Raw genomic sequence first — 56,755 nt, 5'->3', positions numbered from 1 at the left:
CTGGTACACCCAGATCAAGATGAAGATCAGCAAGGGCACCCGCTGGTTCTGCTCGGTCGAAGAGGCCGAAGCGGCCGGATGCCGGGAGACGAAGCGATAACCCAGCCCTGCGTTTTACGTGCTTTTCTCAAGGCCCTCCGCCACGTAAAACCGTGAATCAGCAACCCACCATCCTGTTCTCTGGCAATAAGGACTGACAGCAATGACCGTTCGCGCGGGCCGGGAGTTTCTGGCCATCCCCGGGCCCACCACGATGCCCGACGAGGTGCTGCGGGCGATGCACCGTCCGGCGATCGACATCTACTCCAAGGAGATGCTGGATCTGACAGAGAGCCTGCTCAGCGACATCTCGAAGCTGTTCGCGACCAAGGGCAAGTCCTACATCTACATCGCCAACGGCCACGGCGCCTGGGAAGCGGCGCTGAGCAACGTGCTGTCGCGCGGCGACAAGGTGCTGGTGCTGGAGAGCGGACGCTTTGCGATCGGCTGGGGCAACGCGGCGGCGCTGATGGGCGCCGAGGTCGAGGTGCTCAAGGGCGACTGGCGCCGCGCGGTGCGGCCGCACGAGGTCGAGGAACGCCTGCGTCGCGACAAGGAGCACAGCATCAAGGCCGTCGTCGTGGTCCAGGTCGACACCGCCTCCGGCGTGCAGAACGACATCGAGGCGATCGGCAAGGCAATCAAGGCGAGCGGCCATCCCGCGCTGTACATGGTCGACACCGTCGCCTCGCTCGGCTGCATGCCGTTCGAGATGGACAAATGGGGCATCGACGTCGCGATGTCCGGCTCGCAGAAGGGCCTGATGACGCCGCCCGGTCTCGGCTTCGTCGCCGCCAATGCGCGCGCGCTCGAGGTGCACAAGAAGGCCGGCATGTCGACGCCCTATTGGAGCTGGAGCGAGCGCGAGGGCACCGAGAATTACCGCAAATATGCCGGCACCGCGCCGGTGCATCTGTTGTTCGCCTTGCGCAAGGCGATCGACATGCTGCACGAGGAAGGCCTCGAGAACGCCTTCCGCCGCCACAGCCTGCTCGGTGAGGCCGCGCGCCGCGCGGTTGCGATGTGGTCGGAAGGCCAGGTGCTCGGCTTCAACGTCGCCGAGGCCAGCGAGCGCTCCAACACCGTGACCACGGTGACCATGAGCAACGGCCATGACCCGGCCGTGCTGCAACGCTATTGCAAGGACAAGTGCGGCGTCGTGCTCGGCACCGGCATCGGTGATCTCTCCGGACAAGCCTTCCGCATCGCCCATATGGGCCATGTGAATGCGCCGATGCTGCTCGGCACGCTCGGGGTGATTGAGGTCGGGCTGAACGCGCTGAAGATCCCGCACGGCAAAGGCGGGCTGGAGGCGGCGGTCGCGTATCTCGGCGACGAGGTGGCGGTGTAGCAAAGCGTGCTCGTGCCCCGGACGCAGCGCAGTATCGTAGGGTGGGCAAGCGAAGCGTGCCCACCACTTCTGTCGTACCGTTGAATCGATGGTGGGCACGGCGCTAAGCGCGCCTTTGCCCACCCTACGATTCCGAGCTAGCGGAAAGACCCACCCTCTCCCGTAAAAGGAGAGCGGAAGATCATCGCTCGACGCGATACGCCTCCACCTGCGCCTTCAGCTCCTCCAGCGGCGCAAGCGGTGCCTTCGAATCGACGCGGTGCTCCCCGCTCGCAAGCCATCTCAGCACCATCGCATCGATCACCGGCGAATGGTGGATGACGTCGCTGTAATTGTCGAGATCGTGCGTGACCGCCTCGAGCGCGCGGAAATCATGCAGGCGGACGTTGGGCAGTTGCGTCAGGCGCCGCGCAATGTGCGCCGTGAGATCGGTGACGATCTTCAGTGTCGCGGGCGAGGCATCGCGCATCGCGACGAATTGCAGGATCGAATAGGGCGGGAAGTAGATGTCGAAGGTCACGTCGGGGTGGCGCGCGATCAGGCCGGCGGCGTCCTGCTCGAAATGCCGGACCATGGCCTCATAGCCATAGCCCTCGCCGAGGAAGCGGCTGCGTACGGGGCTGGTGATATAGGCGAAGGCGGCGAGCGTCTTCTTCGCGTTGTAGTCTCGCGCAACGTCGAAATCCCGCGCCAGGGCGTAGATGTCGTCGATGTCTGCCAGCGCGAACTTGACCGGGAGATAGGGCGACGCAAGGGTCAGCGGCTCCCGCAGCAGCGGGACGGACCGCAGCAGCGCGAACAGGGATTCCTTCGCCATCGCCGCGCTGAACAGATAGGAGGCGACGCCTTTCGCCGTCCGGCGGTAGAGATCGACGGACAAATATGGATCGGCCTCGATATCGGCGGCATCGATGAAGATGAAGTCGTCCATCGCCCAGATCACGCGCCTTGCGCCGCGGTCGATCGCCTGCTCCAGCACGAAAGCCTGCTGGCGCGAATTGGAGCCGGTCATCGCGAGCTTGAGCGAGCGGACGCCGAGCGCGCGATCGATGTCGCTCTGGCGGAAATGGATCGCGAGCGAGGTGCCCATGAAGGCGGTGTCGAATGGCTGGCTGCGGATCAGCCCGGCATTCTGCACGCGCGTGTCCTCCGAGTAGAAGGCCGGGATCAGGCGCGAGGGGCGGAACAATTGCAGGGGATCGACGGCGAACGTAAGCGCTGCGGCGCCAAGCACGCAGGCCGCGCTTGCCAGCAGCAGACGTGTGAGATGGGTGAACGCGCCCTGCATCAGAACCGGAAATAGATGAATTCACTGTGGCTCTGGATGCCCAGGAAGCCGAAGGCGAGCACCAGCGAGGCCGCATAGAGCACCAGGGGCCGCATGCGGCCCGCCCGCAAGGCCTCGCCGACCTTGCGGTTGCCGTGGTCGTATCCCATCAGCGCTTGCGTGTTCGGCGCCAGCCACACCAGCGCCGCGTAGATCGCGACCTGCACCAGTGCTGCAATCTCCTCGCGGCCGAGCACGATGTTGGCGGGATCAGCCATCGCGTGGAGCACCCGCAGTGCCCAGGCGACGCTCTCGGCGCGGAAGAACACCCAGGCGATGACGACGGCGAGGAAGGTCAGCACGGCGCCAAGCACGCGGCCGGGGCGCGCCAGCAGCGGGGGAACGTTCGGCGCCAGCGCGCTGAAAGCGTGGTTGACGCAGAGATAAGCGCCATGCAGCGCGCCCCAAACCACGAACGTCCAGGCCGCACCGTGCCAGAGCCCGCCGAGCAGCATCGTGATCACCAGATTGACGTAGCGGAGCACGCGGCCGCGGCGGTTGCCGCCGAGCGGGATGTAGAGATAATCGCGCAGGAATTGCGACAGCGTCATGTGCCAGCGCCGCCAGAACTCGACGATGCTGGTCGCCTTGTAGGGCGAGTTGAAATTGACCGGCAGGAAGATGCCGAACATCAGCGAGATGCCGATCGCCATGTCGGAATAGCCGGAGAAGTCGAAATAGAGCTGGAACGTGTAGGCGAGCGCGCCAAGCCAGGCCTGATCGAAGCTCGGCGAGCGCGCCTCGAAAGCAAGCGCGACCAGCGGCTGGATGCCGTCGGCAAGACAGGCCTTCTTGAACAGGCCGATCGCGAAGATGATGACGCCGCAGAGAATGAGATGCGCATCCGGATGCTTGGTCTCCTCCTCCTCGAATTGCGGGATCATGTCCTTGTGATGGAGGATGGGCCCGGCGATCAGATGCGGGAAGTAGGTCACGAACAGCGCGTAATGCGGCAGCGCATAGGCCGCGACCTGGCCGCGATAAGCATCGACCAGGAACGCGATCTGGGTGAAGGTGTAGAAGGAGATGCCGACCGGCAGCAGGATGTGGATCGCGACATGCGTGCCGAGCAGCGCGTTGACGTTCTCGGCGACAAAGCCGGCATATTTGAAGATGCCGAGCATGAGGAGATCGCCGGCGACGCCGAGTGCGAGCGAAGCCTTTCGTTGCCGGTGCGTGAGCTCCGCCACGATGAGAAGATGGCCGACGCCGTAGTTGAAAGCGATCGAAAGCAGCAGAAGGGCGACGAACTGCCAGCTGCCGATGGCGTAGAAGGTGATGGAGGCCAGTGCCAGCCAGATCACCGGAGCCAGATTGCTGCGCCGGCCGAGCCGGAAATAGCCGGCGAGCACGACCGGCAGGAACAGCAGGATGAAGGGGTAGGAATTGAACAGCATCGGGCTGGACCGGCGGCGGGGATAGTTTCCCTAAAGCATACAAGGGACGGATCAACAACCCGGTGAGATGGCACGGCCTTTGGAACAGGCGAGCTGGCAATCCACGGAATCGGAACGATATAAGGGAACGCGCCTTCTCCCTCTCCCCGCCTGCGGGGAGAGGGTTGGGGTGAGGGGGAGTCTCCGCAAGGACGGTGAGAGTTGGACTCGCGGAGAGTCCCCCTCACCCGGATTGCATCTTCGATGCAATCCGACCTCTCCCCGCAGGCGGGGAGAGGTGAAGAGGAAGCACTGCGCGAACGAGAGATGATGAGGACCGAGTGACCCAAGCCAAGACGCCTTCGAAGTCCCCCGTCGCCCCGCGCCGGCCGCATGCCTTCACGCGGCACGGCATCACCGTGACCGACGATTATGCCTGGCTGAAGGATGCGAACTGGCAGGAGGTGCTGCGCGATCCCGCCGTGATCGACCCTGACATCCGCAAATATCTCGACGAGGAGAACGCCTATACCGAGAGCCTGCTCGGCCATACCGCGCCGCTGCAGAAGACGCTGGTGCGCGAGATGCGCGGGCGGATCAAGGAGGACGATTCCAGCGTGCCGTCACCCGACGGTCCCTTCGCCTATTTCCGCAGGTTTCGTGAAGGCGGGCAGCACGAGCTGTTCGGCCGCATGCCGCGCGGTGGCGGCGACGGCGAGATCGTGCTCGACGGCGACGCGCTCGCCAAGGACCACACATATTTCAAGTTCGGCGGCAGCCGGCACTCCTACGATCACAAGCTGCAGGCCTGGAGCGCCGACACCAAGGGCTCGGAATATTTTTCGATCCGCGTTCGCGACTGGGCGAGCGGTAAGGATCTCGACGATCTCGTCGAGGAGACCGATGGCGGCGTGGTCTGGGCCGCGGACTGCAAGAGCTTCTTCTATGTGAAGCTCGACGACAATCATCGGCCGATGCAGGTGTGGCGGCACAGGCTCGGCACCCAGCAGGCCGACGACACGCTGGTCTATGAGGAGCAGGATTCCGGCTGGTTCACCCACCTGCATGAGAGCACCAGCGGCCGCTTCTGCGTGATCGCGGGCGGCGATCACGAGACGAGCGAGCAACGGCTGATCGACCTCGCCAATCCCGACGTGCCGCCGCGCCTCGTCGCGGCGCGCGAGGAGGGCGTGCAATATTCGCTCGCAGACCGCGGCGACGACCTGTTCATCCTCACCAATGCCGATGACGCCATCGACTTCAAGATCGTCACCGCGCCGCTTCACGCGCCCGAGCGCAAGAACTGGCGCGATCTGATCCCGTATCGGCCCGGCATCTACATCATCGACCTCGATCTCTATGCCGGCCATCTGGTGCGGCTCGAGCGCGCCCATGCGCTGCCGTCGGTCGTGATCCGCGATCTCGCTGGCGGGGAGGAGCATGCCATCGCGTTCGACGAGGCCGCCTATTCGCTCGACACGATGGGCTCCTACGAGTTCGAGACGACTACACTGCGCTTTGCCTATTCGTCGATGACGACGCCGTCGGAAGTCTATGATTACGACATGACGAAACGGACGCGCGTGCTGCGCAAGCGGCAGGAGATTCCGTCGGGACATAACCCGGCCGACTACGTCACGACGCGCATCATGGCGAAATCGCATGACGGCGCCGAGGTGCCGGTCTCGATCCTCCATCGCCGCGGGCTGAAGCTCGACGGCACAGCGCCGCTCCTGCTCTACGGCTACGGCTCCTACGGCATGGCGATGCCGGCGTCGTTCAGCGCCAACCGCCTGTCGCTGGTCGATCGCGGCTTCGTTTACGCCATCGCGCATATCCGCGGCGGCGCCGACAAGGGCTGGGGCTGGTATCTCGACGGCAAGCGCGAGAAGAAGACGAACTCGTTCGACGATTTCGCCGCCGGCGCCCGCGCGCTGATCGATGCGAAATACACCAGCGCCAAGCGCATCATCGGCCATGGCGGCTCGGCCGGCGGCATGCTGATGGGCGCGGTCGCCAACCGTGCCGGCGAATTGTTCGCCGGCATCGTCGCCGAGGTGCCGTTCGTCGACGTGCTCAACACCATGCTCGACGACACACTGCCGTTGACGCCGCCGGAATGGCCGGAATGGGGCAACCCGATCGAGAGCGAGAAGGATTTCCGCACCATCCTCTCCTACTCGCCCTACGACAACGTCGCGGCGAAGGACTATCCGGCGATCCTGGCGATGGGCGGACTTACTGATCCCCGGGTCACTTACTGGGAGCCCGCCAAGTGGATCGCACGCCTGCGCGCCACCATGACCGGCGGCGGCCCGGTCCTGCTGCGCACCAACATGGGCGCCGGCCACGGCGGCGCGTCGGGCCGCTTCGACCGGCTGGACGAAGTCGCGATCGTCTACGCGTTCGCGCTGTGGGCGGCGGGGATGGCGGAGGCGTGACGTTTATCCCTCTCCCCGCAAGGGGCAGGGCGATTGCATGTGACTTGTGGCGCCGGCCGGCGCGCACGCCTCGTCCTTCGAGACGACCGCTGTGCGGTCTCCTCAGGATGAGGCTAAACAGCATCCGCGCTCGTTGAAGCGGTCGCCACGACCTCGGTCCTCATCCTGAGGGCCCGCCAACGGCGGGCGTCTCGAAGGATGGCCACAGGCAAGATCGAACTATATGCGATAGCCCTGACTGCAGCGGGGAAAGGCGAAGGAACTACCGCCCGTTCTTCTTGCGCCATTCCGCGAAATCGGTGAGCGTCTGGGGATCGGTGGCGGGATAGAGACCGAAAATGCCGCGGCCCTTGCCGACTTCCTCGGTGACGAAATCCTCGAATGCGGTCATCTCGAACGTTTCGTTGGCGATCTCGTCCGCAAGATGCGCGGGGATCACGATGACGCCGTCGGCATCGCCGAGAATGACGTCGCCGGGAAACACCGGCGCATCGCCGCAGCCGATCGGCACGTTGATCTCGATCGCCTGATGCAGCGTCAGATTGGTCGGCGCCGAGGGGCGATGGTGGAAGGCGGGAAAGCCGAGCCTTGAGATCTCGGCGGAGTCGCGAAAGCCGCCATCGGTGACGACGCCGGCGACGCCGCGCTTCATCAGGCGCGTCACCAGGATCGCGCCGGCCGAGGCCGCGCGCGCATCCTTGCGGCTGTCCATCACCAGCACGGCGCCCGGCGGGCACTCCTCGACCGCCTTGCGCTGCGGATGGGAGCGATCCCTGAACACGTCGATAGTGTTGAGGTCCTCTCGCGCCGGCATGTAGCGCAGCGTGAAGGCCTCGCCGACCATGGTCGGCTGGTCCGGGCTCAAGGGGCGGACATCCTGGATCATCTGGATGCGCAGGCCGCGCTTGAACAAGGCGGTGGCGACGGTTGCGGTGGAGACGGATTTGAGTTTTGTGCGGGTGGCTTCGGTGAGTTTGGTCATGATGTACTCGTCATTCCGGGGCGCGCGTAGCGCGAGCCCGGAATCGATCGGGCCGCATACGCTGGGGTGAAATGGTTCCGGGTTCGATGCTTCGCATCGCCCCGGAACGACGGTCAGTAAATCGACGGCTCGCCGATCGGCGCGCCGAAATCGGTCTCCAGGAAGTCGAAATCGCAGCCGTCATTGGCCTGCTTGATGTGCCTGGTGAACATCCAGCCATAGCCGCGTTCGAAGCGGCGCGCGGGCTGCTTCCAGGCGGCGCGGCGTTTTGCGAGCTCGGCTTCGGAGACGTCGAGATTGATGGTGCGCGCGGCGACGTCGAGCGTGATGCGGTCGCCGTTCCGCACCAGCGCCAGCGGACCGCCGATATACGATTCCGGCGAAACGTGCAGGATGCAGGCGCCATAGCTGGTGCCGCTCATGCGCGCATCCGAGATGCGCACCATGTCGCGCACACCCTGCTTCACGAGCTTGGTCGGGATCGGCAGCATGCCCCATTCCGGCATGCCGGGGCCACCTTGCGGCCCGGCATTACGCAAGATGAGGATGTGATCCTCGGTGACGTCGAGGTTGGGATCGTCGACCGCCTTCTTCATCGAGGGATAGTCGTCGAACACCAGCGCCGGCCCGGTGTGCCTGAGGAAGCGCGGCGCGCAGGCGGAGGGTTTTATGACGCAGCCGTCGGGCGCAAGATTGCCCGTGAGCACGGCGAGCGCGCCTTCCTTGTAGATGGGATTGTCGATGCCGCGGATCACGTCGGCATTGTACACCTCGGCGCCCGCGATGTTCTCAGCCACCGTCTTTCCAGTGACGGTGACACACTCGAGATGCAGATGCGGCTTGATCTGGCTCATCAGCGCCGGCAGGCCACCGGCGTAGAAGAAGTCCTCCATCAGGTACGTCTCGCCGCTCGGCCGCACGTTGGCGATGACGGGCACCTTGCGGCTGGCCTTCTCGAAATCGTCGAGGCCGATGTCCTGGCCGGCGCGGCGGGCCTGCGCGATCAGATGGATGATGGCGTTGGTGGAGCAGCCCATCGCCATCGCGACCGCAATGGCATTCTCGAACGCCTTGCGGGTCTGAATCGTCTTCGGCGTCAGATCCTCCCACACCATGTCGACGATGCGGCGGCCGCATTCACTGGCCATGCGGATGTGGTTGGCATCCGCGGCGGGAATCGAGGAAGCGCCGGGCAGCGTCATGCCGATCGCTTCTGCAATCGCGGTCATGGTCGAGGCGGTGCCCATGGTCATGCAGGTGCCGTAGCTGCGGGCGATGCCGGCCTCGATATCGAGCCAGTCCTTGTCGGAGATCTTGCCGGCGCGGCGCTCGTCCCAATACTTCCAGCCGTCGGACCCGGAGCCGAGCGTCTTGCCCTTCCAATTGCCGCGCAGCATCGGGCCTGCCGGCAGATAGATCGCCGGGATGTTCATCGAGGTCGCACCCAGCAGCAGCGCCGGCGTGGTCTTGTCGCAGCCGCCCATCAGCACCACGCCGTCGACCGGATGGCTGCGCAGCAGCTCCTCCGCGTCCATTGCCAGCAGGTTGCGATAGAGCATGGTGGTGGGCTTGAGCAGTGATTCCGACAGCGACAGCGCCGGCAGCTCCAGCGGCAGGCCGCCCGCCATCAGGATGCCGCGCTTGACGTCCTCGACGCGAGACTTGAAGTGCATGTGGCAGGGCTGCGCGTCCGACCAGGTGTTGAGGATCGCGATGATCGGGCGGTCCTTCCACTCCTCCGGCGCGTAGCCCATCTGCATGGCGCGGGAGCGGTGGCCGAACGAGCGCAGATCATCGGGCGCGAACCAACGCGCGCTGCGGAGCTGGTCGGGCGTTTTCTTCTTGTTGGTCATCGCATTCCTTGTCCGTCCGGAGGATTGGCCCTGCTCTTCTCACAGGCGATCCACCCCCGGCAAGGCGCTGGGCTGGCGGATGGCGAACCTCTGCTATGCACTCAGGCGGGCATATTTGGCGGTGCAGCGCAATAAATCGGCAGCACCGGCCGAAGTGCTTGCCGGCAGACGAGAAACCGCGCAACAATTTCGAGTTGATTGGCTTGATTTGCGGTTGGTGGGACTAACTCCGCCGACTCCGGAGGATTTCAGACGTGGCCAACATCCTGATCGTGGATGACGATCCGGCCGTCCAGTTCACCATCCGGCTGCTGCTGGAACGGGCTGGTCATCACGTGACGGTCGCCGGGGATGGCCGCAAGGGGCTGGCGCTGTTCGAGGCGAGCCGGTTCGACCTGCTGTTTCTCGACATCTTCATGCCCGGCATGGACGGACTGGAGACGATGCGTCACATTCGGGTGCTGGCCCCGGCCGTTCCGATCGTCGTCATCTCCGGCCGTTCGAGCACGCCGGATGCCTATGCGGAGCCGGATTTCCTGAAGATGGCGACCAAGCTCGGCGCGGTCGCCAGCCTGCAAAAGCCGTTCCGGCCCGGTACACTGCTCGCCGTGGTCGCAGATTGCCTGAAGGCCCACGAGCCGGAGGGGTCCGATGTCCGCTCCGGCCGCCGATGACAAGGGCACCTCCTCTGCTGCAAGCCAGAAATGGCGCAGCGATACGGCGGGTCCGGCGAAATTCCCCATGAGAGCAGCAACGACGCTGGCCACGCGGCTGGCCATCGCGATGATCCTGCTGGTGGCGGTTACCGTGGCCGCGGTCGGATGGCTCGGCTATCGCAACACCACACAGGCCGTCATTCCGCGGGTGCTGGAGCGGGTCGAAGCCCAATCGCGCCTGCTCGCGACCAACCTTGAATCCTACGTTGCCGGCGTGCGCGGCGATCTGGTCGGCTATCGCGCCGCAGCGGCGATCAACGGCCTGATCCGCGCTCATGTCGGCGGAGGGCTCGATCCCGTGGATGGCGTCTCGGAGCAAACCTGGCGCGAGCGTATCGCGGCACGGCTCGCGGCCGAGATCGAGGCCAAGCCCATCTACGGGCAGTTCAGGATCATCGGCGTCGACAACGACCAGCGCGAACTGGTCCACGTCGATCGCTCCGGACCGAACGGAGCAGTCAGGATCGCCCCGGACGGTGAACTGGAGCGCAAGAGCGACCGAGCCTACTTCCAGGAAGCCATACGGCTCGCGCCCGGCGAAATCTATGTGTCTCCCATCGAGCTCGCCACGCGTCAGGGGGGAACGAGGGCGTCCCACGCGCCGACTTTGCGGGTCGCGATGCCGCTGTTCACAGCCGACGACAAGCCGTTCGGCATCATCGTGGCCAATGTCGACATGCGCCCGGCACTCGACCGGGTCCGTGCGACAACGACCTCCGGCGGAGAGATCCACGTTGTAAACGCGCGCGGCGACTATCTCGTCCATCCCGACCGTATGCGCGAATTCGGCGCAGCGCATGACCGCCCCAACGACTGGCGCAAGGACTTTCCATACTTCGGGGCTCTGACGGGCACGCTGGAAGGATCCACGCGGCTCATGACCGATTCATCGGGCCGGCCGAGCGGGGCAGCGCTGGCGCCGACCCTGCTCGCGGGCAAGGAATGGGTCGCCATCATCGAAACGATCCCTGCGCCCGTGTTCGGCCGCGTGCCGGCCGCCATTCAAAAAACGTCCCTGCTCGTCGGCGTGCTGGCCGTTCTCGCCGCAGCTGCCCTCGCGGTGCTGCTGGCGCGCTCGTTGACCCGCCCGATCGGGCGCCTGACGGAGGCGGTGCAGGCCATCGGCAGCGGACGTCCCGCAGACATCCCCGTCGATGCCAGCGGCGAAACCGGCGTGCTGGCGCGGGCCTTTGCCCGGATGGTGGAGGAGATGCGCGCGAAAACAGCCGCGCTCGAACGCGAGATCGAGGAGCATCGCCGCACCGAGGCGGCGCGAAGCCATCATGCGGCGCGCGAGAGCCTGTTCAGCGCCGCGGTGGAATCGTCCGACGATGCGATCGTGATGCAGACGCTCGATGCCGTCATCACCGGCTGGAATCCGGCCGCCGAACGCCTTTACGGCTATACGGCGGAGGAGGCGATCGGCAAGCCCACGTCGATCATTGTCCCACCCGACCGCCGCGAGCACGGCAAGGACTATCTGCGGCGGATCGCGCGGGGCGAGCCGATCGAACGCTTCGAGACGGTCCGCCTGCGCAAGGACGGCACGCCGGTCGAGATTTCGCTCGGCCTGTCGCCGATCAAGGGACCGGCGGGCGAGGTCATCGGCGCCTCGGGAAGCGCGCGCAGCCTGACCGAGGCGCGACGCGCCGAGCGGGCCCTCCAGAACCAGCTGGAGGAGCGGCGGCAGATCTTCGAGACGTCGCAGGACCTGATCATGGTCATGGACGCGCGAGCCCATGTCGCGCAGATCAGCCCGAGCAGCCAGACCATTCTCGGCTATCGACCGGACGAGATGATCGGCCGCAGCGGCGCCGACTTCATTCATCCCGCTCATCTGGAGCAGTCCCGTGCCGAAATGCGCGCGATGCGCCGCGGCGAGCGCGTCAAGCTCGCCGACACGCGCTGCCTCCACAAGAACGGGCACGAGGTCTGGCTGTCCTGGCTCGGCAGCTGGTCCGAGCCCGCCAAGCGCTTCTTCTTCGTCGGGCGCGACATGACCGAAGCGCGGCTCGCGCAGGAATCGCTGCGCGAGAGCGAGCGGCTCGCCCGCAACATCGTCGAGACCTCGCTCGACGCCTTCGTCCAGACCGACGAGACCGGAAGCATCCTGAACTGGAACTCGCAGGCCGAGCAGCTGTTCGGCTGGCGCCGCGACGAGGTGCTCGGCAAGAGCACGATCGACCTCATCGTCGCCGAGGGCGAACGCGAGAGGGTCAGGGCGGGGCTGAAGCAATTCCTGGCCGAAGAGGACGGCACGACGCTGAACCGCCGCCGCGAGCTGATGTGCCGCCGCCGCGACGGCAAGGAATTCAGGGCCGAGCTGAGCGTCACCGCGCTGAAGCGGCGCGAGGGCCTGCTGTTCAACGTCTTCTACCGCGACCTCACCGACAAGATCGCCGCCGAGGAGCGCATCCGCCACGCCGAGAAGATGGAGGCGGTCGGCCAGCTCACCGGCGGCGTGGCGCATGATTTCAACAACATTCTCACCGTCATCACCGGGACGATCGAGATTCTTGCGGAGGCGGTCGCCAAGGAGCCGCAGCTCGCGGCCATCACCAAGATGATCGACGAGGCCGCCGCGCGCGGCGCCGATCTGACCCAGCACCTCCTTGCCTTCGCCCGCAAGCAGCCGCTCCAGCCGCGCGAGATCGACATCAACTCGCTGATCGTCGACACCGCGAAATTGCTGCGTCCGACGCTGGGCGAGCAGATCCAGATCGAATCGGTGTTCGAGGACGAGAATTGCGTCGCCATCGTCGATCCCAACCAGCTCACCACCGCGATCCTCAACCTGGCGCTGAATGCGCGCGACGCCATGCCCGGCGGCGGCAAGCTGATCGTGGAGACCGGCGCCGCCTATCTCGACGAGGTCTATGCCGGCGCCAACGACGTGCCGCCGGGGCACTACGTGCTGATCGCGGTGAGCGACACCGGCACCGGGATTCCCGCGCACATGCTGCCCAGGGTGTTCGACCCCTTCTTCACCTCGAAAGGACCGGGCAAGGGCACCGGGCTCGGGCTTTCGATGGTCTACGGCTTCATCAAGCAGTCCGCAGGTCACATCAAGATCTACAGCGAGGAGGGCCACGGCACCACGATCAAGATGTATCTGCCGCCCGGCAAGACGCCGACGGCGAGCGGCGAGGGCGTGACGCCGGCGACGATCGAGGGCGGACACGAGACGATCCTGGTCGTCGAGGACGACCGGCTGGTGCGGGACTACGTGCTCGCGCAGCTGCATTCGCTGGGCTACGTCACCCTGCAGGCCGCGGACGCCGCGGAGGCGCTCGCGATCGTCGCCGCCGGCAAGCCGTTCGACCTTCTGTTCACCGACGTCATCATGCCCGGCAAGATGAACGGACGGCAGCTCGCGGACGAGCTGATGAAGACGCGCCCGGATCTCAAGGTGGTCTACACGTCAGGCTATACCGAGAACGCGATCATCCATCACGGCCGGCTGGATTCCGGCGTGATGTTGCTGGCCAAGCCCTATCGCAAATCGGATCTGGCACGGATCATCCGCAAGGCGCTGAGCGGGTGAGAGCCGTAGCCCGGATCGAGCGCAGCGCAATCCGGGAACAAGTGTTGAAGCCTGCACGAGCGCGAACTTAGCGGCGCAGCGAGCTCTCGTAGGGTGGGCAAAGGCGCACTTGCGCCGTGCCCACGATCTCTTCCACTGCGTCACGTGAAGTTCGTGGGCACGCTTCGCTTTGCCTACCCTACGGCATCTCACGTATCACGCTACGACGCGCGCTGGGCCGCGGTCATCACGATGCGGATCAGGTCGGCGGCATTGCGTGCGCCGAGCTTCTTCATGATGTTGGCGCGGTGGTCCTCGATGGTGCGCGGGCTGATGCCGAGCGTGCGGCCGGCCTCCTTGTTGGAGGCACCGGCGGCGAACTGCTCGAGCACCTCGCGCTCCCTGCGCGTCAGCGGCTCGCGGCCGGGGAAATGCAGCGAGCCGAATTTCGGCGACGCGTTCTCCGCCTGCCGGCGTGCATAGGCACCGATCGCCTCGTCGAGGCGGCCGACGATCTCGCTGCCGCGGAACGGCTTCTCGATGAAGTCGAGTGCGCCGCTCTTGATCGCGCCCACCGCCATCGCGATGTCGCCCTGCCCGGAGATCATGAAGATCGGTGCCGGGTAGTCCTCGCCGTGCAGCTCCTTCAGGATGTCGAGACCCGACTTTCCGGGAATATTCACGTCGAGCAGGATTGCAGCCGGTGTGCGGTTTCGCGCGACCGAGAGCAGCGCTGCACCGTCGGCGAAACAGATCACCTCATAGCCCGCCGCCTTCAACACCATCGACAAGGTGTCGCGAACGGCAGGGTCGTCGTCGACCACGAAGATTTCACCGCGAGAGCTTTGTTCGGCCATGTGCCACATCCGGTTGGCATGAAGGACTCGCGTTCCGCGCCATTCGTTATGGCGCTCGGCGCGGATTCGGCCCACCCGTATTTGTACGGGACATGGACTTAACGCACAAGTAGCGGCATGGCGCCTAATTGCGGTGGACGGAGAATATCCATGCTAAATTTGGCCGACACGCCGCCTCCCGTCGCAACGCCCGAAATCGCGAGCCGTGAGCTGATTGCGGCGGACCTTCGTTTGCTGATCGCACAGATCGAGACCAGCATGCGCCGGATCGCCGCAGCCATGGACCAAGAACACGGCAGCGATCCGGAAGGTTCCGCGGATATCGTCGTGCTCGACGACGTCACGCCCCGCTACGCCAGCGCGAGCGCGGCCCTCAATGCCTGCCGGGCGGGCCTCGGCCACGCCCTGCAATGCCTATCGGAATCCGGCAACGCGGCGGGCGGCAGCATCTGACCGCATGGCAGCTCCGCGAGCTAGGCGCGGTGCCGCTCCACGATAGCGTCGGTGGCGACACCACCCCAGGTGTGAATCGCCGGCAGGCCCATCGCGGTCTTGCCGAGATTGGCGAGGCTGATGCGCAGCGCCGCGAGATCCAGCGGCTTCGGCAGGCTCTGGAGCTCGATCCCGACGGAACGGGCGAAGCTGCGGGCGGCACTGCGGCGCTTGCCGTCCATGCCGCTGATGACGATCACGGAGCCGGCGAACTTGGCGCTCGCCATCTCGCGCAGCACGTCGACGCCGTCGCCATCCTCCAGCACGAGGTCGAGCGTCACGCAATCGAAGCGCGCAGCGCGCAGCTTCTCGATCGCGTCCGCAACGGATGGCGCCACGGTGACCTCGTGGCCGGCCTGCTTGGCCGCGACCGTGATCAGGCTGCGCTGCGTGGCGTCGTCGTCGACCACCAGGAGCTGAAGCGCACGCCGTTCAGTGCCGTCGGGCAGGTTTGACGAGATCGGGGAAAGAGAACTTCTGGGCATTGCCGTATCCTGAGATTGAGAGCGTCAATGGATACACGGCTCGCGCTTAGGCCGCGTAAAGCTGCTGCGAGCAATTGACTCCGAAGTCTTCAGCAAATGTGAAGCAAAGTGTCGGAAAGCGTGGCGACAGTGGCGGCGGGATCAGGCCGCGGCGTCGTGACCGCCGGCCGCACCGCGCTTCTTCCGATTCTTGCCGCGCAGGAACTGGATATCCATTTCGGCACCGTTGACACGGACCAACTCGCAGCGACGATAGGCGAGACCCGTGGACGACAGCAGCAGGAAGAACTCTTTCAGGTTCAAGCCCTGGATCGAGCCCTCCACCGTGAGAACGGCGTCGGTGTCGGAGATCGCGTTGAGCTTGCAGTCGCGCCGCCAGGTGCCGTCGATGGCCATGATGCAGACATCATAACCGCGGCTGAAAGTCACGCGCTCGACGCCCTTGCCCTCCTCGGCCATGATTATCGTCCCGCCACCGCCGCCATGCGCGGCGCCGCACCGGCGAGAACCGGCTTGGCCGCTGCCGCGCGCGGATCGTTCGGCTTGTAGAGGCCGCGCCGCTCCGGAATCGGCCGGAACGTGTCGGTCAGCCCGACCACGGTTTCGGCAGCGCCGAGCACCAGGAAGCCGTCGGGCTCGATCTGGCGCGCCAGGCGGTTGAAGATGTTGATCTTGGTGTCCTGATCGAAATAGATCAGCACGTTGCGGCAGAAGATGACGTCGAAGGTGCCGAGCTGGGCGAAATCGTGCAGCAGGTTGAGCTGCCGGTGCTGGATCATCGCCCGCAATTCGGGATTGATCTGCCAGGTCTCGCCGATCTGCTTGAAATATTTCACCAGCATCTGGATCGGCAGGCCGCGCTGCACCTCGAACTGGCTGTAGACGCCGGCCTTGGCCTTCTCCAGCACCTCTTGCGACAGGTCGGTGGCGATGATCTCGACGCGCCAGCCGGTGAGGGCCGCGCCCATCTCCTTCAGACACATCGCCAGCGAATAGGGCTCCTGCCCGGTCGAGCCGGCGGCACACCAGATGCGCACGCTGCGCTTGGCCGCACGCGCCCTGATGATCTCCGGCATGATGTGGTCGCGGAAATGATCGAACGGGACCTTGTCGCGGAAGAAGAAGGTCTCGTTGGTGGTCATGGCTTCGACCACGTCGGTGATCAGCTGGCGCGAGCCGCCTTGCAGCTTCTGCACGAGCTCGGCGATGCCAGAGATCCCGGCCTTGCGGGCCAGCGGCATCAAGCGGCTTTCGATCAGATATTGCTTGTCTGCGGACAGGTCGAGACCGGAATTGTCCTTCAGGAACTTGCGCAGATACTCATACTCGGTCGGGGTCACGGATGGCCTCTTCGAACTGTACTGGAACACTCTGGCCCAAGCACTTTGGGCCAGACACACTCAGACCATGGCTTGTCCGACCGGGATCAAACCAACTTCAGCGAACTTGTCGGCGATGATATCTTTGTCGAAGGGCTTCATGATGTACTCATTGGCGCCGCCGCTGAGCGCCTGAGCGATATGAGCCACGTTGTTCTCGGTGGTGCAGAACACCACCTTCGGCTGATCGCCGCCGGGCAGGCGGCGCATGTGGCCCATGAACTCGAAGCCGTCCATGACCGGCATGTTCCAGTCGAGCAGCACCGCATCGGGCAGCTGCCGCTGACAGATCTCGAGCGCCTTCGAGCCGTCCTCGGCCTCGGTGACCTCGAACTCGAGGCCTTCCAGGATCCGGCGTGCGATCTTGCGCACGACGCTGGAATCATCGACCACCAAACAGGTTTTCATTTTGGTTCTCCGGCTTCGATGCTTTTCGTTGGCTCACGCGGCCATTTGCACTTTGGTTTCGAGCTCGAGGACGCGATCGACGTCGAGCACGACCATGAGCTGGCCGTCGAGGCGGTGGACGCCGCCGGCGAGCTTGGCCATGCGGGGGTCGAGGTTGACGGGGTTCTCCTCCATGCCGGCCTCGGGCAGGCGCAGCACCTCGCCGATCTGGTCGATCAGCAGGCCGTAGGATTCGCCGCGCAGGTCGACGCCGACCGCCATCGGCACCTTGCCGTCTTCGGCCTTGGGCAGGCCGAGGCGGGCACGCATGTCGACCACGGTGACGATGCGGCCGCGCAGATTGAGGACGCCCGCGATCTCGTGCGAGGACAGGGGCACGCGGGTGACGCGCTCGGGCATGAACACGTCCTGGACGCGCGAGATCGGCAGGCCGAACAGCTGGCCGCCGATCATCGCGGTGACGTACTCGACCATGGCGCCTTCAGCGGACTGGGTCTTCTTGCTCATCTCGGTGTCTCCTGATCCCCGTCCGGCTTACGCCGCGGCCCGGCTCAGCTCGGAGGCGCCGGCGGCGCCCGCGGTCTGCTCCTTCAGCGCCGCGATCAGACCGGGCCGGTCGAACTTGGCGACGTAATCGTGGAAGCCGGCCTGCCGGCCGCGCTCGATCGCCGCCGGCGACACCAGCGCCGAGAGGCCGATGATCGGCGTCGCGGCGAGGTTGTTGTCGGAGCGGACGACTTCGGCGAACTCGAACCCGTTCATGTCGGGCATCTCGATGTCGGTCAGGATCACGTCGAAACTCTGGGCGCGCAGGGCGGCGAGGCCTTCCTGCGCGGTCGGCGCGGTGCGGACGCGGTAGCCGGCGGCCTTCAGCACCGGCGCCAGCATGTTGCGGAAGAACGCCGAGTCGTCGACCAGCAGCACCGACTGCGAGTGCAGCGACGGCTTCATCTCCTTGCGGGTGAACCAGTCGGCGAACGCCATCGGCAGGAAGTGGCCGACGTCGATCACCTCGGTGGCCTGGCCCTTGATCACGGCCGAGCCGAGAATGCCGGAGGAGGAGCCGCCGACCTCGATGTTGAGGCGTTCCTCGACGATGTCGATGATCTCGTCGACGACGAGGCCCATGGAGCGGCCGTCGTCGGCGAACACCAGGATCGGCTGGGCGCCCTGGCTGGCAATGGTGACGCCGTCCATGGCGACCAGCGGCATCAGCTGCTCGCGGTACTGCACCATGTAGCGGCCGTTACTGAACTCGATCTTGTCGGCGGGCAGCTCTTCCAGGCGCGTGACGAGGCCAAGCGGGACCGCCTTGGGCTGCGACGAGCCGGCGCGGAACACCAAGAGCGAGGTGGTCTGCTCGCCGGAGCCGATGTGATGGGCGCCGTTCTCGTCGCCCATGTCATGGGCCGAGGAGCCGGCGGCGCCGAGCGCTTTCGCAATGCCGTTGGGATCGATGATCATGATCACCGCGCCATCGCCCAGAATGGTGTTGCCGGAGAACATGTCGATGTGACGCAGCTTGGTCGACATCGGCTTGACCACGATCTCTTCGGTGTGGAACACGCCGTCGACGACGATGCCAAAGGTCTGGCTGCCGACCTGGGTGACCACGATGAAGCCGTTCTCGGGATCGCTGGCGGCGCCGTCGTCGATCTTCAGGAGCTTCTTGAGGTGGATCAGCGGCAAGAGCTTGTTGCGCAACCTGAGGACCGCGGTGTCCTTGATGCGCTCGATGCGGTGCTCGGAGTTGGCGCGGGCCCGCACCAGCTCGACCACCGAGAGCTGCGGAATCGCAAAGCGGTCGCCGGCGGCTTCGACGATCAGCGCCGAGACGATGGCGAGCGTCAGCGGGATCTTGATGGTGACGGAGGAGCCTTCACCCGCGACCGACTTGATGTCGATGGTGCCGCCGATCTGGTCGATATTGGTGCGGACCACGTCCATGCCGACGCCGCGGCCCGAGACCGAGGTGATGGCGGCCGCGGTGGAGAAGCCCGGCGCGAAGATGAACTTGTGGATCTGGGCTTCGCTCATCTTCTCCAGCTCGGCCTCGGTGACGAGACCTGAGGAAAGCGCCTTGGCCTTGATCTTCTCGGTGTTGAGGCCGCGGCCGTTGTCGGCGATGCAGATGATGATGTGGCCGCCCTCGTGATAGGCGGAGAGGCGGATGGTGCCCTGCTCGCCCTTGCCGCTGGCGAGGCGTTCGGCGGGGGTCTCGAGGCCATGATCGGCGGAGTTGCGCACCATGTGGGTGAGCGGGTCCTTGATCAAATCGAGCACCTGGCGGTCGAGCTCGGTGTCGGCGCCGTGCATCTCGAGCTCGATCTGCTTGCCGAGTTCGGATGAGAGGTCGCGGACGATGCGGGGCAGCTTCTGCCAGGCATTGCCGATCGGCTGCATGCGCGTCTTCATGACGCCCTCCTGCAGCTCGGCGGTGACGTTGGAGAGGCGCTGCAAGGGCACCTTGAACTCGGTGTCCTCGTTGCGGCGGGAGATCTCCAGGAGCTGGTTGCGGGTCAGGACCAGCTCGGAGACCATGGTCATCAGGTGCTCCAGCGTATCCACGTTGACACGGATCGACTGGTTGGCGATGCGGTCGCCCTCGACCGCGGTCTCGTCGGCCATCGACTTCTTCGGCGCGGCCTTCTCCTTGGGCGCCTTTGCGGCTTCCTTGGCAACGGCGGCTTCGGCAGCCGGCGCAGGTGCAGCCTTGACCTCAGTCTTGGCCACGGGCGCGGCGACCGGCGCTTCGATCGCGGTCTCGCGGAAGGCGCGCTCGAGCTCGTCGAGCGAGACCTCGCCCGGACGCAGCGGGCGCTCCAGGGTCTGCTCGACCAGCGAGCCCGTGGTCATCTCCTTGGCAGGCGCCGCGGCCGGGGCGTCGGGCGCCAGCGGCGGCGCATCGGCAACGGGGGTGCCGGCCGGCATCGGCTGCGCCGAGCCTGACATGGCGGCCATGCCCTGCTCGACCATGGCCTCCAGCTTGTCGATGAGATCGCGGTCGTTCCCTTCAGGCTCGGCCTCGGTTGCCTCCAGGCCGGCCAAAATCTCCTTGATGCGGTCGATCGAGGACAGGATCACCGTCACCGCCTCGGCGGTGACAGGCATGCCGTCACGGAATTTGCCCATCAGGGTCTCGCCGGCATGCGCCAGCGCTTCCAGCCGCGGCAGGCCGAGAAAGCCGCAGGTGCCCTTGATGGTGTGGACCAGGCGGAAGATGTTATCCAGGATCTTGGCGTTGTTCGGCTCCTGCTCGAACTTCACCAGCTGATTGTCCACGGTGTCCAGGCTCTCGCTGGTCTCCGTCAGAAACTCCCGCAACAGATCATCCATGAGCTACGCCTTACTGACCTGGGCCGCAAACGCGACGTCCGAGCCACCCTCGGCACGGACGGAAGCCCCTATCCTGGATCGTTAGACATCCCCTTTCACAGTCCCGTTAATTTCATCCTCCGTGCTACTACGGATATTGAAGAGAAGTTTGCGGTTCTGCTGCATGCTGCAGCGCTTTTCGGCAAAACCGCCTCCGCGTCGCAACGGCGGGAGCCGCGCGGTCAACGAGCCGATAATTGCGCGACGAGGCGCGTGGGAAAGTCCTGCTCGCAAAGAACGATAGGGCCGGCCCGCAGGCGGTTGGCGCGGGCCGCCCGCAATCGGCGGGGCTCTCGCCGCGCGCGCTCTTGAACGTTTCTTGGGCGTTGCCGCGATTTGCGCGATCCGCGCTCGAGGTAAACGAAGGGTTACCCTGCGGCCGAGCGGCTCGTGCGGCGCTAACCGAGCTGCACCGCCGTGGCAACGTCGGAGCGGGGGCGATGCTCTGCCAGGCAATCGTTGATGGCGGCGAGCAGCGCGTCCGGCGTGAACGGCTTACGCAGACAACGCGCGGCGCCGAGCTCCAGCGCCATCCGCAGGAAGTCGGGCGCGGGCGAGTTCAGATTTGCGAAAGCGTAGCCGGACATCGCAATCAGCGGAATCACCGGCGCCTGCTCGTGGAAAATCCGGATCGATTCGAACCCGCGCATGTGCGGCATGAAGATGTCGATGATCATCAGATCGAATTGCTTGTCCTCGAGGGCACGCAGTCCGGCTTCACCGCCCTCGGCGATCGTCACCCGAAAATTGTTGCGCTGGAGGTAGACCTCGATGGCCATGCACACCATCGGGTCATCGTCGACGACGAGAATATGGCGCAGATCGTCTCGCCCCAATTGAGCTTCCCGTTTCGGCGATTCAACGATTGAACCGTGGGGCACGCCTTTCTCCTTTGGTTTCGATGAGGGATGGAACGAACGTCGTTTGCGGAAGCGGACGAGGCGACGCGAACCGGCGCGATGGCCAGCGCGGATGCAATGCCTTCCAGCTCCTGAGGCCCCCTTGCCGCTAATTCCCGCGTACGCGTTGCAGGACGGCCGCCTCGCCAGCGAATCAGTGTGCGCTTCTTAACTCCGCCGCAAATGAAACAGCCTGTCTGCCCTCTAACGGGTATATGGACGTCACCACAACCTTCAGGTTAGTATTTGCGCGCTGTGCACCTGAGTGACGAAGCCGCCCCGCCCGCCGACCATCGAACCCGCCGGATTGACCTGCATGACCGTGAGCGGGCCCCCGCCCAACCAGCTGCTGCAACTGCTCGACGCGGCAGATTTCGATTTGCTGCGTCCGTATCTCGCGGCGGTCGAAATGGTCAGTAAATCTGTCGTGGGTGATCGGCATTGCGCCGGGACACGTCTACTTCCCGCATGGTGGATCCGTTTCGATCAGGGTGAGCCTGTCCGAAGGACAGACGATCGAAATTGCGATGCTGGGCCGCGACCGCGTCGTGGGGACCAGTGCGGCACTTGCCGACGGCATCTCGCCGATGGACGCGGTTATGCTGTTCCCAGGCCTTGGTGGCGTGACGGGAGCACGATGCGAGCCCTGTATGCCGACGTGCACGCAGCGTCGACGCATCGCCAGGGCCGGACAACTTGTCTCAATTGCCAATATATCCCGACGCGAAGATGATGGAACTTACCCGCACACGACGTCATCCGCGCGCTGCGAATTCGAAGGCGCATGGGAACGGGGAGGCAGCCTTGGAAACGATGATGCGTCCATCCAACGGTTTCCTGTCCGCATTGTCGGCGGACGATTATGAATTGATCCGCCCGCACCTGCGAACGGCGGATCTGCCCCACGAGGCGGTGCTGGTCGAGACCGGCGAGACGCTCAGGCGCGCCTATTTTCCTCACCGCGGCGTCATCTCGCTGGTCGTGGAACTGGCCAAGGGCGAGCATGTGCAAGTCGCCATGATCGGCCGCGACAGCCTGCTCGGGACGCTCGCAATCGTGGGCGATGCGTGTGCGTTGAACACGGCCATCGTGCTGGTGCCCGGCGTCGCCTCGGTGGTGGATCTGGACCGCCTGCGCATGGCCGCCGACCAGAGCAGCACCCTGCGCGCACAGCTCTCGCGCCACGGGCTGGCGGTCTACGCCCAGGTGCAGCAGACCGCGGGCTGCAACGCCGCCCATCCGGTGGAGTCGCGGCTGTCGCGCTGCCTGCTGCACACTCATGATCTGTCGGGCGAGTCGCGTCTGCTGCTGACCCAGGAGACCATGGCCCAGATGATCGGAGCCCGGCGCAACAGCGTGTCGCTGGTCGCCAACTCGCTGCAGCAGGCCAATTTCATCCACTACAGCCGCGGGCACATCCAGATCACCAACCTCGACGGGCTGCGCCAGACGGCATGCGAATGCTACGCCGCCGTGAAGGGCCAGTACGACCGGCTGCTCGGCCCGCACTGAGCGCCGCCCGCTTGGTAAACCGGGCGCTAATGCCGGCCTGCAAACACCGGCCATCCCGCTACCGGAACTGAAATTCGAATGCCGTAGATACGCGACATGCCTCGCGCGGCGACGTGCCGCGCGACAACGAACCGTGATCAAGGCAGGCAAGGCCATGTTTGACGTCACCGTCGCGCCTGCGATGGCGCTCGATGCCGAACCCGCGCGCGAGCCGCGGGCGTACGAAGCGCTGGTGCGCGAGATCGGCGAGGACGGTGCCACTGAAGTGCGCGACGTGTTCTGGAGCGAGACCTGCGCACGCCTGCAATTGTTCCGCACGCTCTCGCCTGCGCAGCACCACGCCAAGATCGCGCGCGAAGCGCATTCGTTGAAGAGCGCGGCCGGAACGTTCGGCTATCTCAGGCTCGCAGCGCTGGCACTGCGGCTGGAGAAAACCGCGGAAAGCCTCGGCGAGGCCGAATTCCACGCGATGCTGGACCTGATGGATGCGGCCTACGCCGCCGCGCATGCGCAGGAGCCGCAAGGCTAGTTCGCTTTTTGGCGCGCCCTCGTCGCGCTACTTCGCGTAAAAGCGCTCCCGAACTACCGGCGCGTGTATTCCCGCCGTACTTCTACGGTTTGCGATTTTCACAGATGGCTAATCATAGCTGGCGATAGTCCCGGAAAACCAGGAGGGTTTTCCATGTTCACCTACGAGACCGCCGACCAGAAGGAGGTTCGTCGCTTCCGCATCGCACAGTTCAACGGCCGGATGGCGACGGTCAGGGCCGGCGAGTCGACCGTGACCGGTTTCGTGCGCTCGGTGCTGGAGCAGGAATCGAGCATGCCTCCCCGCTGGACCATCACGATCATTCCGAGCGCGCCGAAGGAAGAGATCAAACCGCTGCGTCCCGCCCCGCGCGCACGTCCGTTCGCCGAAGACTATTTCTGAGCGCGGATTTCCAAACTATCGAGATGGATCTTCGGCATCTCGTCCGCGCCGCCCGAGGGCGGCGCAACCAGCCCGGATCAGTCGATCGCATGCAAGAGCGCCGCACGGACGAGGTCCGCGGTGTTGCGCGCACCGAGCTTGCGCATCGCCTCGGCGCGATGACTCTCGAAGGTGCGCGGACTGATCTGCATGCGCAGCGCGCCCTGCTTGTTCGAGTAGCCTTCGCTGATCAGCCTCAGCACCTCGCGCTCGCGCTTGGTCAGCCGCTTCTGGCCGGACTGGCCGAGCAGATCGGCGCTCGGTGCGCGCGGCGGCTGCAGCACGCGGGCGGCCCTCGATTCTGCCTCCTCGGTGCTGGACGGGGCTGACAAGCCGCCCTTGTGAGCGCCGGCGAGCTGCTTGACCAGGCCGCAAACGCGCTCGGTCTGTGCCAGCGCGTTCTCCACCACCCGCTGCAGATAGGCACGATCGCCCATGGCGGGGACGAGCTGATCGCTGTGATGCTTGATCTCGCCCATGTAGAGCAGCAGCGCGGTCAGGGGGCCGTTGAGCTCGCGAGCGATCGCAGCCGCCATTTCGTCGGCCGCCTGCGCACGAACGGCGCTCAGACGGACGAAATCGGGCTCTTCAGCTGAAGCAGCGCTTTCGTGCCATTCCGACGGCCGCGAATCGGTGGCCGTATCATTCTGTGACCCCATGTCACTCGTTTACCGGAACCGGGGCGGGTCTGTGGTTAACTTTCTGCTCCGTAAGACTACGGTGATTTGGGCCCTTTTACGCTAAAATGACGGCTTCGGCACAATTTGTGCTTGCGCGACGTCGCACGCGACCATGTAGCGGTTGAGTTTTCTGCCCAGATCCTGGTCTCGGACGAGGAAAAGCTCCTCGTGCGGCCGCCTTGCTCCGACATGCGCCCCCCGGATTTTACGGATTAATTAACGGCGACTTGCTTCTCTAGGGAGGTTGAGAGCGCGCAAATGCCTCCACGCATTGGGCCCGCAAGCCCGCGGGCCACGCTGCGAAAGATTGCGTGCCATGGACGAGATCGATCGGCTGTCGGAATTTCTGCAGAGGCTGACGCCGCTGTCGCGCAGCTGTCTGCTCAGCGAGCTCGAGCGGCTCGAGCTGTGCGGCATCGACATGCCCGGTTCGGCCGACATCCAGGCGCGCTTGCGCGCCGAATTCCGCAAGGACGGATCGACCCAGGCGCGCGCCACCAGCCCGTCGCGCTATTTCTTCGCACCGCTGGAGCTGCTGCTGATCGACGGCGCGCCCGAGCATGCCAACATGGGGCGGATCTCGCGCAACACCCTCACCCCGATCTGGGAGTGGATCTGCCGCGACCTGCTGCCGACCATGGCGCGCGACTACATCAAGGCGATCGGCGACCAGGTCGCCGCCAACAACCCGAAGGAAGTGCAGAAGATCGCCTCGATCTTCCAGACCAAGGTCGTCAAGGTCCTCGAGAGCACGCTCAATTCGCCCGAGAGCGCCGAATCTGCGCGCGCCAAGCTCGGGCAATATACGGCCTCGCCCACCGCTTTCGACGACGTCGTGAAGATGCTGCATGTGTTGCGCGCCGGCGATGCGCTACCGAAGTTCAACGCGAAGCTGCCCGAGAAGATCGCGAAGTTCGACGATGGCCAGGTCGCCCAGATCACCGCGCAGCTCGACGCCTTCAAGAAGGCCCATCCCCAGGCGCTGCCCTTCGCGCTGGCGCTGGCGGCGCGACGACTGAAGACCTCATGGCAATTGGTGCGGCTTGCCACCAGGGCGGCTGCGAGCAAGGCCGCCGCAGACGTCGCCGCCACACCCTATGCCTGCGTCGTGCCGATGGTCCTCGACCGGCTCGACGACAAGCGCCTCGCACTTCGCGTCGCACTCCGGCACAACCGGGTGCTGATCGCCCGCGACCTGCTCGCCGAAATCTATGACACCGAATATGCGCTCAAGGTTCGCATCGACGGCATCGAGCATTGCGAATGGGGCGTCCGCCTCCAGCAATTGATGGACGCGATCGCGGCGCTGGTCTCCGCCGAGGTGAGCCGCTTCCCCTCCAATGTCGGCCACATTCTCGGCTCGCGGCGGCTGCGCAGCCACGACACGATCGGCGGCAAGCTGAGCTATCTGGCCTGGAAGGGACGCGACGCGATGCAGGACGGCGCGGCGGCGTTCCGCAAATTGATCGGGCAGACCTAGATCGGGTCCGGCCGCGAAGGCCACGGTGCACAGCGCGGCTAACGCGGCAGGCACAGGAAGCGATCCATGAATCGCCCTGACAGCACGAACCTGAACCACCAATACATCATTCGCCGCATCGACATAGCTGTAGTCCTCGACAGCCCTCCACCAGCTCGGGGAACCTTTAGCGCGAGTGCAGCAATGCGCGTGTGATGTACTTCACATTCTTGGCCGCTAGCCCGGACCCGTTGTCGCAGAATCGTCACGCGCGGAAGGCCGCGACGCGCGCATCGCGGGAAGGCGCGAGTTGAAAGTCGCCGTCGATTAACGCTGCGCCGGCTTGATCGCCGCCTCGGAGCAACCGCGCGCGTGCATCCCTCGACGCCGTCGAGCGGCAAGTCGCGCGCCGATCGCGCGCGCAGGCATTTCACCTGCAACAACCGGCGCTGCGCGTGTGGTGCTCGGGTATGCGAATTCATTTCGAAGAATCTGTCGACAAATTAGCTCGAATTGCAGGGCTTAACGTTACTCAGATAATTCAAGAACGATGTGAAGCTCTCCTTATTTGAACCCACGCTCCGCGGTTATGAAACCGTCACGGAACGGGAGTGGTGTTGCAATGAACGATGGGATGATTGAGCTCGTCGGACGAAGGCCTGTGACCTTCGGACGACGAAAGGTGACGCCGCGCGCCTGCGTGGCCGACAGCAAGCGTCACTTGCGCGCCTTTCTCAGCGAGATCCTCGAAGATCTCGGCTTCGTCACCTGCGAATGCGCCAGCGCCGACGAGCTGCAGACCGTGCTTGCCAGCGAACTGCCCGACCTGATCCTGCTCGGCGTCGCCGCCGACGGCATCGAGCCGGGACGATTCCTCGAAATCCTGGTGCGCGAGGCATTTGCCGGCAAGGTTCTCGCCGTCGGCGCCCGCGATTCGATCATCGTCAAAGCGGTGCGGCAGGTCGGTGAGGAATACGGCCTTGCGATGCTGCCGCCGCTGACGACGCCCTTTGCCGCGGAGACGCTGCGCGAGCGCGTTGCCATGCTGCTGCCGGAGGAGCCGGCGCCGAGCCCGGCCGTGCATGTCGGCGAGGCCTTGCATGCCGGCTGGCTCGAGCTCTGGTACCAGCCCAAGATCGACGCGCGCACGCTGGTCCGCAACGGCGCCGAGGCCTTGGTGCGGATGCGGCATCCGACCTGGGGCGTGGTGCCGCCAGCCTATTTCATCCCGGAGCCGCACGATCCGCATTTTCGCGCGCTGTCGGAGTTCGTGATCGATCGCGCCATGCAGGACTGGCACTATCTTCTCGAGCAACAAAGTCCGGTCGACCTGTCGATCAATCTTCCCGCCTCCTATCTCAGGGAGCCGCAGGCGGTGCGCGATCTCTGCCGCCGCGTGCCGACACACCCGGCCTTCGGCGGACTGACGGTCGAGATCGACAGCGAGGAGGCGATCCGCGAGCTCGATCTCCTGGGCGAGGTCGCGCGCGAGGTCGGCCTGCATAATATCGGCCTGTCGATCGACAATCTCGGCGCTAACTGGCCCTCGCTGATGGACCTGGACAAGATTCCCTTCGTCAAGCTGAAGGCCGATCGGCAATTCGTCACCGGCAGCGGCGGCGACCGGCTGAAGCGCACGGTGTGCCGTCACATCGTCGAGCTGGCGCAGGGCTTTGGCGCGCGCGCGGTGGCGCAAGGGGTCGAAAGCCGCGCCGATCTCGTCGCCGCGAACGAGCTCGGCTTCGACCTCGTGCAGGGCTTTCTGTTCGGCAAGCCGATGCCGCTGAAGAAGTTTGCACGGAGCGCGCTGACGCGAACCGTGATGGGATGAGCGCGTCGCGCTCCCAGCCCTGGAAGCGCGACGCGAGCTGTCTCGCAACTACGCGGTTACGGCGCGGAGATTTGTCGTCGATCGAATCACGCCAGGCTTGTCCGCCGCGCCGCATTCATCAGGCCGATCGAGGTGGAGCGCGAAACCGCGCGCCTCGGGCGACTCGAGCCCGGCGCGGAGCTGCATGCTCGGAATGACGTAGTCGCCGCCATTCTGACGCCGATAGGGAATCGGTGACGTTGTCGCAAGCGTTCTCATCCGCATCCGCAGGCGTTCGGCCGCCGCGGCGAAAGCGGCGTCGTCGAACCTGTCGGCCTGATAGACCACGAACGGCGGCAGGACGTCATAGCCGGGATAATAGAGAATGCCGTGATTGATCGGAAACAGCAGGTCGTCGATCGGCCCGTTGATGCCGCGGGCGGAATAATGGTCCTGCCAGCCGCCGGCGGTCACGATCAGCATCGCGCGTTTGCCGGCCAAGGTGCCCTCGCCGTAACGGTCACCCCAGCGCTTGTCGCTGTGCTCGCCGACGCCATAGGCGAAGCCGTAGGCGAACACGCGGTCGACCCAGCCCTTGAGGATCGCAGGCATGCTGAACCACCACAGCGGAAATTGCAGGATCAGAACATCCGCCCACAGCAGCTTCTCGATCTCGCCCTTGACGTCGGCGGTCAGCGTGCCCGCTTCGAACGCCTGCTTGGATGCCGCGGCGACCCCGAGACGCGCATCGATCGGCAGCGACGGGAAGTCGCCGCGATCGACCTCGGACCTCCAGCCCTCGGCATAGAGGTCGGAGACCCGCACGTCGTGGCCCTGGGCCTCGAGCTCTCTGATGGCGACATCCCTGAGCGAACCATTCAGCGAGCGCGCTTCGGGATGAGCAAAGACGATCAACACTTTCATGTCAGCACCATTGGATTGATGATTTGCGATCGGCAGATAGCGCCCTGGACCGCGATCCGGTAGAAGCGGCCAATGGATAAGATTGTGCCGGAAAATGGATAGGTCGGAGGTTACGCTCGAGCGCATGCGCAGCTTCGTGCGCGTCGCCGAGCGCGGAAGCCTGTCCGCGGTCGCGCGCGAGCTCGGGATCGGCCAATCCACGGTGACGCGGCACATTCGAGAGCTGGAACAGGCGGTCGGCGTGCCGCTGCTCACCAGGACCACGCGCAGGGTCACCGTGACGGCGGAGGGCCGCAATTACTACGCCGACTGCGTGCATATCCTGCGTCTCGTCGAGCACGCCGGCGACGAGGCGCGCTCGACGCGCGGCGCGCCGGCCGGAACTGTCCGGGTCTCCTGCACCGCGGCGTTCGGCGTGCTCCACGTCAGCCGCTTCATCTTCGCCTTTCAGGACATCTATCCGGACGTGTCGGTCGACCTCAGCCTGACGGACGAGCGGATCGACCTCGTCCGGGAGGGCGTCGATGTCGCACTGCGCTTGGGACCGCTCGCCGAAAGCTCGATGAAGCTGAAGCCGCTTGGCCAGTCGCGGCGGCTGCTCGTGGCCTCACCCGATTATCTCGCCGCGCGGGGCCGGCCCGCGCGCCCGCAGGACCTCGCCCATCACGAGGGCGTGCGGATGTCCAACATCGCAGGCAGTGATGTGCTCGTGCTGCAAGGGCGCCGCGGTGGCCGCCATGCGATCCCCTTCTCGGGGCGGCTGCGCCTGGATCACGGGCTGGCCGCGCGCGAGGCGCTCGCGGCGGGCCGCGGCATTGCGCCGGCGCATCTTTGGCTGGTCAGCGACCTGCTCGCGGACGGCCGCCTCGAACGCGTGCTGCCGGACTATTCGCCGCCGCCCGTTCCGCTGAACATGCTGATCGTGCCGGAGCGGTCCGGCGTTGCGCGCGTGCGCCTCCTGGTCGATTTCCTCGCCGAGCAGATCGCGCGATTGCCCGGGATCGAAAGGCCTCAATCCGGCAGGAGATAGAACAGGCGGTTTGATCTCACGCAAACCGCCGCGCGGCGCTCTGATCTGGTGCCGTGACGGCTGAACGCTTCGCGGTCAGCCATGGAACAACAAAAGTGCGAAAACAACCCCATGCACAGTAGACGGGGGTTGCAAGATCAATGGGTTACGCGGAGGGCTGGATCAGGTGCGGGCCGGACAGGATTTCGGGAGCCAAAAAGCCGAGGAATCTCCCGTCATTTGCTTCGTCGGGCAAAACAGGAGCATAGTGCCAAGATCGCACGAGGTCGCACAGGCAGGGCTCTGGCTCGGGTCTCTTAAAGGCGTCAGCCGCCGGACGGTGCGCGTTTTGTGCACTGTCACCGCAACATCCAGCAACCGCTCAGGCGAATTGAGAATATCGGGACAGCTGAAAGAAGGGTTCTGCTTCGTACGACGGATCGGTGGCAAGGCGAGCAAGCCTTTGCCCGATGGCGGGCGCGAACTTCGCACCATGGCCTGAACACGCCGAGCAGACGATCAGGCGGGACTCCGGCCAGCGATCGATGATGAATTCCTCGCCCGCGTCTAGCAGGCGGTCGGCGGGCGCGGTGTTGGTGTAGAGGCAGACGTCGCGATCGATGATGGGCCCGGCCGCGCCCGGGACGAGGGCGGCCAACGCTTCGCCGATCGGGCGGAGTTCGGCATCGGTGGCGTGCGGACCCCAATCGTCGGGGCCGACCACGGGCCCGTGGTTGTGAGGCGCCGCTTTAACGCCGCGCTGTTCGAAGTCCGGAAAGCCGTAGACCATGTCGTTCGGACCTCGGTCCAGAATGAAGATCGGGAAACGACCGAGCGCCACAGTGTCGGGGCTAGCGGGCGCGAACCAGCCGACCGCCTGTCGGGTTACGTTCAGCAGCGCGGCGAGTTGCGGGAGTGCGCGACCGAGCCATGGGCCCAGCGCCAGAATCGCGCGCTCGGCGAAGAACTCTTGGGTCGCCGTGCGGATCGACACGCCGTCGCGGTGCGGCGTGAAGCTCGCGCGTTCCGGAATCACACGGTCGCGAGCGCGTGCGCGCATCAGTGTCATGACGACCTCAGTGTGCAGGATCGCGCCGCCGTCCTGCACGACGACGTCCCAGTCGCCGGGCAGGTTGAAAGCCGGAAATTCCTTGTTCGCTTGAGCCGCGGTCAACATCGGATCCGGACGCCCTTTCGCGATCGCGGCCGCGCGCGAGGATGCCACCATGGCGGAGCCGGGGCGGCCGGCCTCCAAAATAGGGGTTTCCGTCAGAATCGTTTGACCGCTTTCGGTCTGCAGCCGGATCCAGCCGGCATGAGCCTCGTCGCTCAGGCTGGTGTAGTTGGGGTTTTCGAAATTGAAGCGACGGAAAATGCGACATGAACCATGTGACGAGCCTCGATCCGAACCTGCTACGACAGGGTCGAAGCCGAGCGCATCGACGCCGGCATCCAGCAATGCGCCCAGCGCTGCTCCGCCCATGAGCCCCAGACCGAGCACGGCGACTTCGCATTTTAGCATGAAGGCCTCGCAAGCGATGCTACGATGCGGAGATCATCCTGATGATTTCGCGGGTTGGCAAGGTCTGCGGGAGGGCGATTGCGGCCGGCATCGACACGCCGTATCAGATCGTCTGCAGGCTTGCTCCGCCTCTCCCGCTTGCGGGAGAGCATAGGCCGCCTTCGGCGGCCGTCCTTCAAAAGGACGCCGAGGCGTAGCCTCGGCTATCGCGCTCGCAGAGCGCGGCGGGTGAGCGCTCTCGCCGCGCAGGGACGTCCTCAGTTAATCTCGATAATCCCAGCGCGGAGACACCCTCTCCCCACCCCTCCCCCGCAAGCGTGGGAGGGAGCGCACCTTCCCTTGTCGCGATCAAGCCTACTCGCACCCCGCCTATTGCGCTGGCAAAGGAATACGCCGCAGGACGTCGTCATAGGGTGCGAGGTCGAGATAGGCCGTGACCTCGGCCGCCTTGCCATCCTGCATGCGCATGATCCACGCATAACTGTTCGCGTAAGGCCTGCCGTCACGGGCCACGCCGCTGCCTTCCCAATGCGCGATGACGTGATCACCATCAGCGAAGATTCTCACGGCAGTAGGACGCACTGGTGTCGACAATCGGCTGGCGAACGGGCGGACCGCTCGATCGAGGAACACCTCGCGCCCTCTGAACTCGCCAACGCTTGGACCGGATCCCTTGATGCGCCACACCACGTTTTCGTGCAGCAGGTCATTGAAGAATCTGGTTCCTCCCGCCGCCCATCGATCGAATGCATCGGCGACGACCCGCTTGTTGTCGCCCTGCACCGAACTGGCCTGTCCGCAAGGCGCGGCCGTTGTCAGGCTGGATGCCGTGAAGATGACCGCATAGAAGCACCACGCAAGTACGCGATTGACCATGACTGCCATTGTGTCTCCCTTTCTGGTGCAAGATGTCGTTCTGCCCCGAAGTGATGCACGCGCGGTCGGTCGAGATCGGCGACCTGTTGCTGATCTAGCGGCGCCGCGCGACGCTGGCGCCGCCAAAGATGAGTTGCTCCACCATGGGGCGGCGCAAGAAGCGGCCTGGAAAGATCGGATCTGGCGCGGTCGCCTGGTCGAGGCGCGCCATTTGCTCAGGAGAAAGCGAGATCCCCACCGCGCCGAAATTGTCTTCCGCCTGGTCCAGCGTGCGGGCGCCGATCACCGGCGCGGTGACTGCAGGATTGGCCAGCGTCCATGCGATGGCTACCTGCGAGGACGTTGCGCCGAGCTCCGAGGCGATGGTTCGCACCATTTCGGCCGCGGCGAGCGATCGCTCGTTGAGAAGGCCGGACGACGCGATGATCGAGGCGCGTGTGGTTCCGACGGCTCGTTCCTGAGAATCCCTGAGATCGGTCCGGGTGTACTTGCCGGTGAGCACGCCGCCGCCGAGCGGCGACCAGGGCAGCACGCCCAAGCCGAGGGTCGCTGCCAACGGAATGAGTTCATGTTCGACGGTGCGCTCGACCAGATTGTATTCGATCTGGAGGGCAACGAAGGGCGACCAACCGCGCAGATCTGCCATCGTCTGCAGCTGTGAAATGCGCCAAGCCGGCGTGTTGCAGATGCCGACGTACAAAATCTTTCCGGTGCGCACGAGATCGTCCAGGCCGCGCATCACCTCATCCGGCTGCGTCGTCGCATCCCAAGCGTGGAGGTAAAGCAGGTCGATGCGGTCCGTATCGAGTTGCCGCAGGCTCTGCTCCACGGAACGAACCATGTTGAGCCGGTGGTTGCCGCCGGAATTGGGGTTGCCGGGATCGCGGGCCATGGTGAACTTGGTCGCGAGCACGAGGCGATCGCGCTTGTCCCGTGCGAACTGGCCGACCAAGCGCTCGGAAGCGCCATTGGTGTAGTTCACCGCGGTGTCGATGAAATTGCCGCCGCGGTCGACGTACAGATCGAAGATCCGCCGTGCCTCATCGGCATCGGATCCCCATCCCCATTCGGTCCCGAAGGTCATCGTGCCCAGGGCAAGGGGAGATATGCGCAGGCCGGAGCGGCCAAGCAGGCGGTATTGATCGAGCGACGTCATCAGAGCCTCCTTCGTGTGCTTCGGAGGTAGTCCCCGGTGAGAGGTGGGAGAAGTTGGCCAATGATGACTGGGGTGGTAAGCCTAGCTAACCAATGACCACCGACCTGAACCTCGTCGCCGTTTTCATCGCGGTCGCGGAAGCCAAGAGCTTCCGTGGCGCCGCCGAGCGGCTCGGCGTGACACGATCCGCCGTGAGCCAAGCTGTCCGACGCATGGAAGACCAGTTGGGCGTGGCTCTCGTCCAGCGCACGACGCGCAGCGTCAGTCTCACCGAAGCCGGCGTGCGCTTGCATCAGCGCGTGGCGCCGGCGCTCGCCGAAGTCGAACAGGCGATCAATGGCGCCCGCGACCGTGACGCGCAGCCGACGGGGCAGCTGCGTCTCGCCGTCTCATCGATCGCCGAGCGTTTCATTCGCGGTCCATTGCTGGCCGAATTCACGCACGCCAATCCCGGCGTGCGGGTTGACGTGACCGTGACCGATGACGAATTCGACATCGTGGCCGAGGGCTTTGATGCAGGCGTCCGGCTCGGCGAAGTGATCGAGCAGGACATGATCGCCGTGCCGGTCTCGGGCGATCAGCGCCAGCTGGTCGTGGCCGCTCCGGCCTATCTGGAACGGTTCGGCGCCCCCTCTCATCCGCGCGAGCTTGCGCAGCATTGCTGCATCGGGTGGCGGCCGGCGCCGCACGTCGCTCCCTACCGCTGGGAATTTGCGGAAGGAGGGCGCGAGTTCGACGTCGCGGTGGAGCCGAGGATCACGACCAACGACATGTGGGTCATGGTGCGGACCGCCTGCGCGGGAGGCGGCCTGACATTCGGCATGGAGGAAACGTTTCGATCCTATATCGAACGAGGAGAATTGGTGCCCGTGCTGGAGGAATATTGCCCGTTCTTCCCCGGCTTCTTCCTCTACTTTCCGGATCGGCGGAATCTTCCGCCGAAGCTGCGCGCGCTGATCGATCACGTGCGTTATCGGCCGAGCGGAAAGCGCTAGCGCGGCAGTGAAATGAGGCTCGATCGCCGCAAAGACGAACGTGCGCTCCCTCTCCCGCTTGCGGGAGAGGGTTGGGGAGAGGGTGTTTCGCAATGGGACAATCCCCAAGAGGAGAAAGCCCTCACCCGGCGCTTCGCGCCGACCTCTCCCGCAAGCGGGAGAGGTGAACGAGCCGCGGCAATCCCTCAAGCCCGCTCTAGTTTGCCTTGATGCCGGCCTCGCTGATCAGCTTGCCCCATTTCGTGCTCTCGCTCTCAATGAAGCGGCCGAACTGCTCCGGCGAGGTCGGCGCAGGCTCCGCGCCGAGGGTCCGGATCTTCTCCGCCACGGAAGGATCCTTCAGCGCCTTGGTGAAGGCGTCGTTCAGCCGTCCCATGACATCCGCAGGCGTGCCGGCGGGCGCAACGAGCCCGAACCAGCCGACGGATTCGAAACCCGCAATGCCGCTCTCGGCCAGCGTCGGCACATCGGGCAGGGACGAAAGACGGCGCGCGGAGGAAACGCCGATGGCGTTGAGCTTGCCATCGAGGATCAACTGCCGCGATGCCGGAATATCCAGCACCGCGAAGGGGACATGGCCTGCGAGAACATCGACCGCCGCCGGCGCCGTCCCGCGATACGGGACCAGCTCCATCGCGATTCCGGTCTTCTGCGTGAACAGCGCCGCGGTCAAATGCATCGCCGTCGAATTGCCGCCGTGTCCGATGGACAGCGCGCCCGGCCTCGCCTTGGCAAGCGCGATCGTCTCCGCAGTGTTACGCGCCGGGATATTCGCGGATGCGACCAGCACAAAGGGAATTTCCGCGAGCAGGGTGATGGGCGCGAGATCCTTCAGCGCGAACGGCATCGCGGCGTTGAGGTGTGGATTCACCGTCAGCGCGCCTGCCGGCGCCACGCCGAGCGTGTAGCCGTCCGGCCTCGCCTGCGCGACCGCGGCCATGCCGATGTTGCCGCCGGCGCCGGCGCGGTTCTCGATCACCAGGCTCTGCTTGAGCTCGGCTGTGACCAGCGGCTCGAGCGCGCGGATGACGGTGTCAGCGCTGCCGCCGGGCGGGAAGGTCACGATGATCTTGATCAATTGCTCGGGATAGGCGGCGTGGCTTGCCTTCAGCGGCAACACCGCGAAAGTCGCGGCCGTCAACACGGCCAGGATGCGGCGCCTTGCGACGTGAAACACGTTCTCCTCCTCCATGCGTTCCTGTTTTTGAACTCGGCTTCTCGAAGTTGACCTGGCGAGCTGCGCCGCCAGCCGACCGCTCGGTGTCGTCTTACGCCGCAGCGCCAGTGATACGTGCCAGCAGGCCCAGCGGGTTCTCCGGCGCGGACTGCCCGCGCCAGGCGATGTGCTGGTCGGGCCGCGCCAGCACGAGCTTCTCGGCATAGGCGCCGTTCGCCTCCTCCGGCGCAACGTCGACCAGCGCCAGCGGCACGCCCCGCTGCTTTGCAGCGTCTTGCAGCGGCGTCACATCGATGGCCGGGTCGAACCGCAGCAATGTGTAGCCGGGGCCGAAGGCGTCGTAGAGCGAGCGTCCGTCGCGCAGGAACAGGTGCGGCGCGCGAGCGCCCGGCACGGTGGAGGGCGTGAAGCTGCCCATCGCATAGGGCGGCGGCGTCTCGCCGTCATATGCGATGATCGGCGAGGCATCGTAATAGTAGCCAAAATTGAGGCCGGCGCAGCAATATTGCTGCACGTTGAGATCGTAGGCCGCTCTCGCCAGCGCCGCGCGCGCCGCGTGGCCGCGCGGCGTGTCGTCCTCGATCTCCGAAGGTACGCCGCCGCGCTGCGCCATCATCTTCATCGCATGGTCCATCGCAAAGCGCGACACCTGCTCGGTGATGGGCTGGCGCTCCGCCTCATAGGCATCGAGGATCGCAGCCGGCGCCCAGCCGTTCAGATGCGCCGCCAATTGCCAGCAGAGATCGACGGCATCCGCAATGCCCGCATTCATGCCGTAGCCGGCATAGGGCATCCACAGATGCGCGGCGTCGCCGCAGATGAAGACCCTGCGGTCGCGGAAACGATCGGCCACGAGGCGGCGTCCGACCCAATCCTCCTTGCTGAGCACGCGGTATTCGAAGCGCTCGTCGACGCCGAGGATGGCGCGGATGGCCCAGTCGCGATCGACCGAATCGAACTCGGGCTCGTCGGGCTTCAGGTGGTTGTGGATCAGCCAGCGGTCGTGACCGTCGATCGCAACAACGGTGCCGGAGCGGCGCGGGTTGAGCGCGAGCACCATCCAGGCCGGCTTGTGTGCGCCCATCAACTCCTTCAGTTGCGGGGCCTCGATGAAGGTCGACTGCACGCGCTGGATCACCGGCGTGCCGGACAGGCTGGCACCGATCGCTTTCCGAACGAGGGATCGGCTGCCGTCGCAGCCGATCACGAAGCTGGCTTCGATGCGGAGCGCATGTCCGCTGTCGAGATCGCGCGCCAGCGCGACGACATGGTCATCGTGCTGCTCGATGTCGGTGATTTCGGTGCGCGCCAGGATCTTGATGCGCGGCTGCGCGGCGGCATGGCTGAACAGGATCGGCTCGAGATAGACCTGGTTGATCCGGTGCGGCGGCTCGGGCGTCGGCCACCAGGTGTCGGGGCCGCCGGTCGCGCTATAGCGGCGCGCGCGGGAGGGAATGTCGATGCGGCAAAGCTCGATCCCGGTCGCCGTGGTCCGATAGGAGCAATCGTTGGGAAAGTCCGAAGGAAGTCCCGCATCGCGCAGCCTGGCGGTAATTCCGAGCCGCCGAAAAATCTCCATCGAGCGCGCCGACACGTGATTGCACTTGACGCTGGGCGGATCGCCGGCGTGACGGATCTCCGCGACGACGACGTCGATCCCGCGCGAGGCGAGATCCATCGCCGCAGTCAATCCGACGGGCCCGGCGCCCACCACCAGCACTTGCGCTCTCATGCTCGCTCCAATCCTTGCCGCGGATTCTGTCCGACCGCACGGCATGCATTTTATTGCAGGCCCGCTTATGAGATAAGCCGGAAAGTACTCATCAATTCATGAGCTTTTCCGATGAATGTCACCTTGCGCCAATTGCAGGCCTTCACCGGCGTGTACCGGACGCGCAGCATCACGCGGGCCGCCCGCGAGCTCGGCATTACGCAATCGGCGGCGAGCCTGTTGATCCAGCAGCTCGAGACCCAGCTTGGCGTCAAGCTGTTCGACCGCTCCACGCGTTTGGTGCAGCCGACGCTGGCTGCCGACGAGGCGTTCCACGCCGCCGAACGTATGCTGAGCGATGCGCAAGGCCTCTCGCGCCGCATGCGTGACCTCGCGCAGGCCCGCGCCGGCAGGGTCGCGTTTCTCGCCTCGGCCGGCACCGCATCGGCGCTGCTGCCCATGGTGCTGGCGAAATTCCGCGCCAGCCATCCCGGCATCGAGATCGACATGCGGGATGTTGCCGCCGACGATCTCGTGCCACGGCTGAGCACGACCGATGCCGAGTTCGCGATCGGCAGCGTGGAAGGCGAATTCGCGGACATGACGATCGAGACGCTGACAAGCGGCCGCCTGAGCGCGATCGGCCGCCGCACCGCGGACTTCGCCGCACGTCGGTCCCTCACCTGGGACGAGCTGGCGCAACTGCCGACCATCGCGATGCGCCGGGAGACGCGGATCCGCATGCAGATCGATCAGGCCCTGAGCGCGCAGGGCAAGCGTCTCGATCCGACCTATGAAGTGACCTTGATCAACACCGCCCTCGCCATGACGGCGCAGGGTCTCGGTCTCGCGATCCTTCCCGCGACGATGCTGCCGGCCGACCAGTTCCCGACACTGATCGCAAGACCGCTCGTGCGCCCCGCCCTCACGCGACCCGTGTCGCTGCTGCAGCGCCAGGGCCGAACGCTGTCGCCCGCGGCGCAGGCCTTCGTGGCGACGGCGCGGGCGGTGCTGGCCGGGCGAACGGCACCGGCATCAGGTTGATTTTGCGGAGCTATTTGGAAGGATCGTCGTTGAGCTGGCGGAGAGGGAGGGATTCGAACCCCCGATAGGCTTGCACCTATGCCGCATTTCGAGTGCGGTGCATTCAACCACTCTGCCACCTCTCCTGAAGGCGCCATATAGGAGCTGCGGCCCCTGTGGTTGGGGGCGTTAATAGGCGAGGATGGCGGGCCAGACAAGGCGCGAAAGGGGAAAATCCGCTGCCTGTTTCAGCCCTTGTCGGCCCATTTGTCGTCCGATTGGCCTCTAAGCGCGAAAGGAACCGCCATGGAGCACCTGACCATCAAGGCCAACGGCGCTGATTTCCACGTGGTCCGCGCCGGAAAAGGCAAACCGCTGCTGTTGCTGCATGGCTGGCCGGAATTCTGGCTGACCTGGGAGCCGGTCATATCGAGGCTTTCGGGCCGGTTCACGCTTGTAGCGCCTGACCTGCGCGGCTTCGGCGACAGCGACAAGCCGGATGGCCCTTACGGGCCGGACGGCCACGCGGCCGACATGCTGGCGCTGATGGACGCGCTCGCCATCGACCGATTCGGCGTGGTCGGCCACGATGTCGGCGGCGCGGTCATGCAGCCGCTGGCCCGGCTGGCGCCGGCGCGATTCGCCGGGCTGTTTTTCTTCGATTTCGTCTATCCCGGGATCGGGCCGCGGATGGCGGCGCCCGATCGGCTCAACCACATCTGGTACCAGTCCTTTCACCAGATGCAGATGGCGCCACAGCTCGTTGGTGCGAGCCGGGAGAGCTGCCGGCTCTATATCGGCCATTTCCTCAAGGGCTGGGCGCACCGGAGAGGCGCCTTCGACGACGTGCTGGAGGCCTTCACCGACAATTTCCTGAAGGACGGCAACCTCGCCGGCGGCTTTGCGCATTACCGCGCCTCGCATGAAGGGCGGGTTGCGATGATGAAGGGCGAAGCGCCCAAGCTGCCGCCGATCGCGGTGCCGACCTGCGTGCGCTGGGCCGAGCACGATCCGCTGTTTCCTTATTCGTGGACCGATCGGCTGGGCGACACCTTCAGCGATCTCGACCTCAAGATGTTTCCCGGCGTCGGCCACTTCCCGCATCGGGAAGATCCGGATCGCGCGGCCAGCGAGATTGCGGCGTTCTTTGCGCGGGTGGGGTGGAGTTGAGGCGCAAGAAGGCCGAACTCGGGCAGCGATGGACCTGGTGCGGCGGCCTGCGCGCACGCCTCGTCCTTCGAGACGGCGCTTACGCGCCTCCTCAGGATGAGGCTCATCAGCGTCAGTGCCCGTTGAAGCTGCAGCCACGCACTCCGCCCTCATCCTGAGGAGCCCGCCCAAGGCGGGCGTCTCGAAGGATGGCAGCAGCGAAAACTCTCAAATGCCAATGTTCGGAAAACAAGGTGGGACCGCCAGACGCGGTAAACACTGGCGGTCCCGTGCCGCTCATTGAAATACTGGCCGTGAAGGGCGGCTTCGCCGGCCGAGTGGAAGCGACGGCTAGACCCTAGCGGGCGGCGGGTTTCCCGCAACGCAATCCGTCCCTTAACCTAACCGGTCAAGGTTACCCGGGCGCGGTAAGGCCGGGGGCGGACATGCGGTCAGCATGATCGAGACCGAAACCCCTCACCCGAACGGCATCTCTCGATGCCATTCGACCTCTCCCTTCGGGAGAGGTGGGCAGCGCCGCGTGGCCGATCGACCCTGGCCGCTCAGTCGCCCTTCTTGCTGTCCTTATCCTTTTTCTTCCCGCTCTCCGTGGAATCCCGGTCCTTGCCGTTGCCGTTCTCCTTGCGGCGATTGGTGAAGCGCGCGTTGCCGAGGCCGGTGCCGATGGTGAGCACGCCCCAACGCTGGACATGCTGCATGAACGGCACTTCCGACAGGCCCTGAACGACGCCGTCATTGTGCATCAGGATCGCGGTGTCGTGGTCGCCGATCTGCGGAATGGCCTCGACCAGGCTCGCCGGCAGGTTGAACTTGCTGCTCTCCCAATTGCCGGGCAGGTTCTGCGCGCCCTTCTCGATCGAGCCGTCCGCGTTGATCACGCCGGGACAGGCGATGCCGATGAAGGGTGCGAGCTTGAAGCCTTCGGCCGCGGCGTCCTCGACCAGGCCTTGCAGCATCTTGACCAGCCGCTTCACGGCGGCTTCGCGGCTCGGCTCGTCGTCGGCATGGCGCCACAGTTCGGACTTGAAGACGATCGCCTTGGACAGATCGGGCGCCTTCTTCCAGCGGGTCTCGACGATGCCGCAGCGGATGTTGGTGCCGCCGATATCGACGGCGAGAATGCTGTCATAGGCCTCGAAGATCCAGGACGGCGCGAGGTGCAAGGCTCCGATCAGGCCGGCATCGTCAGGGTCGAAGCGGATCGGCACCAGGTCGACCTTGAAGCCCTCCGATTTCAGGATGATCTCGGCCCGGGCAATGGCGATCTCGCCGAGCCTAGAGGCGCGAAAGCCGCCCCCGACCACGATGCATTCGGTCTTGGCCCAGGCCTTGGTCTTGAGGAATCGCCGCGTGACATAAGCGAGCTCCTGCGCGAAGTCCTCGATCGCGCTGTGCACGACGGCGGTGGCCTCGGTGTCGTCGCCGACCAGAACGGCATCGAGGAGCTTCTTGCTGATCTTGTCGGAGGGCTCGTCGCCGAACGGATCCTCGCCGCTCTTGCGTAAGGGTTTGCGCCATTCTTCGAGGATCTCGCGAAAGGCGCCCTTAGAGGCGCGGTCGCCGAGAAACCCGTCCTCGTCCTTGATCTCGATGTTGAAGCTGTCGACATCGACCGACGGCAGGCGGCTCGCCCCGTGCTGGGCGATGCCCGTCGTCTTGACCAGTTCGTCCGTCGCCATGATAAGCCCTTGCCCGCGTGTCCAATTTGCGAGGACACAACGGGGTGGGAACCCGTTGGTTGCAAGCCGGCGGCAGATTCAGCCCACGCGCTGCAACTCTCGCCAAATCCTTCAAATCCGGGCGGTTTTCGCCTGCTTTTCCTTGACTCTGGGCGGATCGCGGCTATAAGTCCCACAGCCGGCGCGGGGCGTTTCTCGCGCCGCTTGTTTTTGCGTGGGTTTTCAAAGGGATAAAACCCACCCGCGCAAAACGCAGATAAACCCATAGCGACTGACAAAAAGCCGACCCGGACGAAGACGTCCCGAGGCCGGGATTGAACACGGAGAAAGAACGATGTTCGCAGTCATCAAAACCGGCGGCAAGCAATACCGCGTCGTGCCGGATGATGTTCTCGAAGTTGGCAAGATCGAAGGCGAAGTCGGCTCGATCGTGCAGTTGAATGAAGTTCTGGTGGTCGGCGGCGACACGCCGGTGCTGGGCGTTCCGACGGTGGCAGGCGCGTCCGTCGCGGTCGAGGTGCTCGACCACAAGCGCGGCCCCAAGGTCATCGCCTTCAAGAAGCGCCGCCGCAAGAATTCGCGCCGCAAGCGCGGCTACCGCGACGAGATCACCGTGCTGCGCATCAGCGAGATCCTGACCGACGGCGCCAAGCCCACCAAGGGCCCGCGTCCGAAGAAGGAGAAGGTGGCGCCGGCAGCGGAAGCCGCCGAGTAACGGAAATCGATCACGCCAATTCACGAATTGAAGCGTGAGAAATTTTGAAATGATTCCGTCAAGGAATTGACCTAGAACTACGCAGGATTTCGGAGACGAGCCATGGCTCACAAAAAAGCAGGCGGTTCATCGCGCAACGGTCGCGATTCCAAGGGCAAGCGCCTCGGTATCAAGGCGTTCGGCGGCGAGATCGTCACGCCCGGCAACATCATTGCGCGTCAGCGCGGCACCACGTGGCATCCCGGCCTCAATGTCGGCATGGGCACGGATCATACTCTGTTCGCCAAGATCGAGGGCCGCGTTGCGTTCCAGGCCAAAGCCAACGGCCGCACCTTCGTATCGGTGCTTCCGATTGCCGAGGCTGCTGAATAGACGGTGGACAAAAACGGAGTCCGCCGGTCCCGACTGAACCGGCGGAGTCCTGAAGATCCCAACAGATCGAAGGCTCCAAGGGGAGGCGGGAAACCGGCCTCCCCTTTTCGTTGCTCACTTTGAATTAGTGACTTTCACGGAGCCGGACATGTTGCAGGATTTTTCGAGCGTGACCTTGGCCGAGGCGAGACCCAGCGTCGTCGCCACCGAGCGGCTGACCTTGCGGCGGCCGACGCTGGCCGACGTCAGGACCATCGCCCGGCTCGCCAACGACCGCCGTGTCGCCGAGAACACGCGCCGCCTGCCGCATCCCTATTCGCAGGACGACGCCGCCGACTTCATCCGCGCCACCGCCGAGCTCGGAGCTGAGACCGTGTTCCTGATCGAGCACGATAGCGGGCCGGTTGGCATGGTCGGCATCGATTGCTCCAGGCCCGGCAATGCCGAGCTCGGCTATTGGCTCGGCGTCGAGCATTGGGGCCAGGGCTTTGCCACCGAGGCCGCGCGCGGCGCGATCGACTTCTTCTTCGAGGAGTTCGAGGACGAGCATCTCTACGCCGGCGCGCGCGTCACCAATCCGGCCTCGCGCAAGGTGCTGGAGAAGTGCGGCTTCCAATGGAGCGGCGTGCAGCTGCACCGCTTCCTGGCGCTGGGCTCCTCGACGCCCGTCGATTGCTTCCGCCTCTCACGCGGCGTGTGGGCCTCGCTGAAGAGCTGGAGCAGTGCGAGACGGGTGCGGTAGCTTACCCTCCCCTGGAGGGGGAGGGTCGGCTCACATTGAGCGCAGCGAAATGTGAGACGGGGTGGGGTGACAGTCTCTCAGCGGAAGCAGTCCCCGAGTGGAGAGATCACCCCACCCCGCTCGCGCTTCGCGCGATCGACCCTCCCCCTCCAGGGGAGGGTAAGAGTTACGCCGGCGGATTCACTTCGTCGCCGGGACGCCCCAAATCGCGCTCGCGCAGATAGATATAGAACCCGGCGCCGATGATGATGGCGGCGCCGACGAGTGTTGCGACCTGTGGCACGTCGCCGAACACGACGAAGCCGAAGATCACCGCCCAGACGATCATCGAATATTGATAGGGCACCACGACGCTGGCCGGCGCGAGCTTGAGCGAGCGGTTGACGCAGAACAGCGCGGTCACCGAGACGCATCCGGCAAGCGCGAAGATCACGAGGCTGCCAGGGGTCGGCGGCACCCAGTGGAACGCCGACAGCACCGCCCCCAGCGAAAACGTGCCGATGAATTGCGAGGACGCCATCACGATGTCGGGAGTCTTGCGCAGGCTGCGCGTGATCAGCATCAGGGTTGCGAAGGAGAGGCTGCCGCCGAGCGCGATCAGCGCCGGCAGGCTGACCGTCTGCGCCGACGGCCGCAGCGCGATCAAGACGCCGCAGAAGCCGATCAGGATCGCGGTCCAGCGCCGCCAGCCGACCTTCTCGCCCAGAAAGATCGCCGACATTGCGGTGACGAAGATCGGACCTGCGAGATAATAGGTGATGACGTCGGCGAGCGGCAGATAGACGGTTGCGAGAAAGAAGGCCGCGACTTCCAGCGTCGACAACACGACGCGAACCAGCTGCAGGCCCGGCCGCTCCAGATGCAGGAACAGGTCGCGCTGCTTCCAGATCAGGGGCGACAGCAGCAACAGCGCCGCGCAGGCGCGCAGGAACAGGAGTTGCCCCACCGAATAGGTCCCGACCAGGAACTTGCCCATGGCATCGCCAAACGAGAACATGAAGATCGACAGCACCATGAGCCCGATGCCGGCCAGGCGCGCGGAGCGATCGTCATAGGCGGAGACATTCTTGAACAGGGGCATTGCGGTCGTTCGTGGGAAGCGTCATTGCGAGCGAAGCGAAGCAATCCAGACTGTCTCCGCAGCGGCAGTCTGGATTGCTTCGTCGCTTCGCTCCTCGCAATGACAAGGAGAGAGCGCGGAATCATGGCGACCACAGTCGCTTGCGGTCGTTTTAATGACGTGAGCCGCCGGGACAAGCCCGCTACCGCCGAATTGAACGGATTGTCGCACTCTTCGCATCGCGGTAGCGATACAGGGCACATCGACGAAAGAGCCAAGAAGAGAGCCAAGCCATGACCGATTTCGATCCGGCCCGGCATCGCATGATCCCGACGCAACGCTGGTTTGAGGATTTCGTCGTCGGCGAACGCTTCGTGCTGCCGAGCCGCACCCAGACCTCGGCTGTGTTCGCCGCATTCCAGACCGCGAGCGGCGACACCCATCCCGTGCACTATGACGTGGAATATTGCCGCAGCCGCGGCATGCCGCATCTGCTCGCCCACGGCTTCCAGACCCTGATCCACACCGCGCCTGGCGCCGGCCTGTTTCCGTTCCTGGTCGAGGAATCGCTGGTCGGCTTCCTCGAGCAATCGAGCCGCTTTCTGAAACCCGTGTTCGCCGACGACACCCTCTATCCGGCGCTCGAGGTCACCGAGCTGGTGCCGGGGCGCACCACCGGCACGGTGGTGCTTCGCAGCACCGTGTTCAACCAGCGCAAGGAGCTGGTGCTGGAGGGATTGCAGAAATTCCTGATCCGGCGGCGGCCGGCCGGTTAAGCAAGGGGCAGAATCGCCAGAAATTCGGCCGATTCGCAGGGTGTTCGGGTTGCCGGAGGGGGCCGGCTGGCCTACCTATGGCCCATGAAATTCCTCGACGAAGCAAAGGTCTATATCCGCTCCGGTGACGGCGGGAACGGCTGCGTGGCGTTCCGCCGCGAGAAGTTCATCGAATTCGGCGGTCCCTCCGGCGGCAATGGCGGCCGCGGCGGCAATGTCATCATCGAGGTCGCCGACGGCCTGAACACGCTGATCGACTACCGCTACCAGCAGCACTTCAAGGCCCAGAAGGGCGAGAACGGCATGGGCTCGGATCGCCATGGCGCCAACGGCAAGAACATCGTGCTGAAGGTTCCCGTGGGCACGCAGATCTTCGACGAGGACCGCGAGACGCTGATCCACGATTTCACCAAGGTCGGCGAGAAATTCGTGCTGGCCGAGGGCGGCAATGGCGGCTTCGGCAATGCGCATTTCAAATCGTCGACCAACCGCGCCCCGCGCAACGCCAATCCCGGCCAGCCCGGCGAGGAGCGCTGGATCTGGCTGCGGCTGAAACTGATCGCCGATGCCGGCCTGGTCGGCATGCCCAATGCCGGCAAATCGACCTTCCTGTCGAAGGTCAGCGCGGCGCGGCCGAAGATCGCCGACTACCCCTTCACCACGCTGCATCCGCAGCTCGGCGTCGTGAATGCCGACGGACGCGAGTTCGTGCTCGCCGACATTCCCGGCCTGATCGAAGGCGCGCATGAAGGCACCGGCCTCGGCGACCGCTTCCTCGGCCATGTCGAGCGCTGCCGCGTGCTCTTGCACCTGATCGATGCCACCTGCGAGCATGCCGGCAAGGCGTACAAGACGGTACGCAAGGAGCTCGATGCCTATGGCGGCCAGCTCACCGACAAGATCGAGATCGTCGCGCTGAACAAGATCGATGCTGTCGAGCCGGACGAACTGAAGAAGCAGAAGGACCGGCTGAAGCGCGCCGCCAAGAAGACGCCGCTGCTGATTTCCGGCGCCACCGGCCAGGGCGTCAAGGAAGCGTTGCGCGCGCTGGCCGATGTGATCGGCGAGAGCCCGGTGTCTGCGAAGGCGAAGAGCGCGGCCGAAGCGGAGCCGTGGTCGGCCTAAACTCTCTCCCCACCGTCGTCCCCGCGAAGGCGGGGACCCATACCGCGTGATCTATCTTTTGCGAATGGTCGTAGTGCCGACCGACGAATCTTCGCCAAACAACTCCCTGTGGTTATGGGTCCCCGCCTTCGCGGGGACGACAGCGGAGTGTATCGCTGCGAGCGCGCGCATCACCGGCTTGTCTTGGCGCGCGCAATATCGCAGCATCGAACGATCAAGAAACGGCAGGGATAATTCATGGCGCGCGCGAAGAACGTTCTCTGGATCATGTGCGACCAGCTTCGCTATGATTATCTCGGCTGCACCGGCCATCCCACGCTGAAGACGCCCAACATCGACGCCATGGCCAAGCGCGGCGTGCTGTTTACGAAGGCCTATGTGCAATCGCCGATCTGCGGCCCGTCGCGGATGTCGTTCTACACCGGCCGCTACATGCGATCGCACGGCTCGCACTGGAACGGCTGGCCGCTTCGGGTCGGTGAGCCCACGCTCGGTGATCACCTCAAGACAATCGGCGTGCGCAACGTGCTGGTCGGCAAGACCCACATGGCGCCTGACATCGAAGGCATGAAGGCGCTCGGCATTCCCCCGGAATCGATGATCGGCGTGCATGTCGCCGAATGCGGCTTCGAGCCGTATGAGCGCGACGACGGCTTGCACCCGACCGGACGGCCACGGCCCAAATACGACGAATATCTGCGAAAGCACGGCTTTGAAGCCACCAATCCCTGGGAGCACTGGGCCAATTCCGGCGCTGCCGAGGATGGTAGCTTGCAGAACGGCTGGCTGCTGGTGCACGCCGACAAGGCCGCGCGCGTGCCCGATGAGCACTCCGAGACGCCCTACATGACGCGGCGCGCGATGGACTTCATCGGCGAGGCCGAGACCGACGGCCGGCCGTGGTGCCTGCATCTGTCCTACATCAAGCCGCACTGGCCCTATATCGCGCCCGAGCCCTATGCCAGCATGTATTCGACCGATGACATGATCCCGGCGATCCGCTCTATGCGCGAGCGGCAGAATCCGCACCCGGTGTTCGGCGCATATATGGACATGCGCTACTCCCGCAACATGGCGCGCGATGAGGCCCGGGAAAAGGTGATCCCGACCTATATGGGCCTGATCACCCAGATCGACGACCAGATGGGCGTGCTGATGAAATTCTTGGGTGAGCGCGGCCTGCTGGATACCACCATGATCGTGTTCACGTCCGATCACGGCGATTATCTCGGTGATCACTGGATGGGCGAGAAGGATCTGTTCCACGAGCAGTCGGCAAAGATTCCGCTGATCATCATCGATCCCTCGCAGGAGGCCGACGCCACGCGCCGCACACGCTGCGATGCGCTGGTCGAGGGTATCGATCTCGCGCCGACCTTCGTCGATTATTTCGGCGGCAAGGTGCCGGGCCACATTCTCGAAGGACGCTCGCTGCTGCCGTTGTTGCGCGGGCCGACGCCGCCGGATTGGCGCCAGGTCGCTTTCTCCGAATACGACTATTCCATGCAGGACGTGCGGCTGAAGCTGAACCAGCCGATCGAGCGCTGCCGCCTGTTCATGGTGTTCGACGGCCGCTGGAAATACATCCACGCCTCCGGCTTCCGTCCGATGCTGTACGACCTCGAAACCGATCCGGACGAATACGTCGATCGCGGCGACGATCCTGGTTGCGCCGGCATCATCGCGCGGCTGCAGGCCGAGCTGTTCGACTGGGCGCTGCATCCGAACGACCACATCACCACGCCGCGCGAGAAGATCGCCGCCTATGCGGATAATCAGCTGCAGGTGAAGAACGGCGTTTTGATCGGCATTTGGGATGAAGCCGAACTCACGGCGATCAAGGACGGGATAGCGCAGCGCACGAAGATGTAGAACTCCGTCCCTCCCCGTCATTGCGAGCGCAGCGAAGCAATCCAGACTGCCTCCGCGGAGGGACTCTGGATTGCTTCGCTGCGCTCGCAATGACGGGAGGAGAGACCTCAATTCTCGATCTTGTATCCGGTCGCCTTCACGATCGGCTGCCACAGCGCGGTGTTCGCGGCGAGCTCCTTCGTCAATCCCTCCGGCGTCGAGCCGACCGGTATCAACCCGATCGCCATCAGCTTCTCCTTCACCTCGGGCTTGGCGAGCGCCGCGACCGCGGCTGCGCTGAGCTTTTCGGCAAAATCGGGCGGGCTGCCGGCGGGGAGCCACATGCCGTACCAGCCGTCGGCAACGAGATCGATGCCGCTTTCCTTCAGCGTCGGCACATCGGGGACGAACGGCGAGCGCTCTGCGCTTGCAATCGCGAGGATCCTCACGCCGTTAGCACGATGCTGCGTGATCGCATCGGATACCGTGGTGATGCCGAACGGCAGATGGCCGGCGATGAGATCATTCATGACGAGCGCGCTCCCGCGATAGGGCACCCGGGTCACTGAAAGACCAAGGATCTGTTCAAGTCGCCATCCGAGGAAGTGCGGGATGTTGCCGCTGCCTGGTGTCCCATAGGTGGCCTTCGCGACATTTGCCCTCAACCAGGTGACGAGTTCACTAAAACTATCCACCCCGATCGCGGGACTTGCAACGACGGCAAACTCGAAGCGAACGAGTTGCGACACGGGGACGAAATCCCTGGCCGCGTCGAAGCTCGGTTGATTCTCCACCATCGGCAGCAGGTACATGGTCGGACCGGTCGTCACCAAGATTGTATTGCCGTCGGAGCTTGCGCCCTTCACGGCCCTGATTCCGATCAATCCGTCGCCACCGGTACGATTCTCGACGATCATGGTTCGCCCAAGCGGGGCGCTGAATTGCTCGGCAATGAGACGACACAAGGCATCACCGCTGCCGCCTGCCGCGAACGGAAAGATGATGCGCGTCAGCGGACCGGATTGAGCATGTGCGCCACTGGCCTGCGCCAGCAAGGGCAGCGAGAGGCCTCCGGCGATGAAGCTGCGTCGGTCCACGACAATCCTCCCTCGTTATTGATTGTTCGAGGCATAGACTGCCCGAGCCTCGGCCGACAAGGGCGCCGTTAGGCCTATTTACCGGCTCCGCTGCCTTGCGCCGGCCACCGTCCTGCTGCAAAAGCTAGCCGCATCGGCGCCGCCCTTTTCGCTCCGCCGGATCAGCGACAGAGCAATTTGACGACCGCCATGGCCAGCCCCGAACTCAGTCAATTCCGCCGCATCGTCGTCAAGGTCGGCTCCGCGCTGCTGGTCGATTCCGACAAGGGCGAGGTGCGGGCGTCCTGGCTCGCCGCGCTCGCCGACGACATGGCCAGGCTGCACAAGGAAGGCCGCGACGTCCTCGTGGTGTCCTCCGGCTCGATCGCGCTGGGCCGCAGCCGGCTGAAATTGCCGCGCGGCCCGCTGAAGCTGGAAGAGAGCCAGGCCGCCGCTGCCGTCGGCCAGATCGCGCTGGCGCGGATCTGGTCGGAGGTGCTCGGGGCGCACGGGATCGGCGCCGGCCAGATCCTGGTGACGCTGCAGGACACCGAGGAGCGCCGCCGCTATCTCAATGCGCGCTCCACCATCGGCAAGCTGCTGGAATGGCGCGCCATCCCCGTGATCAACGAGAACGACACGGTGGCGACCACCGAGATCCGCTACGGCGACAATGATCGCCTCGCCGCGCGCGTCGCGACCATGGCGAGCGCCGACCTGCTGGTGCTGCTGTCCGACATCGACGGGCTCTACGACGCCCCGCCGAAGAACAACCGGAACGCAAAACTCATTCCCATCGTCGACAGCATCTCCTCGGAGATCGAGGCGGTGGCGGGTGATGCCGAGTCCGAGCTGTCGCGCGGCGGCATGCGGACAAAGGTCGAGGCGGCCAAGATCGCCACGACCGGTGGCACGCATATGCTGATCGCCTCCGGCAAGATCGAGCATCCCTTGCAGGCGATCGCCGATGGCGGCCGCTGCACCTGGTTCCTGACGCCCGCCAACCCCATCACCTCGCGCAAGCGCTGGATCGCGGGGACGCTGGAGCCGAAGGGCACGCTGACCATCGATGCCGGCGCCGTGACAGCACTGCGCGCCGGCGCCAGCCTGCTGCCGGCCGGCGTGATCAAGGTCGAGGGCCAGTTCGCCCGCGGCGATGCCGTGATCGTGCGCGGCCCCGACGGCAGCGAGGTCGGTCGCGGCCTGATCGCCTACGACGCCGAGGTCGCGGAGAGGATCAAGGGCCGCTCCTCCCCCGATGTAATGGCCATCCTCGGCATCAGCGGGCGCTCCGAGATGATCCACCGGGATGATCTGGTGGTGGGCGGCTAAGGGCGAGAAGGGCAGTCTCGAAGGTCAAACCTTTTTGTCGGCCTTCCGCGCAGCCAACCGTTCGCGTCCTCGCGCCTTGATACTTTCGAACCATTCATGGACATCGCCGATCTCCTCCATCGGCGCGCTGTCAAAGCCCTTCTGGATTTCGGCCCTCAGCGCCTCAAGCTTGGCCTTTCGCCGCTCTTCACGCTCTTCGACGGTCGGCATCGCAGGCTCCATGATTGGGCATTGATATTCCGAGATATTTTGGCGTCCGGCAAGCCGAGCGCAGCCGGGCCATTGGCCGACCCGGCGGCGCGAACCGAACCCCTGCCATACCCTTCCTGCCCTTCGCAAAAGCGGGATTTCCGTGCTAGGACACCGCCTTAGCAGAAGGTTGAACTCCCATGGCCGCCCCCCTCAAAGCCGTCGACGGCAATGCCGATCTTCAGGCGCTGATGTCCGAGCTCGGAACCCGTGCCCGCGCCGCCGCGCGCGTGCTGGCGCTGGCGCCGCCGGAACAGAAGAACCGGGCGCTGGAAGCAATGGAGCGGGCGATCCGCGCCAACGCAGCCGCGATCCTCGCCGCCAATGCCGAGGACGTCGCGGAGGCCCGCGCCTCCGGCAATGCCACCTCCTCCTTCATCGACCGCCTGACGCTGACGCCGGCGCGCATCGAGGGCATGGCCGAGGGCATCGGCATCGTGCGCGGCATCGCCGATCCGATCGGTGTCGTCATCGAGAGCTGGCAGCGGCCGAACGGCATGACCATCGAGCGCGTGCGCGTGCCGCTCGGCGTCGTCGGCGTGATCTTCGAGAGCCGGCCGAACGTTGCGGCCGACGCCGGCGTGCTGTGCCTGAAGTCAGGCAATGCCGTAATCCTGCGCGGCGGCTCGGACAGTTTCCGATCGTGCCGCGCGATCCATGACTGCCTGGTGCAGGGCCTGCGCGAAGCTGGCCTGCCGGAAGCTGCGATCACGCTGGTGCCGACGCGCGACCGCGCGGCGGTCGGCATGATGCTGTCGGGCCTGAGCGGCGCCATCGATGTCATCGTGCCGCGCGGGGGGAAAAGCCTCGTCGCGCGCGTCGAGCAGGAAGCGCGCGTGCCTGTGTTCGCGCATCTCGAGGGCGTCAACCACGTCTATGTCGATGCCAGCGCCGACCTCGCCATGGCGAAGTCGATCGTGCTCAATGCCAAGATGCGGCGCACCGGCGTCTGCGGCGCTGCCGAGACGCTGCTGGTCGACCGCGCTGCCGCTGACAAGAACCTTAAGCCGCTGGTCGAGATGCTGCTCGATGCCGGCTGCGAGGTGCGCGGCGACGAGGCCGTGCAGAACACCGATGCGCGCGTCAAGCCGGCGAGCGACGAGGATTGGGACACCGAATATCTCGACGCGATCATCGCGGCGAAGGTGGTGGACGGCGTCGACGGCGCGATCGCGCATATTCAGGACCACGGCTCGCATCACACCGATGCCATCGTGAGCGCGGATGAGGCTGCGGCGCAGAAATTCCTCAGCGAGGTCGATTCCGCGATCGTGCTGCACAACGCCTCGACGCAGTTTGCCGATGGCGGCGAGTTCGGTTTCGGCGCCGAGATCGGGATTGCCACCGGCCGCTTCCACGCGCGCGGCCCGGTCGGCGCCGAGCAATTGACGAGCTTCAAATATCGCGTCCACGGCACCGGGCAGACCCGGCCGTAGACGTCGCGGGGCGCGGGCATTGAGCAACAATCTCGTCGTGCCGCGCTTCGTGGCGCAAGCGGTCCCGGCCTCGACGCCGGGCATGCGCATCGGCCTGCTCGGCGGCTCGTTCAACCCGCCACATCAGGCTCATCGCGCCATCAGCCAGTTCGCACTGAAGCGATTGCAGCTCGATCGCGTCTGGTGGCTGGTCACGCCAGGCAATCCGCTCAAGGAGAACGGCACGCTGCACGAGCTCGGCGAGCGCATGCAGGCCGCGCGCGACGTCGCCGACGATCCGCGCATCGAGGTGAGCTGTCTCGAATCCGTCATTCGCACTCGCTATACTATCGACACGATCAACACCTTGCGCCGCCGCTTTCCTGGCTTGCGCTTTGTCTGGATCATGGGCGCCGACAATCTCGCTCAATTCCATCGTTGGCAGGACTGGCGGCGCATCGCCGCCCAGGTGCCGATGGCGGTGATCGATCGTCCGCCGCAGAGTTTTCGCGCGCTCGGCTCGCCCGCAGCCCAGGCGTTATCGCGCTACCGCCTGCCCGAAAAAAAGGCGGCCCTGCTTGCGGATCGGCCGGCACCGGCCTGGGTGTTCCTGACCGGATTGAAGCTGAACCTGTCCTCGACCGGCCTACGGAACCCGGATGGGAGCTGGAAAGGTACGAAGTGAGACGAAGTGTACGGACATGGTGTGGACTACGGGCTCTCTGGCATATTGAAACCCTTAACCCCACATGATGTAGTGTAACCGGTGGGCGCCGGATTCGGCGTTCGCGATACAGTGAAAGGAATGGTCCCTGACCGCATCTGTATTGTCCAAGCCTGTTTTACCCAAGGTTGCCAAGCCTACGCGTAAAACATCGACCAAAGCTGCGGCCTTGAAGGCGCAACCCGACGCCGACAAGACGCTGAGCCTGATCCTCTCCCGCCTCGAGGACATGAAGGCGGAAGAGACGGTCACAATCGACCTTCGCGGCAAATCGGCGTACTCCGACTACATGATCGTCACCACCGGCCGGGTGAACCGGCACGTCGGCGCGATCGCGGAAAACGTCACCAAGAGCCTCAAGGAAAACGGCATCAAGAACATCCATGTCGAGGGCTTGCCCAATTGCGACTGGGTGCTGATCGATTCCGGCGACGTGATCGTGCACGTGTTCAGACCCGAGGTCCGCGAGTTCTACAACCTCGAGCGGTTGTACACGCAGGGCCCAGGGGCGGCGAAGGCGATCTAGGCTCACTGCCGATTTCGAATCGGCTGACGCGCATGCTAGCGTCGTGCGCGCGCCTGTTGCGCGCGGTCTTGTCAACGCGGCACTGAAATCATGCGTGTTGCTGTCATTGCGGTGGGCCGGCTGAAGCAGGGCCCCGAACGGGAGCTTGCCGACCGCTATTTCGAACGGTTCTGCGACGCCGGCGGCAAGCTCGGATTCCGCGGGCTCAGTGTCTATGAAGTTGCCGAGAGCCGCGCGCGCGATGCCGCAACGCGGATGGCCGAAGAGGCCGCGGCGATCTCGGCGCATATTCCTGACAAGGCGATCCTGGTGGCGCTGGACGAGCGCGGCCAGAATCTCGACTCCACCGTATTCGCACGGCATCTGGGGCGCTGGCGCGACGAAGGCGCCGGACATACTTTCTTCGTGATCGGAGGGGCGGACGGACTTTCGCCCGAATTGCGCCGTAAGGCCAAGCTCGCGATCGCGTTCGGCTCTGCGACCTGGCCGCACCAAATGGTCCGCGTCATGCTTCTGGAACAGCTGTATCGGGCCGCCACCATCCTGGCCGGCCACCCCTATCACCGCGCGTGATGCGCGCCACAACGAGCACCTTTGCCGACACGATGCGAGCGCCGCTCCTCAACCTGCTGCTGATCACGGGCATTGCCGGCGCAAGCCTCGCGCAAGCGAACACAAGCCTCGCGCAAGCTCCGACGCAAGGCCAGACAGTTGCGCCGCCGCCGCAGACCGCGGCGGTCTCGCCCGATGCGATCAAGCAGCGCGAGCAGGAGCTGGAGGCCGCGCGCGCGAGGCAACGAAGCGCGGAAGAAGCGCAGGCCAAGCTCAAGGCCGAGATCACCGCGCTCGGCCAGGACCGCACCCAGCTCAATCAGCAGCTGATCGAAACCGCCGCCAATGTGCGCGCCGTGGAGACCAAGATCGACGAGGCCGAGGCGCGGCTGCGCGCGCTGAACGGCCGCGAGCAACAGATGCGCGCTTCGCTGGATTCGCGCCGCGCCGACATCGTCGAGGTGCTGGCGGCCTTGCAGCGCGCCGGCCGGCGCACGCCGCCGGCGCTGCTGGTGCGGCCCGAAGATGCGCTGCAATCACTGCGCACCGCGATGCTGCTCGGTGCCGTCGTGCCGGAATTGCGCGGCCGCGCCGAAAGAATCGCGGGCGAGCTCGGCGAGCTCGTGGCCTTGCGCAGGACCATCGCCACCGAGCGCGATCAGCTCGCCTCCGACCGTGACAAGGTCAGGAGCGACCAGACCCGGCTCACCGCCCTGATCGAGGAACGGCAGCGCCAGCAGTCCGCACGCGAAAAAGACCTCGACGCCGAAGGCGCGCGCGCGATCGCGCTGTCAAAGCAGGTCGGCGATCTCCAGGGGTTGATCGCCAAGATGGAGCAGGACCTGCAAAGCGCCGCCAAGGCGGCCGAGAAAGCCGCCGAGGCCGCAAGGCAGGCCGAGGCCAAGGCGGCTGCCAGCGCCAAACAGGGCCCGGGCGCGTTCAAGGACAAGTCCCGCACCACCCCGGCGATCGCCTTCGCCTCGGCCAGGGGTCTCCTGCCGTTTCCGGTTAACGGTAACAAGATCAGGGATTTTGGCGGTTCCGACGGGGTCGGCGGCGTCCAGAAGGGCATTTCGCTGGCGACCAAGCCCGGCGCCCAGGTCACGACGCCGTGTGATGGCTGGGTTGTGTATGCCGGCCCATTCCGCAGCTATGGACAACTCTTGATCCTCAATGCCGGGGGCGGGTATCATGTCCTGATCGCCGGGATGGAGCGCATTTCGGTCAACATCGGGCAGTTTGTGCTCACGGGGGAGCCGGTCGCGACGATGGGGTCGACCTCTCAGGTCGCCTCCATTCTCGCCACGAACGCGAGTCAACCTGTGCTGTATGTCGAGTTCCGTAAAGACGGCACTCCAATCGATCCAGGCCCATGGTGGGCCGCAAATGAAGGCGAGAAGGTTCGCGGATGATGCGCAAGACTTCAGTAATCCTCCTCAGCGCCGCCACCGGTGCGGCGCTGACGCTGTTCGTGACCCAGCCGCGCGCGGTGTTCATGGGCTCCAGCGCGCGAGCCGCCACCGCGGACACCTATCGCCAGCTCAACCTCTTCGGCGACGTCTTCGAGCGCGTGCGCTCCGATTACGTCGAGAAGCCCGATGACACCAAGCTGATCGAATCCGCCATCAGCGGCATGCTCACCGGCCTCGATCCGCATTCGAGCTACATGGACGCCAAGAGCTTCCGCGACATGCAGGTGCAGACCCGCGGCGAGTTCGGCGGCCTCGGCATCGAGGTCACGATGGAAGACGGCCTGATCAAGGTGGTCTCGCCGATCGACGACACGCCCGCTTCGCGCGCCGGCATCATGGCCAACGACATCATCACCAATCTCGACGACGAGGCGGTGCAGGGCCTGACCCTGAATCAGGCGGTCGAGAAGATGCGCGGCCCCGTCAACACCAAGATCAAGCTCAAGATCATCCGCAAGGGCCAGGACAATCCGCTCGACGTGACGCTGGTGCGCGACAACATCCGCGTCCGCTCGGTGCGCGCGCGCGTCGAGCAGGATGACATCGGCTATATCCGCATCACCACCTTCAACGAGCAGACCACCGAAGGCCTGAAGCGCGAGGTCGGTAACCTCACGAACCAGATCGGCGGCGACAAGCTCAAGGGCTTCATCATCGACCTCCGCAACAATCCGGGCGGCCTGCTCGAGGAAGCGGTCACCGTCTCGGACTCCTTCCTCGAGAAGGGCGAGATCGTCTCGACCCGCGGCCGCAATGCCGAGGAGACCCAGCGCCGCACCGCGCATGCGGGCGACCTGACCAAGGGCAAGCCTGTCATCGTGCTGGTCAATGGCGGCTCGGCTTCGGCGTCGGAAATCGTCGCCGGCGCGCTCCAGGACCACAAGCGCGCGACGATCGTCGGCACGCGCTCGTTCGGCAAGGGCTCGGTGCAGACCATCATTCCGCTCGGCTCGGGCAACGGCGCGCTGCGGCTGACCACGGCGCGCTATTACACGCCGTCGGGCAAGTCGATCCAGGCCAAGGGCATCGTGCCCGACATCGAAGTGCTGCAGGACGTGCCTGACGAGCTGAAGTCGCGCACCGACACCAAGGGCGAGGCTTCGCTGCGCGGCCATCTGAAGAACGACGGCGACGAGAAGACCGGCTCGCAGTCCTATGTCCCGCCGGACGCCAAGGACGACAAGGCGCTCAAGCTCGCCGGCGACCTGCTCCACGGCATCAAGAACAGCGCCTCCGCCGCGCCGACCCCGGGCAACGACAACAAGGCCACGACCGACAAGCCCAAAGCGGCGAATTAAGTCGGCGTCACGCGCGATCCCACGAAAGGGCGGCTTCCTGAAGCCGCCCTTTTTGCTTGGAACTCCCGTCGTCCCCGGCCTCTCCCGGCCTGCCGCCGCTTGACCGCGGCGTGGTATCGTCGGCACGAGTGATTCGGGATCGCGCATGACTGAGACGGCCGACGATCTGAGCGCCCCGCTCGGACAGGACAAGCCGCGCCGGAAACGCCGGCTGCGGCTGCCGTTCACCGCCCTGCAGCTGGTGGCCGTCCTGCTCGGCCTGTTCCTGATTAGCTTTGCCGGCTTCGCCATCTT

52 protein-coding genes and 1 tRNA gene (2 of these 53 running past the window's edge) are annotated in these 56,755 nt (G+C 65.1%); 29 read left to right on the top strand and 24 right to left on the bottom strand.

Translation table 11 applies throughout. From position 1 onward, the window contains the following. On the top strand, positions 1-100 hold the 3' portion of the coding sequence (locus ACNJYD_RS02370) for a thermonuclease family protein (protein ID WP_260381636.1). The gene continues 626 nt to the left of window position 1, outside the view; only the last 100 of its 726 coding nucleotides appear in the window; its start codon lies off the left edge, out of view; its stop codon occupies positions 98-100. A gap of 102 nt (positions 101-202) precedes the next feature. Beyond that, positions 203-1,390: a pyridoxal-phosphate-dependent aminotransferase family protein gene (locus tag ACNJYD_RS02365; RefSeq protein ID WP_172789316.1), complete on the top strand. Its 1,188-nt coding sequence runs from the start codon at positions 203-205 to the stop codon at positions 1,388-1,390. 181 nt (positions 1,391-1,571) lie between these two features. Here the strand turns inward: ACNJYD_RS02365 and ACNJYD_RS02360 are convergent, their stop codons facing one another. Further along, the gene (locus tag ACNJYD_RS02360) at positions 1,572-2,678 is read right to left on the bottom strand and encodes a hypothetical protein (protein ID WP_439365210.1); all 1,107 of its coding nucleotides are present in this window, start codon (positions 2,676-2,678) and stop codon (positions 1,572-1,574) included. Further along, positions 2,678-4,114 carry an MBOAT family O-acyltransferase gene (locus tag ACNJYD_RS02355; protein WP_439365209.1) on the bottom strand — a complete coding sequence of 479 codons (1,437 nt, stop codon included), beginning with the start codon at positions 4,112-4,114 and terminating at the stop codon, positions 2,678-2,680. The genes ACNJYD_RS02360 and ACNJYD_RS02355 overlap by 1 nt, the downstream gene beginning before the upstream one ends. A 320-nt stretch (positions 4,115-4,434) precedes the next feature. Between ACNJYD_RS02355 and ACNJYD_RS02350 the strand changes: the two genes are divergently transcribed. Further along, on the top strand, positions 4,435-6,534 hold the full coding sequence (locus tag ACNJYD_RS02350; RefSeq protein ID WP_439365208.1) for a S9 family peptidase: 2,100 nt from the start codon (positions 4,435-4,437) through the stop codon (positions 6,532-6,534). Positions 6,535-6,796: 262 nt separating this feature from the next. Here the strand turns inward: ACNJYD_RS02350 and ACNJYD_RS02345 are convergent, their stop codons facing one another. Further along, on the bottom strand, positions 6,797-7,516 hold the full coding sequence (locus ACNJYD_RS02345) for a ribonuclease activity regulator RraA (RefSeq protein WP_439365207.1): 720 nt from the start codon (positions 7,514-7,516) through the stop codon (positions 6,797-6,799). A gap of 113 nt (positions 7,517-7,629) precedes the next feature. Next, entirely contained in the window at positions 7,630-9,369 is a 1,740-nt protein-coding gene (araD, locus tag ACNJYD_RS02340) for an L-arabinonate dehydratase (RefSeq protein WP_439365206.1), read from the bottom strand. 254 nt (positions 9,370-9,623) lie between these two features. Between araD and ACNJYD_RS02335 the strand changes: the two genes are divergently transcribed. Both ACNJYD_RS02335 and ACNJYD_RS02330 read left to right on the top strand, forming a co-directional pair. Next, complete coding sequence (locus ACNJYD_RS02335) at positions 9,624-10,043, top strand: response regulator (protein ID WP_172789322.1); 420 nt, start codon at positions 9,624-9,626, stop codon at positions 10,041-10,043. Further along, on the top strand, positions 10,021-13,629 hold the full coding sequence (locus tag ACNJYD_RS02330) for a PAS domain S-box protein (RefSeq protein ID WP_439365205.1): 3,609 nt from the start codon (positions 10,021-10,023) through the stop codon (positions 13,627-13,629). Before ACNJYD_RS02335 ends, ACNJYD_RS02330 begins: the two co-directional genes overlap by 23 nt. A 200-nt stretch (positions 13,630-13,829) precedes the next feature. Here the strand turns inward: ACNJYD_RS02330 and ACNJYD_RS02325 are convergent, their stop codons facing one another. After that, a complete protein-coding gene (locus ACNJYD_RS02325) occupies positions 13,830-14,465 on the bottom strand; it encodes a response regulator transcription factor (RefSeq protein ID WP_172789324.1) in 636 nt (211 codons plus the stop codon). A 150-nt stretch (positions 14,466-14,615) separates the two neighbouring features. Here ACNJYD_RS02325 and ACNJYD_RS02320 point away from each other — a divergent pair, with 150 nt between their 5' ends. Then, complete coding sequence (locus ACNJYD_RS02320; protein ID WP_172789325.1) at positions 14,616-14,918, top strand: hypothetical protein; 303 nt, start codon at positions 14,616-14,618, stop codon at positions 14,916-14,918. A 20-nt stretch (positions 14,919-14,938) separates the two neighbouring features. On the opposite strand, the gene ACNJYD_RS02315 is transcribed toward ACNJYD_RS02320, so the two are convergent. From ACNJYD_RS02315 to ACNJYD_RS02285, 7 genes are all read right to left on the bottom strand, one after another. Continuing rightward, positions 14,939-15,442, bottom strand: a complete 504-nt coding sequence (locus ACNJYD_RS02315; protein WP_172789326.1) for a response regulator — start codon at positions 15,440-15,442, stop codon at positions 14,939-14,941. Between the two features lie 141 nt (positions 15,443-15,583). Further along, on the bottom strand, positions 15,584-15,901 hold the full coding sequence (locus ACNJYD_RS02310; RefSeq protein WP_172789327.1) for a PilZ domain-containing protein: 318 nt from the start codon (positions 15,899-15,901) through the stop codon (positions 15,584-15,586). Positions 15,902-15,903: 2 nt separating this feature from the next. Next, positions 15,904-16,782, bottom strand: coding sequence for a CheR family methyltransferase (locus tag ACNJYD_RS02305; RefSeq protein ID WP_172789328.1), 879 nt, complete (start codon positions 16,780-16,782; stop codon positions 15,904-15,906). A gap of 60 nt (positions 16,783-16,842) precedes the next feature. After that, a complete protein-coding gene (locus ACNJYD_RS02300) occupies positions 16,843-17,229 on the bottom strand; it encodes a response regulator (RefSeq protein ID WP_018321619.1) in 387 nt (128 codons plus the stop codon). Between the two features lie 33 nt (positions 17,230-17,262). Beyond that, a complete protein-coding gene (locus ACNJYD_RS02295; RefSeq protein ID WP_439365204.1) occupies positions 17,263-17,736 on the bottom strand; it encodes a chemotaxis protein CheW in 474 nt (157 codons plus the stop codon). 27 nt (positions 17,737-17,763) lie between these two features. Continuing rightward, positions 17,764-20,565, bottom strand: coding sequence for a hybrid sensor histidine kinase/response regulator (locus tag ACNJYD_RS02290; protein ID WP_439365203.1), 2,802 nt, complete (start codon positions 20,563-20,565; stop codon positions 17,764-17,766). A gap of 437 nt (positions 20,566-21,002) precedes the next feature. Next, positions 21,003-21,425 carry a response regulator gene (locus ACNJYD_RS02285; RefSeq protein ID WP_439367567.1) on the bottom strand — a complete coding sequence of 141 codons (423 nt, stop codon included), beginning with the start codon at positions 21,423-21,425 and terminating at the stop codon, positions 21,003-21,005. 891 nt (positions 21,426-22,316) lie between these two features. Between ACNJYD_RS02285 and ACNJYD_RS02280 the strand changes: the two genes are divergently transcribed. From ACNJYD_RS02280 to ACNJYD_RS02270, 3 genes are all read left to right on the top strand, one after another. Next, positions 22,317-23,015, top strand: coding sequence for a Crp/Fnr family transcriptional regulator (locus ACNJYD_RS02280; RefSeq protein ID WP_172788851.1), 699 nt, complete (start codon positions 22,317-22,319; stop codon positions 23,013-23,015). 154 nt (positions 23,016-23,169) lie between these two features. Beyond that, positions 23,170-23,544 (top strand): Hpt domain-containing protein, encoded by a 375-nt coding sequence (locus ACNJYD_RS02275; protein WP_172788789.1) that lies wholly within the window; start codon positions 23,170-23,172, stop codon positions 23,542-23,544. Positions 23,545-23,697: 153 nt separating this feature from the next. Further along, a complete protein-coding gene (locus tag ACNJYD_RS02270; protein ID WP_172788790.1) occupies positions 23,698-23,946 on the top strand; it encodes a hypothetical protein in 249 nt (82 codons plus the stop codon). A gap of 77 nt (positions 23,947-24,023) precedes the next feature. Here the strand turns inward: ACNJYD_RS02270 and ACNJYD_RS02265 are convergent, their stop codons facing one another. Beyond that, entirely contained in the window at positions 24,024-24,644 is a 621-nt protein-coding gene (locus ACNJYD_RS02265; protein ID WP_439365202.1) for a LuxR C-terminal-related transcriptional regulator, read from the bottom strand. Positions 24,645-24,981: 337 nt separating this feature from the next. Between ACNJYD_RS02265 and ACNJYD_RS02260 the strand changes: the two genes are divergently transcribed. Both ACNJYD_RS02260 and ACNJYD_RS02255 read left to right on the top strand, forming a co-directional pair. Further along, positions 24,982-26,145 (top strand): hypothetical protein, encoded by a 1,164-nt coding sequence (locus tag ACNJYD_RS02260; protein WP_212257629.1) that lies wholly within the window; start codon positions 24,982-24,984, stop codon positions 26,143-26,145. A gap of 601 nt (positions 26,146-26,746) precedes the next feature. Continuing rightward, entirely contained in the window at positions 26,747-27,955 is a 1,209-nt protein-coding gene (locus tag ACNJYD_RS02255) for an EAL domain-containing response regulator (protein ID WP_212257630.1), read from the top strand. A 48-nt stretch (positions 27,956-28,003) separates the two neighbouring features. On the opposite strand, the gene ACNJYD_RS02250 is transcribed toward ACNJYD_RS02255, so the two are convergent. After that, entirely contained in the window at positions 28,004-28,858 is an 855-nt protein-coding gene (locus tag ACNJYD_RS02250; RefSeq protein WP_212257631.1) for an NAD(P)H-dependent oxidoreductase, read from the bottom strand. Between the two features lie 94 nt (positions 28,859-28,952). On the opposite strand from ACNJYD_RS02250, the gene ACNJYD_RS02245 reads away from it, so the two are divergent. Then, on the top strand, positions 28,953-29,888 hold the full coding sequence (locus ACNJYD_RS02245) for a LysR family transcriptional regulator (protein WP_439365201.1): 936 nt from the start codon (positions 28,953-28,955) through the stop codon (positions 29,886-29,888). A 361-nt stretch (positions 29,889-30,249) separates the two neighbouring features. On the opposite strand, the gene ACNJYD_RS02240 is transcribed toward ACNJYD_RS02245, so the two are convergent. The 3 genes from ACNJYD_RS02240 to ACNJYD_RS02230 form a co-directional block, all read right to left on the bottom strand. After that, entirely contained in the window at positions 30,250-31,389 is a 1,140-nt protein-coding gene (locus tag ACNJYD_RS02240; RefSeq protein ID WP_439365200.1) for an FAD-dependent oxidoreductase, read from the bottom strand. Positions 31,390-31,758: 369 nt separating this feature from the next. Further along, positions 31,759-32,274 (bottom strand): nuclear transport factor 2 family protein, encoded by a 516-nt coding sequence (locus ACNJYD_RS02235; RefSeq protein WP_439365199.1) that lies wholly within the window; start codon positions 32,272-32,274, stop codon positions 31,759-31,761. An 85-nt stretch (positions 32,275-32,359) separates the two neighbouring features. Next, entirely contained in the window at positions 32,360-33,421 is a 1,062-nt protein-coding gene (locus ACNJYD_RS02230; RefSeq protein ID WP_439365198.1) for an aldo/keto reductase, read from the bottom strand. A 92-nt stretch (positions 33,422-33,513) separates the two neighbouring features. Between ACNJYD_RS02230 and ACNJYD_RS02225 the strand changes: the two genes are divergently transcribed. Next, positions 33,514-34,416 carry a LysR family transcriptional regulator gene (locus ACNJYD_RS02225; protein ID WP_172788800.1) on the top strand — a complete coding sequence of 301 codons (903 nt, stop codon included), beginning with the start codon at positions 33,514-33,516 and terminating at the stop codon, positions 34,414-34,416. Between the two features lie 196 nt (positions 34,417-34,612). Here ACNJYD_RS02225 and ACNJYD_RS02220 read toward each other — a convergent pair whose 3' ends face one another. Further along, positions 34,613-35,593 carry a Bug family tripartite tricarboxylate transporter substrate binding protein gene (locus ACNJYD_RS02220; protein ID WP_439365197.1) on the bottom strand — a complete coding sequence of 327 codons (981 nt, stop codon included), beginning with the start codon at positions 35,591-35,593 and terminating at the stop codon, positions 34,613-34,615. A 91-nt stretch (positions 35,594-35,684) separates the two neighbouring features. Then, entirely contained in the window at positions 35,685-37,325 is a 1,641-nt protein-coding gene (locus ACNJYD_RS02215) for an FAD-dependent oxidoreductase (protein WP_439365196.1), read from the bottom strand. Positions 37,326-37,436: 111 nt separating this feature from the next. Here ACNJYD_RS02215 and ACNJYD_RS02210 point away from each other — a divergent pair, with 111 nt between their 5' ends. Further along, the gene (locus ACNJYD_RS02210; RefSeq protein ID WP_439365195.1) at positions 37,437-38,348 is read left to right on the top strand and encodes a LysR family transcriptional regulator; all 912 of its coding nucleotides are present in this window, start codon (positions 37,437-37,439) and stop codon (positions 38,346-38,348) included. 35 nt (positions 38,349-38,383) lie between these two features. On the opposite strand, the gene ACNJYD_RS02205 is transcribed toward ACNJYD_RS02210, so the two are convergent. Continuing rightward, positions 38,384-38,473 (bottom strand) — tRNA-Ser (locus ACNJYD_RS02205). A 160-nt stretch (positions 38,474-38,633) separates the two neighbouring features. Here ACNJYD_RS02205 and ACNJYD_RS02200 point away from each other — a divergent pair. Continuing rightward, positions 38,634-39,497, top strand: a complete 864-nt coding sequence (locus tag ACNJYD_RS02200; protein WP_439365194.1) for an alpha/beta fold hydrolase — start codon at positions 38,634-38,636, stop codon at positions 39,495-39,497. A gap of 542 nt (positions 39,498-40,039) precedes the next feature. On the opposite strand, the gene ACNJYD_RS02195 is transcribed toward ACNJYD_RS02200, so the two are convergent. Continuing rightward, complete coding sequence (locus ACNJYD_RS02195; protein WP_439365193.1) at positions 40,040-41,176, bottom strand: ROK family protein; 1,137 nt, start codon at positions 41,174-41,176, stop codon at positions 40,040-40,042. A gap of 334 nt (positions 41,177-41,510) precedes the next feature. Here ACNJYD_RS02195 and rplU point away from each other — a divergent pair, with 334 nt between their 5' ends. From rplU to ACNJYD_RS02180, 3 genes are all read left to right on the top strand, one after another. Beyond that, positions 41,511-41,891: a 50S ribosomal protein L21 gene (gene rplU, locus ACNJYD_RS02190; protein ID WP_172788806.1), complete on the top strand. Its 381-nt coding sequence runs from the start codon at positions 41,511-41,513 to the stop codon at positions 41,889-41,891. A 102-nt stretch (positions 41,892-41,993) separates the two neighbouring features. Continuing rightward, on the top strand, positions 41,994-42,263 hold the full coding sequence (gene rpmA, locus ACNJYD_RS02185; protein ID WP_008538809.1) for a 50S ribosomal protein L27: 270 nt from the start codon (positions 41,994-41,996) through the stop codon (positions 42,261-42,263). A 148-nt stretch (positions 42,264-42,411) separates the two neighbouring features. Next, entirely contained in the window at positions 42,412-43,005 is a 594-nt protein-coding gene (locus ACNJYD_RS02180) for a GNAT family N-acetyltransferase (protein ID WP_439365192.1), read from the top strand. 166 nt (positions 43,006-43,171) lie between these two features. On the opposite strand, the gene ACNJYD_RS02175 is transcribed toward ACNJYD_RS02180, so the two are convergent. Next, positions 43,172-44,086: a DMT family transporter gene (locus tag ACNJYD_RS02175; protein WP_439365191.1), complete on the bottom strand. Its 915-nt coding sequence runs from the start codon at positions 44,084-44,086 to the stop codon at positions 43,172-43,174. A gap of 272 nt (positions 44,087-44,358) precedes the next feature. Here ACNJYD_RS02175 and ACNJYD_RS02170 point away from each other — a divergent pair, with 272 nt between their 5' ends. The 3 genes from ACNJYD_RS02170 (at position 44,359) to ACNJYD_RS02160 (ending at position 47,838) form a co-directional block, all read left to right on the top strand. Continuing rightward, complete coding sequence (locus ACNJYD_RS02170; RefSeq protein ID WP_439365190.1) at positions 44,359-44,841, top strand: MaoC family dehydratase; 483 nt, start codon at positions 44,359-44,361, stop codon at positions 44,839-44,841. A gap of 84 nt (positions 44,842-44,925) precedes the next feature. Beyond that, positions 44,926-45,966 carry a GTPase ObgE gene (obgE, locus tag ACNJYD_RS02165; protein ID WP_172788810.1) on the top strand — a complete coding sequence of 347 codons (1,041 nt, stop codon included), beginning with the start codon at positions 44,926-44,928 and terminating at the stop codon, positions 45,964-45,966. Between the two features lie 237 nt (positions 45,967-46,203). Further along, entirely contained in the window at positions 46,204-47,838 is a 1,635-nt protein-coding gene (locus ACNJYD_RS02160) for an alkaline phosphatase family protein (RefSeq protein WP_439365189.1), read from the top strand. 107 nt (positions 47,839-47,945) lie between these two features. Here ACNJYD_RS02160 and ACNJYD_RS02155 read toward each other — a convergent pair whose 3' ends face one another. Continuing rightward, entirely contained in the window at positions 47,946-48,914 is a 969-nt protein-coding gene (locus ACNJYD_RS02155) for a Bug family tripartite tricarboxylate transporter substrate binding protein (RefSeq protein ID WP_439365188.1), read from the bottom strand. Between the two features lie 189 nt (positions 48,915-49,103). On the opposite strand from ACNJYD_RS02155, the gene proB reads away from it, so the two are divergent. Continuing rightward, the gene (gene proB, locus ACNJYD_RS02150) at positions 49,104-50,225 is read left to right on the top strand and encodes a glutamate 5-kinase (RefSeq protein WP_439365187.1); all 1,122 of its coding nucleotides are present in this window, start codon (positions 49,104-49,106) and stop codon (positions 50,223-50,225) included. 24 nt (positions 50,226-50,249) lie between these two features. Here the strand turns inward: proB and ACNJYD_RS02145 are convergent, their stop codons facing one another. Next, positions 50,250-50,435 (bottom strand): hypothetical protein, encoded by a 186-nt coding sequence (locus ACNJYD_RS02145; protein ID WP_439365186.1) that lies wholly within the window; start codon positions 50,433-50,435, stop codon positions 50,250-50,252. Positions 50,436-50,614: 179 nt separating this feature from the next. Between ACNJYD_RS02145 and ACNJYD_RS02140 the strand changes: the two genes are divergently transcribed. The 7 genes from ACNJYD_RS02140 to ACNJYD_RS02110 form a co-directional block, all read left to right on the top strand. Beyond that, positions 50,615-51,910 carry a glutamate-5-semialdehyde dehydrogenase gene (locus ACNJYD_RS02140; protein ID WP_439365185.1) on the top strand — a complete coding sequence of 432 codons (1,296 nt, stop codon included), beginning with the start codon at positions 50,615-50,617 and terminating at the stop codon, positions 51,908-51,910. Positions 51,911-51,929: 19 nt separating this feature from the next. Then, positions 51,930-52,574 carry a nicotinate-nucleotide adenylyltransferase gene (locus tag ACNJYD_RS02135; RefSeq protein ID WP_172788815.1) on the top strand — a complete coding sequence of 215 codons (645 nt, stop codon included), beginning with the start codon at positions 51,930-51,932 and terminating at the stop codon, positions 52,572-52,574. A 208-nt stretch (positions 52,575-52,782) separates the two neighbouring features. Further along, a complete protein-coding gene (gene rsfS, locus ACNJYD_RS02130) occupies positions 52,783-53,139 on the top strand; it encodes a ribosome silencing factor (protein ID WP_024338888.1) in 357 nt (118 codons plus the stop codon). A gap of 90 nt (positions 53,140-53,229) precedes the next feature. Further along, positions 53,230-53,712: a 23S rRNA (pseudouridine(1915)-N(3))-methyltransferase RlmH gene (gene rlmH, locus ACNJYD_RS02125; RefSeq protein ID WP_172788816.1), complete on the top strand. Its 483-nt coding sequence runs from the start codon at positions 53,230-53,232 to the stop codon at positions 53,710-53,712. A 32-nt stretch (positions 53,713-53,744) separates the two neighbouring features. Beyond that, the gene (locus tag ACNJYD_RS02120) at positions 53,745-55,103 is read left to right on the top strand and encodes a murein hydrolase activator EnvC family protein (protein WP_439365184.1); all 1,359 of its coding nucleotides are present in this window, start codon (positions 53,745-53,747) and stop codon (positions 55,101-55,103) included. Beyond that, complete coding sequence (locus tag ACNJYD_RS02115; RefSeq protein ID WP_172788818.1) at positions 55,100-56,461, top strand: S41 family peptidase; 1,362 nt, start codon at positions 55,100-55,102, stop codon at positions 56,459-56,461. Before ACNJYD_RS02120 ends, ACNJYD_RS02115 begins: the two co-directional genes overlap by 4 nt. 145 nt (positions 56,462-56,606) lie before the next feature. Continuing rightward, positions 56,607-56,755: the start of a divergent polysaccharide deacetylase family protein gene (locus ACNJYD_RS02110; RefSeq protein WP_439365183.1), read on the top strand. Its footprint extends 1,075 nt past the window's final position; 149 of the gene's 1,224 nt are visible here — the first part of the coding sequence; its start codon is at positions 56,607-56,609; the stop codon falls past the right edge of the window.

The organism is Bradyrhizobium sp. SPXBL-02, from assembly GCF_051853065.1.
Lineage (GTDB): Bacteria > Pseudomonadota > Alphaproteobacteria > Rhizobiales > Xanthobacteraceae > Bradyrhizobium.
This window is presented reverse-complemented; position numbering and strand designations above follow the sequence as displayed.

Bases quoted from the DNA above. Each gene is read 5' to 3' on its own strand.
- ACNJYD_RS02365 (WP_172789316.1), top strand. From the start codon at position 203: ATGACCGTTCGCGCGGGCCGGGAGTTTCTGGCCATCCCCGGGCCCACC.
- ACNJYD_RS02360 (WP_439365210.1), bottom strand. From the start codon at position 2,678: ATGCAGGGCGCGTTCACCCATCTCACACGTCTGCTGCTGGCAAGCGCG.
- ACNJYD_RS02355 (WP_439365209.1), bottom strand. From the start codon at position 4,114: ATGCTGTTCAATTCCTACCCCTTCATCCTGCTGTTCCTGCCGGTCGTG.
- ACNJYD_RS02345 (WP_439365207.1), bottom strand. From the start codon at position 7,516: ATGACCAAACTCACCGAAGCCACCCGCACAAAACTCAAATCCGTCTCC.
- araD (WP_439365206.1), bottom strand. From the start codon at position 9,369: ATGACCAACAAGAAGAAAACGCCCGACCAGCTCCGCAGCGCGCGTTGG.
- ACNJYD_RS02330 (WP_439365205.1), top strand. From the start codon at position 10,021: ATGTCCGCTCCGGCCGCCGATGACAAGGGCACCTCCTCTGCTGCAAGC.
- ACNJYD_RS02325 (WP_172789324.1), bottom strand. From the start codon at position 14,465: ATGGCCGAACAAAGCTCTCGCGGTGAAATCTTCGTGGTCGACGACGAC.
- ACNJYD_RS02320 (WP_172789325.1), top strand. From the start codon at position 14,616: ATGCTAAATTTGGCCGACACGCCGCCTCCCGTCGCAACGCCCGAAATC.
- ACNJYD_RS02315 (WP_172789326.1), bottom strand. From the start codon at position 15,442: ATGCCCAGAAGTTCTCTTTCCCCGATCTCGTCAAACCTGCCCGACGGC.
- ACNJYD_RS02310 (WP_172789327.1), bottom strand. From the start codon at position 15,901: ATGGCCGAGGAGGGCAAGGGCGTCGAGCGCGTGACTTTCAGCCGCGGT.
- ACNJYD_RS02300 (WP_018321619.1), bottom strand. From the start codon at position 17,229: ATGAAAACCTGTTTGGTGGTCGATGATTCCAGCGTCGTGCGCAAGATC.
- ACNJYD_RS02295 (WP_439365204.1), bottom strand. From the start codon at position 17,736: ATGAGCAAGAAGACCCAGTCCGCTGAAGGCGCCATGGTCGAGTACGTC.
- ACNJYD_RS02290 (WP_439365203.1), bottom strand. From the start codon at position 20,565: ATGGATGATCTGTTGCGGGAGTTTCTGACGGAGACCAGCGAGAGCCTG.
- ACNJYD_RS02280 (WP_172788851.1), top strand. From the start codon at position 22,317: ATGATGCGTCCATCCAACGGTTTCCTGTCCGCATTGTCGGCGGACGAT.
- ACNJYD_RS02275 (WP_172788789.1), top strand. From the start codon at position 23,170: ATGTTTGACGTCACCGTCGCGCCTGCGATGGCGCTCGATGCCGAACCC.
- ACNJYD_RS02270 (WP_172788790.1), top strand. From the start codon at position 23,698: ATGTTCACCTACGAGACCGCCGACCAGAAGGAGGTTCGTCGCTTCCGC.
- ACNJYD_RS02265 (WP_439365202.1), bottom strand. From the start codon at position 24,644: ATGGGGTCACAGAATGATACGGCCACCGATTCGCGGCCGTCGGAATGG.
- ACNJYD_RS02260 (WP_212257629.1), top strand. From the start codon at position 24,982: ATGGACGAGATCGATCGGCTGTCGGAATTTCTGCAGAGGCTGACGCCG.
- ACNJYD_RS02255 (WP_212257630.1), top strand. From the start codon at position 26,747: ATGAACGATGGGATGATTGAGCTCGTCGGACGAAGGCCTGTGACCTTC.
- ACNJYD_RS02250 (WP_212257631.1), bottom strand. From the start codon at position 28,858: ATGAAAGTGTTGATCGTCTTTGCTCATCCCGAAGCGCGCTCGCTGAAT.
- ACNJYD_RS02245 (WP_439365201.1), top strand. From the start codon at position 28,953: ATGGATAGGTCGGAGGTTACGCTCGAGCGCATGCGCAGCTTCGTGCGC.
- ACNJYD_RS02240 (WP_439365200.1), bottom strand. From the start codon at position 31,389: ATGCTAAAATGCGAAGTCGCCGTGCTCGGTCTGGGGCTCATGGGCGGA.
- ACNJYD_RS02235 (WP_439365199.1), bottom strand. From the start codon at position 32,274: ATGGCAGTCATGGTCAATCGCGTACTTGCGTGGTGCTTCTATGCGGTC.
- ACNJYD_RS02230 (WP_439365198.1), bottom strand. From the start codon at position 33,421: ATGACGTCGCTCGATCAATACCGCCTGCTTGGCCGCTCCGGCCTGCGC.
- ACNJYD_RS02225 (WP_172788800.1), top strand. From the start codon at position 33,514: ATGACCACCGACCTGAACCTCGTCGCCGTTTTCATCGCGGTCGCGGAA.
- ACNJYD_RS02215 (WP_439365196.1), bottom strand. From the start codon at position 37,325: ATGAGAGCGCAAGTGCTGGTGGTGGGCGCCGGGCCCGTCGGATTGACT.
- ACNJYD_RS02210 (WP_439365195.1), top strand. From the start codon at position 37,437: ATGAATGTCACCTTGCGCCAATTGCAGGCCTTCACCGGCGTGTACCGG.
- ACNJYD_RS02200 (WP_439365194.1), top strand. From the start codon at position 38,634: ATGGAGCACCTGACCATCAAGGCCAACGGCGCTGATTTCCACGTGGTC.
- ACNJYD_RS02195 (WP_439365193.1), bottom strand. From the start codon at position 41,176: ATGGCGACGGACGAACTGGTCAAGACGACGGGCATCGCCCAGCACGGG.
- rplU (WP_172788806.1), top strand. From the start codon at position 41,511: ATGTTCGCAGTCATCAAAACCGGCGGCAAGCAATACCGCGTCGTGCCG.
- rpmA (WP_008538809.1), top strand. From the start codon at position 41,994: ATGGCTCACAAAAAAGCAGGCGGTTCATCGCGCAACGGTCGCGATTCC.
- ACNJYD_RS02180 (WP_439365192.1), top strand. From the start codon at position 42,412: ATGTTGCAGGATTTTTCGAGCGTGACCTTGGCCGAGGCGAGACCCAGC.
- ACNJYD_RS02175 (WP_439365191.1), bottom strand. From the start codon at position 44,086: ATGCCCCTGTTCAAGAATGTCTCCGCCTATGACGATCGCTCCGCGCGC.
- ACNJYD_RS02170 (WP_439365190.1), top strand. From the start codon at position 44,359: ATGACCGATTTCGATCCGGCCCGGCATCGCATGATCCCGACGCAACGC.
- obgE (WP_172788810.1), top strand. From the start codon at position 44,926: ATGAAATTCCTCGACGAAGCAAAGGTCTATATCCGCTCCGGTGACGGC.
- ACNJYD_RS02160 (WP_439365189.1), top strand. From the start codon at position 46,204: ATGGCGCGCGCGAAGAACGTTCTCTGGATCATGTGCGACCAGCTTCGC.
- proB (WP_439365187.1), top strand. From the start codon at position 49,104: ATGGCCAGCCCCGAACTCAGTCAATTCCGCCGCATCGTCGTCAAGGTC.
- ACNJYD_RS02145 (WP_439365186.1), bottom strand. From the start codon at position 50,435: ATGCCGACCGTCGAAGAGCGTGAAGAGCGGCGAAAGGCCAAGCTTGAG.
- ACNJYD_RS02140 (WP_439365185.1), top strand. From the start codon at position 50,615: ATGGCCGCCCCCCTCAAAGCCGTCGACGGCAATGCCGATCTTCAGGCG.
- rlmH (WP_172788816.1), top strand. From the start codon at position 53,230: ATGCGTGTTGCTGTCATTGCGGTGGGCCGGCTGAAGCAGGGCCCCGAA.
- ACNJYD_RS02120 (WP_439365184.1), top strand. From the start codon at position 53,745: ATGCGAGCGCCGCTCCTCAACCTGCTGCTGATCACGGGCATTGCCGGC.
- ACNJYD_RS02115 (WP_172788818.1), top strand. From the start codon at position 55,100: ATGATGCGCAAGACTTCAGTAATCCTCCTCAGCGCCGCCACCGGTGCG.